44 protein-coding genes and 4 tRNA genes (1 of these 48 only partly in view) are annotated in these 57671 nt (G+C 38.8%); 8 read left to right on the forward strand and 40 right to left on the reverse strand.

All coding sequences use genetic code 11. The features are described 5' to 3' along the window. Positions 1-325 precede the first annotated feature (325 nt). Positions 326-994 carry a teichoic acid transporter gene (locus Q0X59_RS02205; RefSeq protein WP_075523319.1) on the reverse strand — a complete coding sequence of 223 codons (669 nt, stop codon included), beginning with the start codon at positions 992-994 and terminating at the stop codon, positions 326-328. 281 nt (positions 995-1275) lie between these two features. Between Q0X59_RS02205 and Q0X59_RS02210 the strand changes: the two genes are divergently transcribed. Together Q0X59_RS02210 and Q0X59_RS02215 are read left to right on the forward strand one after the other, a co-directional pair. Next, positions 1276-1956, forward strand: a complete 681-nt coding sequence (locus tag Q0X59_RS02210; protein ID WP_297642860.1) for a VTT domain-containing protein — start codon at positions 1276-1278, stop codon at positions 1954-1956. A gap of 93 nt (positions 1957-2049) precedes the next feature. Continuing rightward, positions 2050-2122 (forward strand) — tRNA-Ala (locus Q0X59_RS02215). Positions 2123-2407: 285 nt separating this feature from the next. On the opposite strand, the gene rplA is transcribed toward Q0X59_RS02215, so the two are convergent. The 11 genes from rplA to Q0X59_RS02270 all read right to left on the reverse strand — a co-directional run bounded on the left by rplA (position 2408) and on the right by Q0X59_RS02270 (position 14840). Beyond that, the gene (gene rplA / locus Q0X59_RS02220; RefSeq protein WP_075523803.1) at positions 2408-3103 is read right to left on the reverse strand and encodes a 50S ribosomal protein L1; all 696 of its coding nucleotides are present in this window, start codon (positions 3101-3103) and stop codon (positions 2408-2410) included. Positions 3104-3118: 15 nt separating this feature from the next. Beyond that, complete coding sequence (rplK, locus tag Q0X59_RS02225) at positions 3119-3550, reverse strand: 50S ribosomal protein L11 (protein WP_004118588.1); 432 nt, start codon at positions 3548-3550, stop codon at positions 3119-3121. Positions 3551-4087: 537 nt separating this feature from the next. Continuing rightward, positions 4088-4939, reverse strand: coding sequence for a transcription termination/antitermination protein NusG (gene nusG, locus Q0X59_RS02230; protein WP_075523805.1), 852 nt, complete (start codon positions 4937-4939; stop codon positions 4088-4090). A 24-nt stretch (positions 4940-4963) separates the two neighbouring features. Then, positions 4964-5191 (reverse strand): preprotein translocase subunit SecE, encoded by a 228-nt coding sequence (gene secE, locus Q0X59_RS02235; RefSeq protein WP_075523806.1) that lies wholly within the window; start codon positions 5189-5191, stop codon positions 4964-4966. A gap of 37 nt (positions 5192-5228) precedes the next feature. Further along, positions 5229-5304: transfer RNA gene (locus Q0X59_RS02240), tRNA-Trp, on the reverse strand. Positions 5305-5443: 139 nt separating this feature from the next. Continuing rightward, positions 5444-6658 carry a pyridoxal phosphate-dependent aminotransferase gene (locus Q0X59_RS02245; protein WP_297642864.1) on the reverse strand — a complete coding sequence of 405 codons (1215 nt, stop codon included), beginning with the start codon at positions 6656-6658 and terminating at the stop codon, positions 5444-5446. Positions 6659-6819: 161 nt separating this feature from the next. Further along, the gene (proB, locus tag Q0X59_RS02250; protein WP_075523808.1) at positions 6820-7971 is read right to left on the reverse strand and encodes a glutamate 5-kinase; all 1152 of its coding nucleotides are present in this window, start codon (positions 7969-7971) and stop codon (positions 6820-6822) included. A gap of 53 nt (positions 7972-8024) precedes the next feature. Then, the gene (obgE, locus tag Q0X59_RS02255) at positions 8025-9689 is read right to left on the reverse strand and encodes a GTPase ObgE (RefSeq protein WP_297642866.1); all 1665 of its coding nucleotides are present in this window, start codon (positions 9687-9689) and stop codon (positions 8025-8027) included. Between the two features lie 169 nt (positions 9690-9858). Next, positions 9859-10110, reverse strand: a complete 252-nt coding sequence (gene rpmA / locus Q0X59_RS02260; RefSeq protein ID WP_075523810.1) for a 50S ribosomal protein L27 — start codon at positions 10108-10110, stop codon at positions 9859-9861. 33 nt (positions 10111-10143) lie between these two features. Next, entirely contained in the window at positions 10144-10452 is a 309-nt protein-coding gene (rplU, locus tag Q0X59_RS02265; RefSeq protein WP_075523811.1) for a 50S ribosomal protein L21, read from the reverse strand. Between the two features lie 227 nt (positions 10453-10679). Next, positions 10680-14840, reverse strand: coding sequence for an Rne/Rng family ribonuclease (locus Q0X59_RS02270; protein ID WP_297642868.1), 4161 nt, complete (start codon positions 14838-14840; stop codon positions 10680-10682). Positions 14841-15129: 289 nt separating this feature from the next. Between Q0X59_RS02270 and Q0X59_RS02275 the strand changes: the two genes are divergently transcribed. Continuing rightward, on the forward strand, positions 15130-16071 hold the full coding sequence (locus tag Q0X59_RS02275) for an AEC family transporter (RefSeq protein ID WP_075523813.1): 942 nt from the start codon (positions 15130-15132) through the stop codon (positions 16069-16071). Between the two features lie 183 nt (positions 16072-16254). Here the strand turns inward: Q0X59_RS02275 and Q0X59_RS02280 are convergent, their stop codons facing one another. The 21 genes from Q0X59_RS02280 to Q0X59_RS02380 form a co-directional block, all read right to left on the reverse strand. Further along, a complete protein-coding gene (locus tag Q0X59_RS02280) occupies positions 16255-17115 on the reverse strand; it encodes a KilA-N domain-containing protein (RefSeq protein WP_196489655.1) in 861 nt (286 codons plus the stop codon). A gap of 316 nt (positions 17116-17431) precedes the next feature. Beyond that, positions 17432-18868, reverse strand: a complete 1437-nt coding sequence (locus tag Q0X59_RS02285) for a Maf family nucleotide pyrophosphatase (RefSeq protein WP_297642872.1) — start codon at positions 18866-18868, stop codon at positions 17432-17434. A 30-nt stretch (positions 18869-18898) separates the two neighbouring features. Then, positions 18899-19855, reverse strand: a complete 957-nt coding sequence (thrB, locus tag Q0X59_RS02290; RefSeq protein ID WP_297642874.1) for a homoserine kinase — start codon at positions 19853-19855, stop codon at positions 18899-18901. A gap of 126 nt (positions 19856-19981) precedes the next feature. After that, positions 19982-21325 (reverse strand): homoserine dehydrogenase, encoded by a 1344-nt coding sequence (locus Q0X59_RS02295; RefSeq protein WP_297642876.1) that lies wholly within the window; start codon positions 21323-21325, stop codon positions 19982-19984. Positions 21326-21514: 189 nt separating this feature from the next. After that, positions 21515-22516, reverse strand: coding sequence for a type II CAAX endopeptidase family protein (locus Q0X59_RS02300; protein WP_082266313.1), 1002 nt, complete (start codon positions 22514-22516; stop codon positions 21515-21517). 71 nt (positions 22517-22587) lie between these two features. Next, entirely contained in the window at positions 22588-23733 is a 1146-nt protein-coding gene (locus Q0X59_RS02305) for a D-alanine--D-alanine ligase family protein (RefSeq protein WP_075523817.1), read from the reverse strand. A 154-nt stretch (positions 23734-23887) separates the two neighbouring features. After that, positions 23888-24883 (reverse strand): NAD(P)H-dependent glycerol-3-phosphate dehydrogenase, encoded by a 996-nt coding sequence (locus tag Q0X59_RS02310; RefSeq protein WP_075523818.1) that lies wholly within the window; start codon positions 24881-24883, stop codon positions 23888-23890. Between the two features lie 203 nt (positions 24884-25086). Next, positions 25087-25971: a lysophospholipid acyltransferase family protein gene (locus tag Q0X59_RS02315; RefSeq protein WP_075523819.1), complete on the reverse strand. Its 885-nt coding sequence runs from the start codon at positions 25969-25971 to the stop codon at positions 25087-25089. 229 nt (positions 25972-26200) lie between these two features. Continuing rightward, positions 26201-27070: an anchored repeat-type ABC transporter permease subunit gene (locus Q0X59_RS02320; protein ID WP_075523820.1), complete on the reverse strand. Its 870-nt coding sequence runs from the start codon at positions 27068-27070 to the stop codon at positions 26201-26203. Then, a complete protein-coding gene (locus Q0X59_RS02325) occupies positions 27071-27934 on the reverse strand; it encodes an anchored repeat-type ABC transporter ATP-binding subunit (protein ID WP_230955929.1) in 864 nt (287 codons plus the stop codon). A 36-nt stretch (positions 27935-27970) separates the two neighbouring features. After that, the gene (locus Q0X59_RS02330; protein WP_297642927.1) at positions 27971-29740 is read right to left on the reverse strand and encodes an anchored repeat ABC transporter, substrate-binding protein; all 1770 of its coding nucleotides are present in this window, start codon (positions 29738-29740) and stop codon (positions 27971-27973) included. Positions 29741-29846: 106 nt separating this feature from the next. Continuing rightward, positions 29847-31958 (reverse strand): choice-of-anchor M domain-containing protein, encoded by a 2112-nt coding sequence (locus Q0X59_RS02335; protein WP_297642880.1) that lies wholly within the window; start codon positions 31956-31958, stop codon positions 29847-29849. Between the two features lie 17 nt (positions 31959-31975). Beyond that, positions 31976-33130 carry a choice-of-anchor M domain-containing protein gene (locus Q0X59_RS02340; protein WP_297642882.1) on the reverse strand — a complete coding sequence of 385 codons (1155 nt, stop codon included), beginning with the start codon at positions 33128-33130 and terminating at the stop codon, positions 31976-31978. Positions 33131-33324: 194 nt separating this feature from the next. Beyond that, entirely contained in the window at positions 33325-35706 is a 2382-nt protein-coding gene (locus tag Q0X59_RS02345; RefSeq protein WP_297642884.1) for a choice-of-anchor M domain-containing protein, read from the reverse strand. 320 nt (positions 35707-36026) lie between these two features. Beyond that, complete coding sequence (locus tag Q0X59_RS02350; RefSeq protein ID WP_103043431.1) at positions 36027-36581, reverse strand: isochorismatase family cysteine hydrolase; 555 nt, start codon at positions 36579-36581, stop codon at positions 36027-36029. A 178-nt stretch (positions 36582-36759) separates the two neighbouring features. Beyond that, a tRNA-Gln gene (locus Q0X59_RS02355) sits at positions 36760-36831 on the reverse strand. A gap of 40 nt (positions 36832-36871) precedes the next feature. Further along, positions 36872-36944, reverse strand: a tRNA-Glu gene (locus Q0X59_RS02360). Positions 36945-37235: 291 nt separating this feature from the next. Beyond that, positions 37236-38789, reverse strand: coding sequence for a glutamate--tRNA ligase (gene gltX / locus Q0X59_RS02365; protein ID WP_297642887.1), 1554 nt, complete (start codon positions 38787-38789; stop codon positions 37236-37238). Positions 38790-38902: 113 nt separating this feature from the next. Further along, the gene (locus Q0X59_RS02370) at positions 38903-39853 is read right to left on the reverse strand and encodes a hypothetical protein (protein WP_297642889.1); all 951 of its coding nucleotides are present in this window, start codon (positions 39851-39853) and stop codon (positions 38903-38905) included. 170 nt (positions 39854-40023) lie between these two features. Further along, positions 40024-40716 (reverse strand): histidine phosphatase family protein, encoded by a 693-nt coding sequence (locus tag Q0X59_RS02375; RefSeq protein ID WP_103043429.1) that lies wholly within the window; start codon positions 40714-40716, stop codon positions 40024-40026. 5 nt (positions 40717-40721) lie between these two features. Beyond that, on the reverse strand, positions 40722-41243 hold the full coding sequence (locus Q0X59_RS02380) for a GtrA family protein (protein WP_297642929.1): 522 nt from the start codon (positions 41241-41243) through the stop codon (positions 40722-40724). An 80-nt stretch (positions 41244-41323) separates the two neighbouring features. Between Q0X59_RS02380 and Q0X59_RS02385 the strand changes: the two genes are divergently transcribed. Continuing rightward, positions 41324-41671 carry a phenylpyruvate tautomerase MIF-related protein gene (locus Q0X59_RS02385; protein ID WP_103043427.1) on the forward strand — a complete coding sequence of 116 codons (348 nt, stop codon included), beginning with the start codon at positions 41324-41326 and terminating at the stop codon, positions 41669-41671. A 20-nt stretch (positions 41672-41691) separates the two neighbouring features. On the opposite strand, the gene brnQ is transcribed toward Q0X59_RS02385, so the two are convergent. Both brnQ and argS read right to left on the reverse strand, forming a co-directional pair. Beyond that, positions 41692-43176: a branched-chain amino acid transport system II carrier protein gene (brnQ, locus tag Q0X59_RS02390; RefSeq protein ID WP_297642893.1), complete on the reverse strand. Its 1485-nt coding sequence runs from the start codon at positions 43174-43176 to the stop codon at positions 41692-41694. Between the two features lie 267 nt (positions 43177-43443). After that, complete coding sequence (gene argS, locus Q0X59_RS02395) at positions 43444-45240, reverse strand: arginine--tRNA ligase (RefSeq protein ID WP_297642895.1); 1797 nt, start codon at positions 45238-45240, stop codon at positions 43444-43446. Between the two features lie 112 nt (positions 45241-45352). Between argS and Q0X59_RS02400 the strand changes: the two genes are divergently transcribed. Then, the gene (locus Q0X59_RS02400) at positions 45353-45595 is read left to right on the forward strand and encodes an antitoxin (RefSeq protein WP_075523830.1); all 243 of its coding nucleotides are present in this window, start codon (positions 45353-45355) and stop codon (positions 45593-45595) included. 107 nt (positions 45596-45702) lie between these two features. Here the strand turns inward: Q0X59_RS02400 and valS are convergent, their stop codons facing one another. The 4 genes from valS to Q0X59_RS02420 all read right to left on the reverse strand — a co-directional run bounded on the left by valS (position 45703) and on the right by Q0X59_RS02420 (position 52148). After that, a complete protein-coding gene (valS, locus tag Q0X59_RS02405) occupies positions 45703-48465 on the reverse strand; it encodes a valine--tRNA ligase (protein ID WP_297642897.1) in 2763 nt (920 codons plus the stop codon). Between the two features lie 57 nt (positions 48466-48522). Next, a complete protein-coding gene (locus Q0X59_RS02410) occupies positions 48523-50094 on the reverse strand; it encodes an ABC transporter substrate-binding protein (protein ID WP_297642899.1) in 1572 nt (523 codons plus the stop codon). A gap of 304 nt (positions 50095-50398) precedes the next feature. Then, complete coding sequence (nth, locus tag Q0X59_RS02415) at positions 50399-51007, reverse strand: endonuclease III (protein WP_296157583.1); 609 nt, start codon at positions 51005-51007, stop codon at positions 50399-50401. A gap of 196 nt (positions 51008-51203) precedes the next feature. Further along, positions 51204-52148: a response regulator transcription factor gene (locus Q0X59_RS02420; protein ID WP_082266296.1), complete on the reverse strand. Its 945-nt coding sequence runs from the start codon at positions 52146-52148 to the stop codon at positions 51204-51206. A gap of 297 nt (positions 52149-52445) precedes the next feature. On the opposite strand from Q0X59_RS02420, the gene Q0X59_RS02425 reads away from it, so the two are divergent. Continuing rightward, complete coding sequence (locus Q0X59_RS02425; protein WP_103043422.1) at positions 52446-53180, forward strand: beta-carotene 15,15'-monooxygenase; 735 nt, start codon at positions 52446-52448, stop codon at positions 53178-53180. Positions 53181-53309: 129 nt separating this feature from the next. Here the strand turns inward: Q0X59_RS02425 and Q0X59_RS02430 are convergent, their stop codons facing one another. Beyond that, on the reverse strand, positions 53310-53804 hold the full coding sequence (locus Q0X59_RS02430; protein ID WP_075523834.1) for an inorganic diphosphatase: 495 nt from the start codon (positions 53802-53804) through the stop codon (positions 53310-53312). 301 nt (positions 53805-54105) lie between these two features. On the opposite strand from Q0X59_RS02430, the gene Q0X59_RS02435 reads away from it, so the two are divergent. Then, on the forward strand, positions 54106-56700 hold the full coding sequence (locus Q0X59_RS02435; protein WP_297642902.1) for an acyltransferase family protein: 2595 nt from the start codon (positions 54106-54108) through the stop codon (positions 56698-56700). Between the two features lie 531 nt (positions 56701-57231). Beyond that, positions 57232-57671 carry the 5' end (the start) of a glucose-6-phosphate dehydrogenase gene (gene zwf, locus Q0X59_RS02440; protein WP_297642904.1) on the forward strand. It continues 1153 nt past the right edge of the window, so only the first 440 of its 1593 coding nucleotides appear in the window; the start codon lies at positions 57232-57234; its stop codon lies off the right edge, out of view.

A 57671-nucleotide genomic window follows, 5' to 3' on the forward strand; every position in this document is an offset into this window, starting at 1 on the left:
ATAATCACTGCGCGGTGCTACAACCTTTGCTGTAGCGCTTGTGAATCCGCGGGCGTTACACGCCAAATCTCTATATTACAGACACGCTAGAACAAAAGTGCAATGCAACATATAGAAAATATATATAAAATCTCATAAATTTACTACCTAGATAAAATGAACTAAAACGAACTAAAACTATAAGTAATAAAGATAAGAGAAAAAGTAATAAAGCTAAACAAGCTACACAACACACGCATACGAAAGAATTACAAGAATCATACAATACAAATAAATTTACGAAAATACGATAAACACAAAACTTACGTATATGTAAGAATAAAACTTACATAGCAGTCATAAAACCGCCAAAAATTACTATTATTATTGCAATAACTTCAATAGCAAAGAACAGAATAAACGATGCCCAGCTGCGAGTAAATACATTCAATTTTGATTTTTTAGGAACAACTACAAGCAAGCCTACAAATAATATAGCAAACACAGCAACAGACAAACCTGCAGAAATAATTCCTAAATTAGCAGCATTAGCTAGTGAAGCTGCAGATCCATAGACAACATGAGTTGAATACCAAAAACTTAAACGCAATAAACACAATCCAGCAATAAACTGTTCAAGTGCCAAAAATACAATCAGAGCGCATCTCCAAATCCATTGTTTTGGCTCAATAACAGCCATAGCTATGCAAGTAAATAAAGATACAGTTATAATCCACGAAATAAACAAAACTCCAATAGGAGAAAGAAAAGATGTATGATTTATAACCCAAGTTGTACTTTGAGCAGCGAGAGTTCGTCCAGCCCAATACGGAAAAATAATTGCAATAAGCAAAACAATTGCATACGACACAAAACTAACAGGATTCGCATTTTTGCGAGAAATATCCGCCATAGAAAGTTCGTCATCTGATTTTGACAAATCCACTGAACTGGAAATAGTATAATTTTCAGAATCAGACTTAGATTTTTCATCACTATTCACATCGGATTTCATGCTTCGCAAAACTCCTTTTGCATTTCCAACCCAAACTTACAAATATTTTACTTACATGTTTCGTTTTATTTTAATCATTTTATTTAACTAAACTCAAGATGTCGTTAAAATTAAACAACAACACATAACTAAAACAGCACCACATAACTAAAACAACTTGAAAAACTAAAACAACTAAAACAGCTAAAACAACAAGTTGAAGCATTGCAATATAATTAGTAATCCGAGTTTATTGACAATGCAACGTTTATTCACCCGTTGCAGCCAACGACAGGATTTTTATGGGATTTATTCACTTTATTATCAACTTACTAAAAGATCCGCGCTCAGCAATAGCTGGATGGATTGCTATGGGCATAGCTCCAGCATTAGGATTGATATTCTTAGTTATTTTTATAGAAACAGGCGTTGTATTTTTCCCATTCTTACCAGGCGATTCGCTATTATTTGCATCCGGATTCTTCGCCGCTCCAGACGCGCAAACCGGTCACAGTGCACTACCTTTGCCATTATTGCTTGCTGTTGTATGGCTTGCTCCAATTATTGGCGATCAATGCAATTATTTAATTGGTCACTTCTTCGGCAAAAAAATCATTGAATCAGGAATAGTTAAGGCTCTTACTCCTGAAAGAATTGCAAAAACAGAAAAAATGATAGATAAGTGGGGACCTGCAGCAGTATTTTTAGGACGATTTTTCCCATTTATTCGTACGTTCATGCCTTTTATTTCCGGAATTTCTGGGATGAAGTGGACTCGTTTTACTCCATTTTCAGTCATAGGAGGCATAACATGGTCTTCACTATTTACATTATTAGGATATTTCTTCGGGAATATACCATTTGTTCAAAATAATTTTGAACTAGTAATCGTTGCAATCTTGTTAATGTCACTTATACCAACATTCATTGGATTATATAAAGCGCATGCAGCACGCAAAGCAAAGAAAAATCAAGAAAGTTAAAGCCAAAAACAACACTCCAATTCCACAAATCTGCTATAAATATTGTGCTTAAACTTACTTTGTAGTAGACTTGTCGAGTTGTCGTAAGACTTTGGGGCTATAGCTCAGTTGGTAGAGCGCTTCGTTCGCATCGAAGAGGTCGTGGTTTCGATTACCATTAGCTCCACGAAGCCCACTGCATTCATTCCACCGCAGTGGGCTTTTTGTTTTATATTTTGGTATATAGCAATACATTTTATTAGATTTTGGAAATAGACAAAAATAAGGGTTATTTCGGGTTATTTCCCAAAATAGCTCCAAAAATATCTACAGAATAACACCAAAATATCCCAGATTTTATTAGATTTTGGAAAATAAAATGCGCATTGATCTCCCTAACGTACTTATTAAAGTACATATGAAAATCAATGCGCATAAAAGCTTTATAAGTCTTAAAACCTAAGCTTTAAAATCAGGCAGCAATACTTGCAATGTCGACTGGAACACCAGGAGCCATTGTAGATGTGATTGTAACCTTAGTGATATAACGACCCTTGATGGTGCTTGGCTTCAAACGACGAACTTCATCAGCAACAACCTTGAAGTTTTCTTCAAGAGCCTTAGCATCAAACGAACGCTTACCAAAGAGGAACGAAAGATTGCCTTGGCGATCAACGCGGAACTCAATCTTTCCACCCTTAATATCTGCAACAGCCTTTGCAACATCCATAGTCACAGTACCAGTCTTAGGATTTGGCATTAAGCTACGAGGACCGAGAACACGACCCAAGCGGCCAACCTTACCCATCATGTCTGGAGTTGCAACAACAGCATCGAAATCAAGGAAGCCTGCGGCAACCTTTTCGATAAGCTCGTCATCACCAACGATATCTGCACCAGCTTCTTGAGCTTCAGTAGCCTTTGGACCACGAGCAAATACTAAGACCTTAGCAGTCTTACCAGTGCCGTTTGGTAAGTTTACAACACCACGAACCAACTGATCTGCTTTACGAGGATCAACGTTAAGACGCATAACAGCCTCAACGGATTCATCGAAAGCACGAGATGGCATGCTCTTTAACAAAGCAATAGCCTCAGCTGGAGTATAAAGATTATTACGGTCGATTTTCTCAGCCGCTTCACGATACTTCTTAGAACGCTTCACCATTTTCTCCACTCACTTTCAGTCGGTAACGGTAATACCCATCGAGCGAGCAGTGCCCGCGATAATCTTCATGCCAGCCTCAACGTCACGAGCTGAGAGATCAGGCATCTTGATTTCGGCGATTTCGCGCACCTGAGCCTTGGTCACAGAACCAACCTTGTGAGTCAAAGGATTCTCAGTGCCCTTCTGAATGCCAGCAGCCTTAAGCAATAAAGCAGCAGCTGGAGGAGTCTTCAGAATAAATGTGAAGGAACGATCTTCGTAAACAGTGATTTCAACTGGAACGATTTGACCCATCTTGTCCTTCGTTTGGTCATTATAGGCCTTGCAGAAGTCCATGATGTTCACGCCGTGAGAGCCTAAAGCAGGACCCAGTGGCGGCGCAGGATTTGCCTTACCAGCTTGAATCTCAAGCTTAATAAGAGCAGAAACTTTCTTTTTAGGAGCCATAATATGGTTCTTCTTTCTTCTAGCGGTTCAAACGGCACCTTAACACTATTTAAGCAGTTTTAAGGTATCCTCCCGCAACTTATATTGCTGTGCTGTGCTAGCGGATTACTCCTCCAGACACAAGCTTCACTATTATGCCACATCTTCGCGACACGCTGCATTACGACAGCTGCATTACTACAGCTACAACTATTTTTGCTCAACCAACAAAAGTTGGAAGTCTACTTCCAAGTTTAGTGCAAAATGGCAAAAGTTGGAAGTCTACTTCCAAGTTGGACACAAACTTAAGAAAGTTGCTATGCTTAATGATTTAGCAACAACATATTTTCGCATACATACTTATAGTGAAGCTGTATCTTAGTATTTACAACATACGCCATAGCGCAGTAAATAAACAAAACTGAGGTACGAATAACGCAGCACTTCAATCAAATAAACAAAACCGGAGTGCAAATTAACGCACCCCGGTTTGTGTTATAAAAACTTAATGCTATAGGCTCGAGATTTTTACTTAAGCTTTTGACTTAAGCTTTTGACTCAAACAATCGGCTCGACTTGATGGAAACCAAGTTCCACAGGAGTATCACGTCCAAAGATTGAAACCAAAACAGTAAGCTTTTGTGTAGTAGGCTCTACTTCTGAAACAACAGCAGCCATAGTTGCGAATGGTCCTTCAGTTACTGTTACTTGATCTCCAACCTTATAAGCAACTTCAAGAGTACGCTTACGAGCTGCAGCAGGCTTATCTCCAGCATTCTTCAAAGCTTCAGAAGCAATCATAGGAGCCATCATTGCAACTACCTCTTTGCGAGTAAGGCAAGCAGGATCTTTAGATGGACCAACAAATCCAGTAACACCTTCAGTTTCACGCACAATACGGCGAGCGTTCTCATCAGGCCACATACGAATTAACACATATCCAGGCACACGAACGCGAGTAATAACTTTCTTGCCCTTATCTGTATGCTTTTCAACTTCTTCCATAGGAACTTCAATCTGGAAAATTTTATCTTCCAAACCAAAATTCTGTACACGCGATTCAACATTAGCTTTTACGCGCTTTTCGTAACCTGAATACGTGTGAAGAACGTACCATTTACCTTCCAAAGTGCGCAAGGACTTGGAAAATTCTGCAACAGCACGAGCGCCAGCATCTGTAGGATCTTCAACATCTTCTACACTATGAGCATATTCTACAGACTCTTCCTCAGACTCTGTTGCTTCAGACTCTGAAGTAGCAGCATCTGAATCAACATGCTCAACAGGTGCATCTTCCTTAGAAGTATCACTTGTTGGAGTATCAACAACGCTTTGAGTATTAACATCACCTGCATCAGCTGCAGATTCATCAACGTCGTTAGAAGTTTCGAGATTTAACTCGTCAGTCATATTTGCACACCCTCAAAATCTAAATCAGCCGAATAGCCACATAACAGACTTGCCTAACCAGAAGTCCATGCATGTAACAAATAGCATTAAGAAAATCACAAAAACAAACACTGAAATTGACCAAGCAAACAACTCTTTACCGTGTGGCGCTACAACTTTGCGCGTTTCGTCAATAGTTTGCTTGACGAACATGCCAATGCGCATGAACAAATTTGGCTTAACTGTCTTGTTATCACCGTTTGCTTGAGCCATGCTGAATCCTTCGTTTGTAACTGATAATAATGAAAAGTGGCAGGGACGGCGGGACTCGAACCCACAACCTACGGTTTTGGAGACCGTTGCGCTACCAATTGCGCCACATCCCTAGGGGAACTCGCCTTATCATACACTAAAACATACGACTTGGCAAAACCACCAAATAGTTATGTTAGCGTAGGGGCACGATTTCGCGCAATTCCAACAGTATTAAGACATTTAGCAGAGTGTCGCTTAAATAAATATAAACTACTCTTCTATCCATTGCTTCATACGGTGCATGCCTTCAGCTAACTGCTCATCAGATAACGCACAAGAAAATCGCAAATACCCAGAAGCTCCAAATGCTTCACCTGGAACGGCAGCTACATGTGCTTCATCAAGAAGCATTTGAGCAAGGTTCGAAGAGGTGTGTGGAACTTCGTGATTTTTACCCAACTTACGTTCAAGCAATGATTCAACATTTGCAAAAGCATAAAAAGCTCCATGCGGAAGTGGGCATGTTACACCATCAATATTGTTTAATGCTTCAACAATAGCTTTTCTGCGATTGCTAAAAGATTCGCGCATAGTTGAAACTACGTCTAAAGATCCACCTACTGCTGCAATAGCAGCGCGTTGTGAAATATTAGAAACATTGGAAGTCATGTGACTTTGTAATTTCACAGCGCAAGCAGCAACATCTAGAGGAGCAACCATCCAACCTACTCGCCACCCTGGCATTGCGTAAGTTTTAGCAACACCATTCAAAATCAATAATTGTTCACGGATTTCTGGAACTTCAACGCCAATATAAGACGTTTTTACGCCATCATAATGTAAATGTTCATAAATTTCGTCAGATAAAACCCAAATATGATTTTTAAGCGCCCACTTTCCAATCGCGCGAATAGTTTCAGCACTCCAAATAGCGCCAGTAGGATTTGAAGGAGATGTAACAATAATAGCTTTAGTGCGAGGTGTGCGAGCTGCTTCAAGCGCATCAATATCTGGCTCAAAACCTCTATCTGCTCCAGACATCACAGCTACTGGAACTCCTCCTGCAAGCTTAACTGCTTCAGGATAACTAGTCCAATATGGAGAAGGAATAATAACTTCATCGCCATCATTAAGAAGAATTTGGCAAGCTTCATAAACAGCTTGCTTACCTCCATTAGTGACAACAATTTGATCTGGAGAAACATCGTATCCAGAATCTCGCTTTACTTTTTTAGCAATCGCTTCACGTAATTCAAGTAGACCTGCAGTAGCAGTATAACGATAATTTCTAGGATCTCTACACGCGTTTGCAGCAGCCTCAACAATGTAAGAAGGAGTAGGAAAATCTGGCTCACCTGCTCCAAAACTTACAACATCAATACCTGCAGCCTTCATTGCTTTTGCTTTACCATCTACTGCTAACGTTGCGCTAGGAGCTACTTTATTTATTCGATCGCTTAATATGCGCCAATTTTCTTCTACCATAGTTTACAGTGTAACCGTAAGGCGCGAAACGATAGAAGATAAACGATAAAAGATAAATAATAAGCGATAAGCGATAAGCGATAAGCGATAAGCGAAAAGCTAATAAGCAAAAAGCAATACTAAAAACTATTTAATACTAAAAACTGGCGATTAGCTCACGATTATACAAGAACTAGATTGTCGCGATGCACTACAGGATGAGCATATTGACGTCCAAGCGAAGACGTCAACTCATCAGTGGTTAGTCCAATAATATCTGGCATTTCTTCTGAATCAAACGCAACTAATCCTTTGGCTAAATGATTACCTTGCTCATCGTCAATCCAAACAGGATCTGTTGCTGAAAATTCACCACGCACTCCAACAATACCGGCAGCTAAAAGACTTGCTCGTCCGCCTCTTAATGCTTTAGCAGCTCCAGAATCAACTATTAAAGTCCCATTAGGATTAGAAGCAAATCCGATCCACAATCTACGAGTAGACGAACGCGAATGAATTGGAGCAAAAGCAGTACCAACGCAATCACCTGATAATGCAGGACCAGCGTCACACGCACGCGTAAGAATAGTCGGAATTCCCGAAACAGCCGCTATATGAGCAGCTTCAAGCTTTGTAATCATCCCGCCAGTTCCAACACCTGAAACACTTGAACCAACTTTTACTTTTTCAAGCGCGTGATTAACATCTTGCACAAAACTTATACGCTTAGCACTAGGCTCACTTGGAGGAGCAGTATATAAAGCATCTACATCAGTTAGTAAAACTAGAGCATCCGCTCTAACAATATTTGCAACTAAAGATGCTAGCCTATCATTATCTCCAAAACGAATCTCATTACTTGAAAGAGCATCGTTCTCGTTGACAATAGGTACGATTCCAAGCTCTAGTAAACGCAACATAGTCCTTTGAGCATTACGATATCTAGACGGCGAAATCGTAACGTCTGCAGTAAGTAACATCTGCCCTACACGAATACCGAATTGAGAAAAAGCAGACTCATATTGAGCCATCAACAAACCTTGTCCAACAGAAGCTGTTGCCTGCTGAGTCGGCACATCCTTAGGACGTTCGCTAAAACCAAGCAAACCAAATCCTGCTGCAATCGCTCCAGAAGATACTAGCACTACTCTAGCACCCATCATCTGAGTATGACTGATTGCGCAAACGAGATTGCGCAAACGAGATACATCTAGATGACCGGTTTCATCCGTAAGAGAACTGGAACCAACTTTCACTACAATAGTTCTAGCTTCACGAATTGAACGCCGAACCCCTTCTTCGGTAAGCCCAATGTCGGAATTGTTACTAACCATAATAATTACCCCTTATATTATGCTATTGAACAAATTATCATGCCAAACGCTGCCTAATCTTCACCCCTGCCAAATAAACTGTTCTCATCGTGTTTATCATCGTCAACAGATGGATCTGCCCAATGCCCGGACTTGCGCTCAGCCATCATAGCGTTTCGAACTGCAGTCTTAGCGTCCATCATGTTGTGATAATCACGCCTACGCTCAGCATTTGTGCGTCTAGCTCCTCGAGGATCGTTAGCTTCAAGTCGCAAATCTTTTCCGCGAGCGCCCAAATTAGCTCCATCAAGCCCTTCTGCGCCAGCAGCAATACTTGGATCCCAATCAAAACTAACAGATCGCGCTCCACGACCTATGCGAATCTCATCTCCAGGACGAGCGCCAATCTTACGCAATTCATCTTCAACACCAAGTTTTGCTAAACGATCTGCCAGATATCCAACAGCTTCATCGTTATCAAAATTAGTTTGCACAACCCAACGCTCTGGTTTTGTGCCTGTAACACTAAACCAGAAATTGCCATGATTGTCTTCCTCGCGCTCAATAGAAAAATCAGCATTAGTTCCTCGACCATCATCACGACGCCTGCGTAATGCAGGTTCCATAAGAGGCTGAATCAGAACTCTTTCTTCTTCACGCTCTGCTTGCTCATTAGCAAGCTTTTCACGCGTTTGAGCAACTAATTTTCCAAGCGCAAATCCTAATTCTTTCAAACCTTCATGCGATGCAGTTGAAATCTCGAATACTTGCAAACCCATTGACTCAAATTCACTACGAACAAATTCAGCTAATTCTTTAGCTTCAGGAACATCAATCTTATTCAAAACTATGATTCGAACACGATCAGGTATAGGTATAGCTCCAAGGGGCAGATCGAGCTTATCAGAATATTTAGAAAGCTCATGTTCTAAAGCATGATAATCTGAAATTGGATCGCGATCAGGCTCTAAAGTAGCACAATCTATTACATGCGCAATTATTTCTGTTCGCTCAATATGACGCAAGAATTCAAGACCTAATCCCTTACCTTCGCAAGCACCTGGAATTAAACCTGGAACGTCCGCAATCGTATATCTGTAATTTCCAAAACTTACAACACCAAGATTTGGAACTAAAGTAGTAAACGGATAATCTGCAATTTTTGGCTTAGCTGCACTAATTGAAGCAACTAAACTTGATTTTCCAGCAGAAGGGAATCCAACTAAAGCAACATCAGCAATTGACTTTAATTCTAAAATTAAATCGCGCTCTTCGCCTGGCTCTCCAAGAAGAGCAAATCCTGGAGCTCTACGAGTTTTATTAGCAAGAGCAGCATTACCAAGGCCGCCAGCACCACCTGCAGCAGCCACAAATCGCTCTCCTGCCTTATTAAGATCTGCTAAAACTTCACCAGTACGCTTAGGTCCAGCGCTAGAACGCACAGCAAATACAACAGTCCCAACCGGAACAGGTAATATCAAATCTGCTCCTTGAGAACCATCTTTTGTGTCCCCTAATCCCATAGTGCCATTTTCTGCATTTCGATGAGGCATAAAACGGTAATCAAGTAGACTATTAGCATTACGATCTGCAACAAAAATAACAGATCCTCCATTGCCGCCGTTGCCACCGTTAGGACCAGCTAGTGGCTTATATTTTTCACGGCGTACACCTGCAGAGCCATTGCCGCCATCGCCGCCTTTAACATGCACAGTCACACGATCTACAAAGTCACTCATACTCGCTACCTTACTCGATGCTTAACACTTAAAATCTTCACTGTTTTATTAACAAGACAACTACTTACACAAACAACAAAACAAGAAAGTAAAAAGCCGCACCGAACTGGGTGCGGCTTAAACATTTTATGTCGACTTATTGTCGAATCTGCTTAGGCTTGAATATTACTCAGGCAGTTACTACGTCAACAACCTTACGATCGCGACGAACACCAAACTTCACATTGCCGTCCGCCAAAGCGTAAAGCGTGTGATCCTTGCCCAAAGCAACGTTCTGACCTGCGTGGAACTTAGTGCCGCGCTGACGAACGATAATATTGCCAGCCACAACAGCTTCACCGCCGAACTTCTTAACGCCAAGATATTGCGCCTGCGAATCGCGACCGTTGCGCGAGCTAGACGCACCCTTCTTATGTGCCATCTTGCTGTCCTTTCAGGTTTATAACACCGTCAATCAGGCAATGGCCGTGATCTTGACGAGAGTCAACTTCTGACGATGACCCTTACGGCGAGCCACGCCAGTCTTATTCTTATATTTCATAATGCTGATCTTCGGACCTTTGGCTTCGTCATTAATGACTTCTGCCTTAACCGAAATCTTTGCAAGATCCTTTGAGCTAAGAGTTACCTTAGCACCGTCAACAACGAGCGCGACCGGGAATTCCACGGTATCGCCCTTCTTTGCATCGAGACGGTTGACGAGGATGGCATCTCCAACCTCAACCTTCTCCTGATGGCCACCGGCCTTCACAATCGCGTACATAATCTGTTCCTTGCTATCTGGAAAGCTTACTATTGCCCAGCACACAGCATTAAGCCTGCGGCCAGACACCGACTATCAAAAATACACCAACCTATGTACTAACGTCAAGCAGGTGTTTTTATAAGTCGAATTAGACAATATTCACTATTGTACTCATGGCATATACTTTATCTATTTAATTTTAAGTATTTGCAAAAATACAAATAAGAATATTACATAATTAACTTCTAGTCTGTAGAATCAGTAGAATCTGTTGAATCAGTGGAATCTGTTGAATCAGTAAAATCAGTAGAGTCTGAATATTCTACAGTTTCATTAGACTCAAGATTTTCATTAGACTCCACAGAATCTGAAGATTCTATATAATTTGAATTGTCTAACGCATGCTCTGAAGACTCAGTAGAATCTGCAGACTCAATTTCATGAGTTTCCGATCCGTTATCTAATTCCGTTCCACTTTCAACTTCAGATTTATCTTCTATTTCAATCACAGGTTCAACTTCAGATTTATCTTCAACTTCAGTTACAGGTTCAACTTCAGATTCACCCTCAACTTCATTGACCGATTCACCTTCAGAATAATCTAAATTCTCAATAGAAACATTTTCATCCTCAACAGAATCCTGAGAAATAACAGAATCAGAAGAAACAACAGAATCCGAATCACTCATTCCACTAGAGTCAGCAGACATACTCGCAGCAGCTGCAGCAATACGCGCAAGCTTAGCTCTAACATCTGCACTAGAACCTTTAGGCTTAACTACTGCAGACGAGGTCTCAGTAACAGTGCCATGACCATATTTATTCGTCTTAATAAAAGGATCTCCGCCTTTAAGCGCATAAGGATCAGCATATTCCGAAGAAACTGTTGGCTCATCATGTAATATGAATCCACGACCTTTACAAGTCGGACATTCCTCCGAGAAAGCTTCAACCAATCCCTGTCCCACACGCTTACGAGTCATTTGGACAAGACCAAGAGAAGTAACTTCAGCAACTTGATGCTTAGTTCGATCTCGAGCCAAACACTCAACAAGACGGCGCAAAACAAGATCGCGATTAGCTGGCATAACCATATCAACATAATCAATCATGACCATGCCACCAATATCACGCAAACGCAACTGTCGAGCAATTTCTTCAGACGCTTCCAAATTGCAGCGAGTAACTGTTTCTTCCAAAGACTTACCGCGACCAATAAATCTACCGGTATTAACATCAATAGTTGTCATAGCTTCCGTGCGATCTATAACAATAGACCCACCAGATGGCAAATAAACTTGACGCTCCATACCTTTACGTAGCTGACTATCAATCTGCCATTTATCGAAAACATCCTTGCCTTCATGGTCAGCAGGATCCCAATATTCAACCTTGCTTCTCAAATCCGGAGCCATCATCTCCAAATATTCATCAATTCTGTGATAGACACCTTCACCTTCAACAATCAACTTATTGAAATCATCGTTAAAAATATCTCGCACAACACGAATCGCAACATCAGGCTCACCTTGCAATAATTTAGGACGCTTACCATGCAAGAATTCCTCACGCTTTTCACTAATACGCTGCCATTGACGAATCAAAGACTCCAAATCCTTAGAAATCGCTTCCTCACTTGCGCCATCTGCAGCTGTGCGAATAATTACTCCCATATCTTTTGGAGCAATCTTAGACACAATTGAACGCAAACGAGAACGTTCGCGATCTGAAAGCTTACGGCTCACGCCAGTCATACCACCAGAAGGAACTAAGACTAAGAACCTTCCTGCAAGAGTTACTTGCGAAGTTAAACGCGCACCTTTATGACCAATAGGATCTTTAGTAACTTGAACAAGAACAGGATCACCAGACTTGAACGCCAACTCAATTAGTCGAGGCTGACCTTCAAGACGAGTCATATCCCAATTAACTTCGCCGGCATATAATACGCCATTCCTAGATTGGCCAATATCTACGAACGCAGCTTCCATACTCGGAAGTACATTTTGTACACGACCAAGATAAATATTGCCAACAGTAGCAACTTCTTGAATATCAGAAACATAGTGTTCAACAAGAATATTGTCTTCAATAACTGAAATTTGCGTATGACGATCTCGCTCACGCACAACCATCAAACGATCTACATTCTCACGGCGAGCAAGAAAATCCTGCTCCATAAGAAGATTTTGACGACTACGCTCACGACGATTATCACGGCGGCGCTGTCTTTTCGCTTCTAATCGAGTTGAACCTTCAATATCCGTAATCTCATCAATATACTGCTGCTTACGAGAACGGCGAATACTATTCCCAGAATCACCAGAAGATGAAAGCGCATTCGCATCATCAGAAGGTAAATTATCTGATCCATCAGAATTTGAAGAACTAGAGGACGAATCATCTGAAGATCTAGAAGGACGACGTCTACGCCTACGGCGAGTGTAAACAGCCTCTTCATCATCTTGAGCACGCAATTCTTCAGGATCAGGGATTAAATCACGATCCTCTTGAGAAACTTGAACGGCATCGATATCAATATTGTCATTATCTGAATCAATAAAACCGGATTCCGAATCATTTTCACTGTTGCTACTGTTGCTACGATTACCACTATTATTATTGCGATCTAATCTAGAAGGACGACGTCTACGCCTACGGCGAGTGTAAACAGCATCATCGTCACTATTTTCATACGAATCAACATCATCCTGTGAATCTGAATCTTCATCTGAACCAGAATAATCAGAATCATCATTCCTATCAGAATGACGGCGAGAAGAACTCGAGCGCTCAGATTTATTCATCAAATCACTAAGATCGATCGTATCTTCTACTTTAGAATCTATAGGACTATAAACAATATCGTCATATTCTAGATCCTCTTCAATCTGCTCAACTTCAGCAGCAGCTCTTCGCTCAGAAGCATTCAAACGGCGATTCTTACGAGAGCGTTTTACTGGAAGATCAGACTTCTTGGAAGATTCTTTGGAAGATTCCTTGGAAGATTCCTTAGAAGATATATCAAAAGATCCATCTAAAGATAAATCGTCAAAAATAACGCCATCTGAAGATTCATAATCTGAATCAGAATATTTTGAAGACTTACGATTAGCATTGCGGACATACCCGCGATTAGAATCGTCAACAGACTTTCTTCCAAATGAAACTTCATTATCAGCACTGTTATCTGTGCTGTTATAATCGCTGTTATCTATTTGAGAATCGAAACGCCCTCTTCGCCTACGGCGGCGCACAGTACGCTCATCATAAATATCGCGACTATCTAAATCATCTAAATTATCTCTATTTTCTCGACCAGTTTTATTATCACTAAAATCATCGATACTTTTAACTCTAGATTTAGACGCATTCCGCTTAAGGACGCCATAATTTACATCATTGCGCACGTAATACGAGTCTTCAACACTGTCATCATACGCATAATCATCATTTTTACGTCTTCCACGCGAGCGCACGCGAATTGATTGCGTATCATCAATATTGTTATCATCGCGATTATTATCACTGCCGTAGTTAAAGTAATCATCAACAATTTCATCGCTGAAATCATTTGAACGAGAACGAGAAGTATTTTTTACTTCATAGCGATTTCTTGAAGAAGACTTTCCTTTAGATGAACGAACTCGCGAACCTTTTTCACGAGGAGTTTCACGGCTGTCTTCATTAGCATCGGAAGCATTATTTTTATGACGCTTATCAACCTTTTTGCGATGCTTCGTGCCTAAATTATCAGAATCATCACGCTCACTGCGCTCATTATTTCTCTCATCAAGACTTCTTTGAGGTAAAACAGGCTCTCTAAAAAGTAAAGAAGTAACATAGCGCACAGAAGTAGAAGAATCAGAGTCAGTTTCAGAAGCAGACATGGTTTCAGAAGAAGAATCAGTTTCAGACTTCGTTTCAGACTTCGCATCAGACTTCGCATCAGACTTAGAATTCTTATTATCTGATACTTTAATTTCAAAATCAGAATCATCTACAGCACTATTTTCAGCATGCTTATGTTTATTTCTTTCACGCTTAGAAACAGGCTTAGAAACACGCTTAGAAGTGGATTCAACATTCTCTTTAGAATCAGACTTAGAATCAGACTTAGAATCAGACTTAGAATCAGAATCATTTTTGCTAGAAGAAATATCAGAAAGCGATTTATCTACATTATCGCCTTCAACACGCAAAGCCATTGACTTTCCAGCTTCTCCAGCAACTCTAACTACTCTACGGCCAGTACGACGTCTTCTCACTGACGATGAACCATCATTAGTTGACGAAACTACATTTACAACATGTTCAACTGAGCGCTCTGCAGAATTGGATTCTGCATACGCTTTACCATTTTCAGCTTCATTGATATTGAAGCTTTCTTCTGTTATCTCGGGCACAATGCTCCTAACGAAACGCTGCAATCGTTTCGTATTCCTGGCAGAGATGCGGCATACTTACGCCATCATTCTCAAGCTTTCAACAAAGTCTAGTTGCGCAACAGCGGACACCAAGCCTCACCAATACGCATGTGAGGGGATCGACGCCATTTCACGCTCTGGCAGATTGCAGTTCTGCCGGTATCTAGTATGCCATAGCGCACAGTCAAATTAAAATAATGTTCTGTTTCAACCCTTATATTAAACAGCTCATTAAATAGCATCTCACACCAGAGATAGAATCATGACTATGGGCTTAATTAGCGCTATGCAAGGATTTTGCGTCATAGGAATCGTAATTGCAGCAGGATACATAACCGCTCGTATGCACATTGGCGGATCTCAAGCTCAAATGGTCCTAAATCGCGTGAGCTTTTTCATTTCCAGCCCTTGCCTAATGTTTGCAATTCTAGCAAAACAGCCAATCTTTGAGATTTTTCACTCGTCAATTTTTGTTGCATTCTTTTCTGCAATGATTGTTGGAATGATTTTTGTTGCATTAAATAGCATATTCTTCCATCTTCATGCATCAGATTGCACAATCGGAGCACTAAATTCTCTTTACCTTAATTCAAATAATATCGGCCTGCCAATCGCCACATATATTCTTGGAAATCCTGCACTTGTAGCACCAATTCTAGTCATGCAACAATCAGTGTTTACGCCTATTGGCTTAACAGTTCTCGACATTACAACTACTGGCAAATGCTCTCTTAAGCGTATTGCTCAGCAGCCTTTAAAACAACCACTTTTAATTGGCTCACTTGGCGGAATTATTATTTCTGCAATTAGCGCTAAAATCGGATATTTTCCTGTACCAAATTTCCTTTACGATCCAATTAAGATGATTGGCGATTCTGCAGTTCCTATGATTCTTATGGCATTTGGAATGTCTCTTTACGGAAGTAAACCATTACAAAAAAATTCCAACAGAATTGCAATAGCAGCCGTTGCAATACTTAAAAACATTATTATGCCTATTATTGCTTTTATTCTCGCATACTTTGTAATGGGATTCCGCGGTGCGACTTTATACGCGTGCGTTGTGCTTGCAGCTCTTCCAACAGGACAAAACGTCTACAATTATGCAGCTAGATACAATGTTGGCTTAAGTTTTGCGCGTGACGGAATACTGTTATCAACAGTCACAAGCCCGATTTGTATAGCCGTGATTGCAGCCGTTTTGGGGTAACTAATTCTCGCGCATTCGTAGCATTTGCAACAAGAAATTTACCTTTCACAAGTTGGAAGTCTACTTCCAAATTGAAGCTACCTTCGCGCAGCAAGCTCATCAAGACGCGCACTGAAGCCGTAGCGAGAGCGCTCGCAAATGCTGTAAATATAAGCATTAAGTACAGAATTGAAGTGATTAAACTCAATTTTTTAGCACGGCATCCAAACTCTTTATTCCAACGTTATTTAACTTTTCAAGCGACAAAATCTGCGTTCGCGCCAAATTTCTAAGCTCAACCATGCGATCAGCCTGCTGCAAACCCTTAGAAATTAAAACAGCGTTGTAACTTTCCATGTTCGACAACACCAAAAGCTCATTAATACTCGCTTCATCTCGAATGTTGCCTTTTGACTTAGGATTTGCATCTCGCCACTGCTTAGCAGTCTTGTTAAACAGAGCAACATTCAACAAATCCGCCTCACTTGCATACTTATACATCAACTGCTCAGGAGTCAAATCTTTCAACAAATACTCTTTAATAGCATCTGTATGAATCTTGTAATTAATCTTCGAAATCTCGCGGTTCAAATTCCAGTTCAGCGAAAGCCTTGAATTTTCATCGGATTTAAGCCTTTGATAGTCTTTGATAATATATAGCTCAAATTCTGCCGAAATCCAGGCTGCAAACTTAAATGCTATATCTTTATGAGCGTAAGTTCCACCACACTTACCAGATTTGGAAACTATGCCAATAGCATTTGTTGATTCTACCCATCTTTGAGGCGATAAAGTAAAAGAATTAGAACCAGCCTCGTTCTTAAAGGAGTCGAATTCGACCCCTTTAAAATTTGGATTGTTAATACTCTCCCACAATCCCAAGAACTCAATAGTATTCTTCACTCTCAGCCAGTTTTTAACAACATCTTTAGGCTCTTCTTTGTTTTTATATCTCGCAATATCGGTTAAACTAACGTAATCATTCCTAAAATCTTCCGTATAAACCTGAATTGTAAAGCCTTTTGCATTAATAGTATCTTTTTTAATATTTGACATATTAGACATAAATTTCCCCCTAATTTTTACGCAAATTTACGCAATTAGTTGCTTTCTTTGATTTGTTTACTTTATTTCTATGCGCTTAACACAATCCCACTAAATCACAAGCAATACAAAATCAATCACAAGCCATAAAACATCTAAAAACTAGCAGAAAACTAGCATGCATCAGCGCATAAATATGATTTTATAAGATTCCACAGATAAAAAACAACAAAACGAAAGCAGCAATACTTTCGCAAGTTGGAAGTCTACTTCCAAGTTCAGTGCAAAACAACAAAAGTTGGAAGTCTACTTCCAAATTGAAGCTACCTTTGGGCAGCTACCTTCGCGCAGCAAGCTCATCAAGACGCGCGCGGAAAGACGGCCAATCAGTGCGCATCGCTGTAAGCAACTTTAACTTAGAAACATCGTCAATAGGAACCCATTTGATTTCCATACTCTCGTCATCGTGTGCACAAGGCTCAACTCGATGACCTGGCTTTTCAAACGCGAAAACAGTCGTATAACGCCAATTTCCGTGGTCTTCGCAATAAGCTCCAACAACATCAATATCTTCCGAAGTAATATTTGCTTCTTCAAAGGATTCACGAAGAGCGCCTTCTATTGCACTTTCACCATCGCAAATTGCTCCACCAGGAATACCCCAAGTACCACCTTCAGCACTCCAAAGAGCGCGATGCTGCATCACAACATGCGTCACACGACCAGTTTCATGATCTCTTCTAGCAAGCAACACTCCAGCGGCACCATTATAACCCCAATGTCTGCGACCACAATCGCATTGCACCCAGCCATCGCCTGGCTGATGAACATTTTCTTTAGGGACTTTAGTAGACGTAGGATTACTTTTCATGCCAACCTCTTCAAGAGTTTCCTTATTCCATAAATCATTGAACGCATAACCAAGCTCTTTCACCATTTCACGAAGAAGTGGCAAACTTATTCCAAGCACTCCATGAGGATCGCCTTTAATACTTTCAATAAAAGCACCACCAAATCCTTCTAAAGTAAAAGATCCTGCAACTTCTAAAGGCTCACCTGTTGCAACATACGCGCGAATTTCATCATCACTCATAGAAGAAAAAGTCACGCTTGCACAACTAGTTTTGCACACCATTCTTCCATCTTTAGCATCAATCAAACAATGACCAGTCCACAATTGCCCTGTTTTGCCACTCATTTGTTTGATTCTCTCAAATGCTACCTCTGGAGCATGCGGCTTTCCGTAACACTTTCCATCGAGTAAGAACATTGAATCGCAACCAACAATCAGAACACTGTTGCAATCGTTAGAAGATTTATTTAGATGCTCAAAATCATGAATATCGAACGACTTTGTAGGAACTCTAACACCTGAAAAATCACGAGTTTGCGATGTTTTAACATTATGCGTTACGTCTGATTTCTCGTCACTTTCTAAAGAGTTATTAGCATAAGATTCAGCAGATTCTGAATCTTTAGACTCACATTCCGCTTCAAGCGGATATCCCACAACCAAATCGCCAGTAGCACTTGCAGCTGCATCCGACACACGTTTATATGATTGATACACAGCTTGAGCTTTTGCTTTCGCTAAAATCGAAACTCGCTGCTCTACACTCAACTGCTCAACTTTAACGCAACGAGCATCCGCAGCATCACGCAAAACTGCTGGTTCATCTACTTCACTAACATGAATCACAGGAATCACGCCAGAAGAAGCCAAAACAGACCTACGTGCAGGCGACTTTGAAGCCAAAATCAACGCAACTGCCATACTTACTCTTCCTTTTATCTTTCACATAAATCATTCGCGAGTTATTGCAACACCAGTAGGATCGACCGGTACGTGAAGCACACGCCAATCATCGCGCAAAAGCCATGGCTGCGCGATTTTTTCGATTTGCATGTCTTCACTCGCACTACTTCCAACATAAAACACTATTGCACAAGAACCTGCTCCAGAAATCGTAGCTGCAAAACCAGCATCACGCAACGCTTTTACTAAATCCCAAGTTGGTTGCATAAGACTTGCACGATATTTCTGATGCAATGCATCTTGAGTTGACTCAAAAAGCAAATCACTTCTAGAAAGAGTTGTTTTTGCAAAAGAATCACTCAAATCTCCAAAAGCAACTGGGAGCAAAGAAGCGCGTGAAACATTAAAAATAGCGTCACCATATGGAACTTTTTCTGGAAGCGCTCGTCTAGCTTCTTCAGTTGAAAGAGTAAAGTTTGGAACAAAAATAGTTGAGCGAATATCACTTGAAACGTCATATCGAACAGTGTGAAATTCTTCGCAATTCTTCCAACTCATAGTCAAACCGCCAAAAACTGCAGGAGCTACATTATCTGGATGTCCTTCAATCTTAGAAGCGATTTCAAAAATCTTTTCACGATCAAGCTCTCCTTCATGTGAAAAACTCCACGCTGCAGCTACTCCTGAAACAATTGCACTAGCAGAAGATCCCATTCCTCTCGCTTGAGGAATTTTATTATATGCTTCAAGAGTAAAGCTTAAGCGCGGAAGATTAAAAATTTCGCAAGCTTTGTAAAAAGTTGATACTACTAAATGCGTTTCATCTCTTGGTAAAGTATCTTCACCTTCTCCATGAATTATCACACGCAAATTAGAAGAATCATCCAGAGTAAAAACTAATGAATCCGCGTAATCAAGCGCGATTCCTGCAGTATCAAACCCAGACCCCAAATTCGCACTAGTAGCAGGAACTCGAATAGATACACTTTTACAAATCGGCTTCATCTTTCTCCTCCACGTTTTTACTCTAGTTTTACACTTATTACGATTGGTTTACACGTTTTACGATTGGTTTTCACTTATTGCGATTGTTTCACTCAATTACTCTAGCGTTACTCAACTACTCTAGCGTTACTCAATTACTCGTAAAACAAAAGGCTTTGAACAAACAACATCTAACTTTTGCAAATCAAAAACAATTGAATGTAAATCAGCTTCAGAACAATCTTTTACAAGAATTCTTAAATCGCCAGGACCGCCGATTCCGCATTGAGGGCAATCTTTTTCACCGTCATATTGTGCTTCACACGAAGAAGCCAAACGCTCAGAAACGACTCTATACTTTCTAAACACATCCATAACTTCATCGCAAAGCGCCAATGAAGTATCTTCCATATTGCAACGAATAACAAAATTCGCACGATTTTGCGCATCTGTTGACGGAATATACGAATTATATAAAGCAACAGGAGCACCAGAGCACCTTCGAACAATATTCGTAACAGCACACACTAAATCTCCTAAAACAGCAGAAGCAGTTGGAGATCCACCAGCACCACGACCATAAAACATCAAATCATCTGCACCATCTGCTTTTACAAATACAGCATTAAAACTTCCATGAACAGACGCAAGAGGATGTTCTAAACTAACCAAAGCCGGATACACTTTGGCGCTTACAGCATTATTGCAACGCTCAACAGCTGCAAGAAGTTTAATAACACGATTTTCAAACTTAGCAGCTTTTATGTCGTTATAGGTAATAGAACTAATTCCCTCAACTTCAACGTTATCAATGCTAACGGGAGTTTGAAAAGCTAAAGTAGCTAAAATAGCAGCCTTATTTGCAGCGTCTAATCCTTCAATATCTCCTGTAGGATCTGCCTCAGCATAACCTTTTTCTTGAGCGTCACGTAAAGCTGTTTCAAAATCAAGACCTTTTACAGTCATTTCATCAAGAATATAGTTTGTAGTACCGTTTACAATTCCAAAGATTTTCGAAATACGATCCCCCATAAGAGATTCTCGTAAAGGACGAACAATAGGGATAGCTCCAGCAACTGCTGCCTCAAAATACAAATCAACGCCATGAGATGCAGCGCATTCATATAATTCAGGTCCAAAAGCAGCCAACATAGCTTTATTAGCAGTCACAACAGATTTTCCGTGTTCAAGAGCACTTTTTACAAAAGTATGAGCAGGTTCAAGTCCGCCAATAAGCTCAAGCACAACGTCAACATCGTCTTTTACACACAATGCTGCTGTATCTGTAGTTAGCAAATCTCGCTTAATCCAAGGAACATCAACATCTTCCAGATGTAAACATGCTACTCCTGCCAGTTCAATCACAGCTCCGGTTCTCGCAGTAAGCTCATCACTATTTTCAACAATCATTCTTGCTGTTTGTGAACCAACAGTCCCAGCGCCTAATAATGCAACGCGAATAGTTTTATTAGATGACTTATTGCTTAGCATATCTCTCTCCAATAGTAGTTTATTTTTGCGAGTTTTAATCCTTTGCGAGTTTTAATCCTTTGCTAAATGCTAATCCTATGTTATATACAGAATTATTTGCCAATTAACAAGTCATTTTCTAATTATCCTAATTAACTGACTGTTCTCTAATCATGCAAATTAACAAATTATTCTCTAAAAGCAAAATCCCTATGAAAACAGCATTAACAAATTAAAAATTATAGAAACAGTCAAAAACGAAATTACTCCAACTGTTCCATAAAGGGATTTTCTACCAATCTTCTTAGGCATCTCCAAAGGAGCGTCAAAAAATACAAGATATTTACGTCTGCGAATTAGCAAAATTACGCCAATAACCAACATTGCAATCATAAACATGCTATACATACCAGCCAAAATTAAACCTGGTGGCAATTGCGACAATTCACTTTCTTTCATTTGATTTATGTCAATCATATTGCCATTTTTATCAACCAGCTGTTTTTGCAACCACATTGCAATTACGCTACCTTGCAGATTCACAATCATGTGAAGAAATATATTGTATTGCAACTTAGAAGTGCGAACATACATGTATCCGAAAACTAAGCCAAGTCCAAAAGCATAGAAGAACTGGAATACGTTCATATGGAATAAAGCGAATGCGAGAGCAGAAAATACTATAGCTCTTTTTTCTCCATAAACTCTTAAACGATCTAATATTTGCTTTCTAAAAAGCCATTCTTCTACTATTGGTGCAAGAACAACAACAAACACAAAAGTTTCTAGGATATCACCAGAAGCTATTGTATCTGAAACATGATTTTCTGCTTTTCCACCACTTAAAAGTTCTGCAAAAGCTATACCAGCAAAATTCCCAATGTACATAATTGGGATACTCACAGCAAAAAATCCGCAAAATTGCGTAAAACTCATAGAGAATTTATAAGTTGTAACTTTAGGAATTTTACGCATAATAAGCAAAGCTACTGGAAGAGCAACTAGATATTGAGCAACGTCTGAAACAATTATCGTTTCAAGCGAATTACTTATTAATCCTTTAGGAATTACGCGAGAACAAAGCATGCCTAACGCATATGCAACCGAAATCCAAACTATGAGGAATAAGCATAACGATACACCAAGCATCCCTTGACGTTTGCGCGCCGTCAAATACACGTCACTTCTTTGCATATCTTGCATTTCTTGCATATCTTGCATACATGTTCCTTTTACTGTTATTTTGCATATATTTAAGTAATTACATTGAGATTGATTAACTATTATTCAATCACACCTTCGATAAGTTTCGTAATCAAATTACTGTAGCTTATTCCAGTTGCTTCCCAAGCTTTTGGATACATGGAGATTGGCGTAAATCCAGGCATCGTGTTGATTTCGTTAAGGATTACGCGCCCGTCTTTAGTTACGAAAGAATCCACGCGACTTAGCCCGCGACCGTCTGCTGCTTTGAATGCTGCAAGTGCAGTTTTGCGAACACGCTCCAGCGTTTCAGCAGGCAAATTCGCCGGAACTTCCACGTGCGAAGCTGCAGAATCCATGTATTTGCTGTCAAAATCATAGAACTGATCTTCGCCAGACTCGCGTTTATCTAAAACAACTTCTCCAGGCAAACTTGCTTTTGGCTCTTCGCCATCGCGCGCTGCAAGAACAGCACACTCAATTTCTCGCGCATCAATTCCTTGTTCCACCAATACTCGCCAATCATGCTTAGATGCTTCATAAACAGCATCAGCTAATGCATTAGCATCATCAATGGATTCGACTTTTGTTACACCAAAACTTGAGCCTGCACGACTTGGCTTTACAAAAAGAGGATATTCAAGCTTTGCTACATTAACTTGAGATATTATTTCTTGAGCATAATTCTCAAAATGATTTTCTGCGTCATTTACAAATTTTCGCGTATCCAGTGCAATACCTGGAGCTACATCAATTCCAGCAGCCTTAAAAAGCTGCTTTGCATAGTACTTATCCATGCAAGAAGCAGAAGCTAAAACTCCACAACCAACGTATGGAACTCGCATCATCTCAAGCAAACCCTGCAAAGTACCATCTTCGCCATTAGGACCATGAAGCACAGGGAAAACAACATCAATATGACCTAAACTTGTCAACGTGCCGTCCGCCTCGCGCACTAAAAATCCGTCTGCACCTTTTGCAGGGTCAAGCACAACATCACGCGTGCTATCAGTTTTTGTAATCAGAGGGAGCTCTCCTTCTTCCATGCGGAAGTTGCGAGGATCTTGACCGCCTACAATCCACTCACCTTGTTTTGTTATAGCAACACGGACAATCTCGAATCGACTTTCATCAACTGCACTTAACACGCCAGCAGCTGATATACATGAGATCGAATGCTCGTCTGCTTTACCGCCGTACAAAAACATTACACGCTTTTTCGCCATTTTTTTCCTTTGAAAATCAGACTTTTTAAATTATTTAAGCTTAACTTTTCAACTATAAATTATTTAGTCCAAATTGTTTTAAGCATATATTATTTAAGTTTATTAAGCCACTCTTTTTATTTAAGATTAGTGAGTTAATTTTTCTAAAAGTACACTACTCTTCGCAAACATCGTCATCAAAAAGCATTGAAAGCATTTCTTGGCAAGAGATTCCTTCTTCCAGCACGCGAGCCATTGCACTTGCGAGTGGAGTTGCAACGCCCAAACGCTTACCCATTGCCACAACTGCGCTTGTAGTTGGCACGCCTTCCGCAACGCCATTACTAACAGCAGTTGCCTCTTCAACGCTCATTCCTTTACCAAGATTTGATCCAAAAGTGTAGTTGCGACTTAGAGGAGAACCACAAGTTGCAACTAAATCACCAAAGCCTGCAAGTCCTGCAAAAGTGCGAGAATCTGCGCCTTCCGCAACGCCCAATGCCGTCAACTCTGCAAGACCGCGCGTTTCAATCATAGCAGCCGTATTTTCGCCGTAACCTGCACCGCGAGCCATACCAACTGCGAGCGCAACAACGTTTTTAAGTGATCCGCACATTTCTACGCCGATTACATCTGTTGACACAAACGCTTTGAAGTAATCATTTGAACAAGCCTTTGCAACTATTTGCGCTTGCGACTTTTCTTCACACGCAACTACTGCTGCAGCAGGATGACGAGATGCTACTTCCTTACTCAAGTTTGGACCAGAAAGTGCAGCAAAACGATTACGCGGCAAATTCAACGCTTCGCACACAACTTCATCCATACGTTTTCCGGTTGTGCGCTCAATTCCTTTCATAAGAGAAACAACGATCGCATTTTGTGGAATCTTGCCTGCAAAATCAACCAACGCTACTCTCGCAAACTGTGCTGCAATTGCAACTACTACAATATCTGCATTTTTAACTGCCTCAACACGATCCCCAGTTGCAGTCATATTTTCTGGCAACTTTTCAACGCTTGGCAAGCGCACCGCGTTATGATGATGATCACGAATACCTTCAACGATTTCTGGCTCTATTGCCCACATCGTTACACGATTACCTGCGTCTGCAAGTACTTGTCCAAACGCAGTACCCCATGCACCAGCACCCAACACCGTAACGTTCATTATTTACGCCTCACCTTTCGGTTGTAAATCTTCGGCAAATATTTGTATTCTTGGCTTTTTAACGCACTATTTCATAATTCTACACACGACACTTTACGCATTAAAACACGAACTAAAACGCGCATTAAGCTTCATACAAAAGCACGCATCAAAATTCACAATAACCATGCATAAAAACGCGAATCACGAATTAAAACGAGAAACTAATCTTCTTCAACTCTTTTCATAAGCTTGTAATCAAAGTATCCAGCTGGCGCTTTTTCTCCGCGAATCTCTTCCATAATTTGCGTCATACGCACTCGCACGCGTCTTGCAAGCTCTTCAGCTGCATCCATTGGAGGCATTTGACCCCAATTATCCATATCGTTAAGAAGATCAGAATAATCAAGCTGAGTATCATAACACATTACAACGTTTTTCTTAGGCCAAGGCCACCAATGGTTTATACTTGCAGCTCCCCAAACTACAGCACAAAATAGAGGAATTTGATGTCCAAGCCTTCTAGATGCTTCAAGAGCAATAATACCAATTCCCGGCTTCATGCTCATTGGCCATTTTTGAGGATCTCTTGTTAAAGTGCCTTCTGGCCAAATACTTAAAGGTCTTCCATTCGTTAGAATTTTGATTGATTCTTCTTCAATTTCGCGCGCTTTTCCGCTTCTTCTTGGCACAGGTTGCATGCCAACAAGTTGAAACCATTTGCCTAAGATCGGCCAACTCGCAAGCTCCGCTTTAGCCATATATCGAGGTCTGCGTCCTTGGTGGAATAGCGCTGTCATTGGTATAAAAACGTCAAACATAGTAACGTGCGTGCAAGCAGTTATAAATACGCCATCTTCTGGTACGTTCTCTAACCCCCACGCTTTTACTTTGCATCTAGAACGAAGTACGCGAGATGTTCCTTCAAGTAATCGTTCAGTTGCTTTTGGATTTTGAGCGTTTATTTCTGCGTATGCTACTTTGCGCTCGCCAGTTGGATAATAGTAAGTTGGATCAACTAAATTATGCTTTTTCGAAAGATACTCTACCTGCTCATCACTGAGTGGCTTAACTGCACTTCTCGGTGAAGGTTTTCCTTTTGATACCATACAACTATTGTGCAGCATGCTATAAACACACTATGACACTATGAGCTATGACACTATGACACTATGACACTATGACACTATGAATTAAAAGCATATTTACGAAATACAATAAAAATATAATAAAATTTCTTATTATGTATTTTACTTTTATTACATAAACATGCGCTCATTTAATAGCGTAGTAAAATAAACTCATTTAATAGCGTAGTAAACAAACTAAAATTTCGACTTATTTATTTCGTATTCTGTTAGAAAAAACTTTTGAAATTAGACCGTGTTTAGGTGACGCAATCCAGGCGAGCACAAAGAAGACTGTTGCAACAAGCACAATCGTTCCACCAGTAGCAGTATCAAAACTCCACGAAATATACATTCCTAGAATAGATGAAACACAACCGATTACAGGAGCAAGAATCATCATTATAGACAATCTATCTGTGAGAAGACGAGCTGTTGCTGCAGGAGTAATAAGAAGAGCAAGCACAAGAACATTACCTATTATTTGCACAGAAACAACAACAGCAACTGCAACGATCACATAAAGCATCCCATCGAGCATAGAAACAGGCAAACCCATTGCTCGCGAAGTTTCGCGATCCATTGACACGCATACAAGTTCTTTATGGAATATAAACAGCAATGTAAGAATTATCAAACCTGTAATAAAAACGACCACAATATCTGAATCTGGAATACCAGTTATAGAGCCAAATAAGAATGATTCCAAAGATCCAGCGTATCCAGATGCTTTAGAAATAATCACAATTCCGAGAGCAAATGCTGAAACAAAGAATACGCCAATAAAAGAGTCCTCGCGCAACCGACGATTTTGACTGAAGATTGACACTATTAACGCTGTTGCAACTCCTGCAATTGCACCGCCTAAAAGCAAATTACCTTGCAAAACGAAGGCTATTGCAAGACCAGGAAAAACAGAATGCGCTACAGCATCTCCAATAAAAGCCATTCCGCGAAGAACTACATAACATCCAACAGCACCGCAAATTACGCTTGAAAGGCAAGCTACTATAAGTGCTTTTAGTAAAAACCATAAGTCTGGATTCGTTAAATCTTGAATAAATTCAATAGGCGTAAGCATTTACTTCTCCAATCCATTAAAAGTCTTACTATTTTCGTGCACGCAACTACCATCACACATCTCACTAGTATTTTCTTGGCTTTTAACGCGCTGTACTGCTTGAATAAGCGGATTATCTTTAGACACATGAAATGTTTTAACCCACTGATCTACACTTAATGATTTCGCAACTCCATCTCCCACAATACTTCCGTCAAAAAGTATGATTCTTGAGCAAGAATTCATAGAACCAATAATGTCGTGTGAACTCATCAAAATCGACTCGCCACAAGCGCATAAATCTGAAAACAACTTTGTAAGTAATTCTTGAGTTGGCATATCAAGACCAGTAAAAGGCTCATCAAGCAATAACAAACGCGGTTGTGATGCTAAAGCTCTAGCAACTAGAACACGCTGACGCTGACCTCCAGAAAGTTCTCCAATAGTACGATCTCGAAAATCTGCCATTCCCGTACGATCTAATGCATTAAGAGCTGCAATATAATCTTCTTTTCTAGCTCTTCGAGCGTATCCAATATGCCTAATTCGTCCCATCATTACTACATCAAAAGCCGAAAGAGGAAAATCCCACGCAATATCGTGACGTTGAGGAACATATCCAATATTTGATACTCGCTTAATATTTCGTTTGATAAAATTATCATCATTACTAAGTTCATGCGAACGAACTTCAAGATTACCTGCATGAGGAATCAATCCCATAATCGCGCGAAAAAGCGTAGTTTTACCAGCACCATTCGCACCAAGCAATCCCACGAATTCACCGCTTTTAATATTAAACGAAACGTCTTTTACAACTTCTCTACTTGCATAAGATACGCTTAGATTTTGCGCGCTAATCACAATGTTTTCACTATTTTTCATAAACTTCCCTATCATTTCAAAAATTAGTAATTAAATTCACTTCAAACAATTTGCTAAAGAATCTGCATTCGCACGCATCATATCTTCATAACTTCGAACATGCGAATCAAAAGCATCGCCATAAATTGGGCATACTTTAACTCGCGCTTCAGAAGCTAATTCTTTTAACACAGATGAGCGAGATATAAGATTGGGCTCTAGAAATACTGCAGGAATTTGTAAATCGCGTAAAATTTGCGAAAGCCTACGCCTATCTTGCACACTCGGCTCGCTAGAAGGATTTATTGTTACAAATCCAGCAATATTTACACCATAAGCCTTACCTAAGTAAGCAAAAGCATCGTGAGTTGTGACTAAGTTGCGGCGTTCTTTAGGTATTGACGCAACTTTTTTACGCATATAGGCATCAACATCAAGAAGCCTGTTAATATAGCGATCTGCATTAGCACGATATTTATTTGCATTTTTAGGATCTACTTCGCACAATCTGTCAGCAATCGTTCGCACATATGCAATACCGTTTTTTACTGATTGCCACAAATGTGGATCAATATCTCCATGAACATGTTTACCTAAAACTGCTTGCGGAAGTTGATAAATTTTCTGTCTTGCGCTTCCAAGGAATCTATAACCTTGTTCTGCTGGAATTTCTTTAAGTGCATTAGTTGGAACTTCCACAACTACATCTTTAGGTTCATAATAAACACGCTTAGGTGCAGCAGACCGCTTCTCTTGCAAAGTATCAACTCTGTAAAGAAACCCACGTTTTGCTAAATCATAAGCTAAATCAGCATGACCTTTATTCAAAACTACTCGAGCTGAGCGTGTTTTCGCCAATTTTTGAGCGTTAATACCAACAGCAAATCGCATAGTGGTATTTCCTAAACTAGCAACTCTCTCATTTTGAGCATTCAACATGTCTGCATGAAAATCGAGCAAATACTCACCAGGCTTACTAAAAGCCCAACTTAAATGCGTGTGAGCATCTGCAGGCAAATCCACATGATCCTCATCGTTAATTCCATTTGCTGAGTTAATGTAAGTTTCAACGCTACCAAAAGTTCCAGTAAGATAAGCAAAAAGTGATCCAGGACCTTTTACTTTAGTAGCTGTTAAACGGATTCTATCCGATCTTCTCATAGTATATGCATTTGGTTTCAGCACAGTTGCACGACCCTGTTTTGTTACAGTAGAAGGCGCATTTGATTGAGAAGACTGAGAAGACCCAGAAGATTGAGAAGACTTTTCACTCTTATTCAAACTTTTAAGCTGCTTTACTGATCCGCTTGAGCTAGATACACTTGAGCTATTTCCACTTGAGCCAGCACCACTGTTATTATCCGAAACTTTAGAACTTTGCAATACATTAGAACTTTGCAATACATCAGAACTTTGAACAGCCATACGCTCCGTAGCAAGACCTAGCCAAATAGTATCCAACGACACATCTTCTACCATAGGAATAATATCTGCAGCATGCTTAACGCTTTCTTCTGCAAGCTGCACATTAGGCACACCTTTACGCAAATTCGCATCTAAAGCAGTAATCACGCCATGTTCCTCAAGCATCATGTAATTACTAAAAGCAACATCCGCATAAACAACATCTCGTATAGAACGCAAGCGAGGCTCATACGAGTGCGGATCTGCATTATCTGGAACTATAGAACTTACATTTGCAGCATCTCCGGCAACATTTGCAACCATATCTCTCAATACGCCAGTAGTTGTTACAACATTTATTCGACCATCTCTATGACCATATTTTGAATAATTACTCACATTACTGCATGCTGAAAGTGGCATAATCATAGCTATAATCACAAAAAACACGCGTGCTTTTAAAGAAATCATAGCTTTAAATAGATCCACATAAAACAACTTCTTAATTGCCACTTCCACTACCACCAAACTAATTACCAAAGATCATACTAATAAAGCCGCTATTAAGACTAATAATCTTGTACTTGCGCAATACATATACGCCTAAATAGACTACTGCGCAAAGAGCAATAACACTGCCACTTAAAATAGAATAAGCGAGTAAAGTCTTATGCTTAACGAAACCAATAATTCCACTATTTGAAGCATCATCAATCGATTCATCTTCAAACTTTGCATTATAAGCATTTTTATTATCTGATTTTCTCAAAGAAACAGTAGGCATTAACCCTTTTGACTTATCTGAAGATGAACGCAAAGATTTATCTAAACGTCTTCCAGAAGAAATACCTAAAGACCTTCCACTTCTAGCACTATTAGCGAAAGTAGCAACAGGTCTTACATCGTCTACTATATTTTCAGGTTCATGATTAGTTATAAGTGGCTTTACAAGCTCCTCTTCACCTTCATCTTCTTCAAGACTACCTTTTACAGAACATGAAATTGGCATTTTATTAGGATTAACACCAATAGCAAAATGGAATTTTTCTTTAGAAATTGAACCATTTGCTTTAACAGCGAAAGTCAAAGTATAATAACCAGCTTTAGAAAAATCCCAATTAGCATGCATATGCGTATTAGCAGGGATTTTATACCACTTCTTGGCACCTCTTTTACTAGAAAACATTTCACTAGGACGTTCACCTAAACTACCTTGCAACCATACGCGCACACTTCCAGGACCTTTTATAGCAGCTAAATACATAGTTGTAGAAGTATGAGGACTTAGATTTTGATTGTTAAATCCAACCCAAGGAACTCCATTTTTCTGCGTTTGCGGCAATCTCCAAACGTTATTTCTTTTAGATGATTGTCCAGCATAAAAAACTACTGTACGAGGATGTCGTATAACATGCTGTCCAGTGACATCTTCTTGAACGGCAAGAGAAAGCCCACTGTTTGAAGTATAAGAAGCTATATCCGCATGACCATTACTAATAACAAGAGCATTAAGCTTATGCTTTATATCTTTAAAAGTTAAGCATTTAGCTTTAACAGGCCGATTTTCTCTATCTTCATTATTGTTGAAATAGCCGCTTTCATCGTCAATCGATTCATCTTCAGATTCTGAATCGTCTTCACTCTCGTCTTCACTCTCGTCTTGAGAACCCTGTTCATCTTCGCTATCATCTTGCGAACCTTCGTCTTCGGTTTCAGACTCAGAATTATTATTCTCATCGTTATTATTTTCACTCGCGCTCGCGTTAGAATCGTTAGAATCACTAGAATCACTAGAACCAGAATCAGGATTATCGGAAGATTCAAAATCATATTCTGAATTTTCTTTAGCGCGCTTGAGATCCACTTCAAACGTGTAATCTTGCGTATCTTCAAGAGTATTACCATCAGAAGTAAAAGCTACAGCTTTAACTGTTAAAACATACACTCCAGGTGCTGTAAAAATCCAATCCATATGCACGTGAGCATTGCCATTCACACTGTATTCGCTTGGAAAATCAGTGCCATCAGTTCCAAGATGTTTTAGTGTTTTGTCATCATCTTTGCCAGCCATATAAACTGCGCCATTTTTAGGCATATTGGCTTTAACAAAACTGAAAGTCACACTTTTAATTCCCGAATTTTTCCCCAAAGTTTCAGTAGAAACACCTGCATATAATTTACCTTCTTTCATTTGAGAAGGAAGATGATACACGTATTTCACATTCTGCTTTACGAAAGAAAATACTTTATTTTTTCTTTCGCGACTTTTCTTGCCAACAACAAATCGAACTAACGAGGAATTATATCGAATGCCATTTGCATCACTACCAGGAAAAGAATCACCTCTTGTTCCAAGCACAAGATTTCCGTTGACATCTTTATAAGTTGCAAAAACGTCAGTATGCCCTTTATTTACTCTGCAAATTTTTGCACTATTATTCGCACTTGGCTTCAAATCAGAATTTTTAAGCTGTGCAGCAACACAAGCTTTCTCATTAGACGACTGCAAATTTTCAGAATCATTCTGATCAGCAACTGCTGCGGGAATAACGCAAATAGATGCTGCAAAACTAGAAACTATAATTCCACTAAGAACTACACTAGATACTTTTTTAAGAATACTAAGAACTTTTTTAAACATGATTTAGCATCCTTCAATCATCTCGGCAATATTGACGTTTCTTGAATTTGCTCATCTATAGAAGAGTCAGAAGAAACTTCAGAAGAACTAGAAGAATCCACAGAACTGCTTGAATCCACAGTTTCACCAGAATTATTCGCACGAGCCATCAAGCGCTGCTCAATAGCAAGCTTTTTAGCTTTTTTAGTTTTAACTACAGCAATAACAAGGAAAATAATTACAATAATTAGCAAAAGAACAAAAGTAACAGTCACCATTTGAGCAATTACTAAAGAAGTATCGTCTTTTTTCTTATGTTTACGATTACGCTTACTACTATTATTTTTATTATCTTTTGAATAAGCTTCATCTGGCTCATTTATTCTATCGTCAGAATCATCTTCAGATTCATTCTCATCTGCATCCTCTTCACTTTCATTGTTATTTTGTGAAGAAGATTTTCCAGACGCGCTAGATGCAGCTAAAGCGTCTTGCGGATTAGTGTTTTCACCAACTGCAAAATTAAGCAAACGAGTATCACTTACCTTACGACCATTCTTTAATTTTCCTGAGAAAGTAAGCTTTACATGATACACACCAGGCTTAGAAAACACCCAATTAACATGCGTATGAGCATTAGTTTCAATCCAAGTATTTTGAGGATATCCTTTAGTGCTATCCCACAATTGTTGAGGATTATTATTCCCGTTTTCAAGATAAACATGCAATTTACCAGGACCACTAACGCCGTCAAGCGAAAGATTAGCTCCTCGATCAAGCTCGTTTAACACTCCACCTTCCTGAGTATTCCAACCAAGCCAAACAACATCTTGATTTTGCGTTTGAGGGATCACATAAAGCTTAGTTCCAGGCTTTTCACCAATAAACGCATAAGTAGAATCATCCGGCATAGGCACAATTGAGCTATTTCCTAAACGAAATACTACGTTTTCAGGATCTCTCCACACAGGGTCATCGCCTGTATCGTCACGAATCTGAATTTTCCACTTTCCACCCGAAAGAGTTGGACCAAAATCAGCGTGCCCAGCTTGCATCATAACTGGCTGATTACTAGTAACAGCATGAGCTTCTTGGAAAAGAGGCGATGGCAACACGGACATCGAAATAATCATAAAAAGAATTGAAATAGCTGCCATGATTGATGTCATAACATAATGCTTTTTAGTATTCATAATTATCACCGTCTTTACGCTTTACAACTTGTTAATTTTTGATTATTTTGATTAACTTGTTAATTTTTGTTAATTCTTTGTTTTGCTATTTAATTGCTTTTCTTTAGTTTCTTACATCGCGCTTTACATTTTTGAACGCGTCATCGGCGCTTCAATTTAACTTTTTAGTGCGCTTACAGCCAAGATTGCAATTCCTATAAAACCTTCATCTTTGTCCTTATAAGATACATTCCCAATCCTGTTATTGTGCACAACCCAACTGAAGCTGTACCAGTAGCAACAGCTATAAATTTAGTTGCGTGACTTTCTGTATCACCATTAGAACCATATGAATCACTATCTTCCGAGCTTGACTCATACTCGTCTGAGTCAGATGAATTATTACTACCAGATTGACTTTCGTCACTATCAGCAAAATCATCACCTGAGCGCTTATGAGATTTACTATTCTTGTGCTTTGAATGTTTATAAGATTCCAAAGAAACTACTTTCTTTTTCTTATTCTTATGCGATTTTTTATAACTTCGATTCACAAGGCTTGCAAGAGTCTTCTTACCTTTAAGATTTTTTCCAAAACCTTTAAAGAAACGATTGGAATTATTGCCATTATTCGAAGAAATAAGTTGCACAGGATTATTACTAAAATGATTCGACTTATTTTGATTATTTTGAGAATTCCGATTATTCCGGTTATTCTGATTATTTAAATTAAAGTCATTATCAAAATCTTCATCCTCATAATCTAATTCATCTAAATTATTATCGCCTTTGTGCTTTCTCTTATTATTTTTACGATTCCTATTGTTCTTTTTATTATATTTTTTACGATTGCGTTTCTTATTATGAGAATGCTCATCAGGATTTTCCTGTTGATTTTCATGATTATCTTCATGATTATTTTCTTTTTCAGAATTCTTCAAAAAAATTTGATAATCTGTAAAATCATTGAATTCTTCATTTCTGTACAATTCGCCATTTTCGAGAACAAGTGAAGATCTGATAATAGCTCCATCCATGCTTTTATCAATTTTCAAATTTAAGGTTTTACCTTCTTCTTTAGGTATGTACTTAAATTTTGTTTCTCCGTCTTTTTTAATAAGCCAAACATGCCTTTTTACTATAGAAGTAACTTGAACATCTGGATCTTGTTTTTTATCTTTAAGAACAGATACTCTAGGGCTATAAAGCACAGATTTAAGTTTTAAAGTATCTCCAACTTCAAGAGGCTTCATCTTACCAATTGCAGCAACTACAGGCCTTCCATCAGCACCATGATCATCTACTACAATTTTTACAGTATCTCTATCATCTCCAAAACCTAATCCCAACTCAAGTCCGCCACTTATCGTTGCATTAACAAGCATTCCATTTAATGCAGGCTCTGCTGGAATACTAAATGTTTCTTTAAGATCTGGATCTCTATCCCCTACTGGAAGATTGCTCTTAAAATCATATGAAAAATCAGGACCTTTTTCGTCTTCTCGAATATACGTCCAAGATGGCATCGTATCTTTTTTACCGCGTATTGATTTTGGCAAATACACAGAAAGAGTAACTTCTCCACCCGGCTCATACGAATGGTAATGCGGATGTGAACCAGTATTTCTCACGCCAACAATGCAAATATTGCTGTCATCATCCTTGCAATGAGTACTGCCAGACAACGATTCTTCAACAAATTTAGGATCTTTTGTTGGAGGAACGCGATTAGGATCCATCTGCAAAGTTTCTGTTTTACTTGAAACTGCATGTGTTTTATTAGCTTTTACTTCGAAAGTATACGTAGCATGCTTTGAAGTAACAGTTTTGCCAGTTTTCTTATTTTTTACTATTGTGTAAGCGCTAATTTTATAAGTTCCCGGCTTTGTAAAAACCCAATCAGCATGTTCATGGCCAACCATTGACTGATGTATAATGCCAGGCATTACGAATCGACTTCCAGATACACTTTCGTCATCTTTATCATGCGCTTCTAAAGATGACGCAAAAGTTTCATTATTATCATTTGTTTTTTGAGTCCAAGCAAGAACGCGTCCACCTTCAGGGCCAACAACTTTATCAATTACTATATCTGCGCAGGCATCGCTAGTATCTTTAGCTCCTACAGAAAAACGAGAATTAGATGAATCCCAGCCAGGAAATACTTCGCTACTCTGCTTATTTCCCGAACCGTTCAAACGCCAATAGCCATCTGACGTATTAAAAGGTATATCTCCAGCATTTTTGTAAGGAAGATTTGAAGTATAAAATGACGAATCAGAAATAGTCATCGTCACATTTTTAGGAGAATAAATTACATTCCCATAGCTAAGACCCATTAACAGATCACTATTTGCGCTAGTTTGGAATGAATAAAAAGCGTCAACATGACCCGATTGAATTGCTGCTTTTTCTTCAGGAAGATACTGATCGCCCCTAACATCATCATTACCAACCCAAACATTCTGAGTATCATCAACATCAGCATATGCTAATACTGATGAGCCTAATCCAGATACGAGCATCGCAAATGCAAGAATGACTACGCTTGAAAAAGCAAACGCGCGCTTTAACGCAGCTTTCACTACATGAGCCATAATTATTATTTCACTCTCTACACTTAATATTCTTAGCTTTTATATACGCAATTTATTACGAATAAAGCAAAGATTTTTATAACGTTTATCCATAATAATAATGATTCTCATTAGTAGTCAAGTTGATTCACATGGCGTGTCGCACAAAAAGGAAAACGAATAAAAAAAACACATAGAAAAATAAAAATAATAAAATACAAAAACAGGGTTATTTCGGGTTACCAGCTCCACACACAAAAACAAAAACAAAAACAAAAACGTCTGCAGAATAAGACTACAGACGTTAATTAAGCTATTGTTAAATTATAAATAAATAAAAACTAACCTTCCACAATGTCAGCATTAAGGCAAGTCTTAAAATGACGTAAAGCCCACTCGTGGCCCGTTGCATCGAAACTAGCAACAGCATCTTTATGAACAACGATTTTGAATCCAAGATTATAAGCATCCACAGCAGTATGCAACACGCAAATATCTGTGCAAACACCTACCAAATGCAACTCTTCAATATGACGTTCGCGCAATTTAATGAACAAATCAGTGCCATTAAACGCAGAATAGCGAGTTTTATGAATATAATACACGTTATTTTTATCTTTATTCTCCTCATAAAAATCACCAAGCGAACCATATAACTCTTGACCGTGCGTTCCAGCGATGTTATGAGGTGGGAAAAGCTTGGTTTCAGGATGATATGGATCGTTCAAATGATGTGTATCAATTGCAAAAACAACAAACTCGCCAGAATCAGAAAATTCTTTCGAAATTTGAGTAATACGCTTTTCTAGCTTTTGAGCAGGCTCTCCAACAGTAAGTGAGCCATCGCTAGCTACGAAATCATTTGTGTAATCAATGTTAATAAGGGCTTTCTTCATACTAACTCCTTGTATGAAAGTTGCAAAACTAGTTGCAAATAACAAAGTTGCAAATAGCACGATTTCTTTATTTACAATATTCTATGATTTTATTTCAACTGATAGCCCAATTATCAACTCAATTGCTGGCTCAATTGTAATAAATAATATAAAAGCTCTCGACTAAGAGAGCTATTCGCTGGGGTACCTGGACTCGAACCAAGAATGGATGAACCAGAATCACCTGTGTTGCCAATTACACCATACCCCAATTGGCAGGCTTCGCGGCTCTTGGGACCGTTCCGTCTTCGTACCCCCGACCGGATTTGAACCGGTGTTGGCGCCGTGAGAGGGCGTAGTCCTAGGCCGCTAGACGACGGGGGCTTTCATTTATATAAGCTACGCCTCTTGACGCAACAAATGACGAGTCTACAACATAACGCAACACTACGCAACAGCGGCGTGTCGAAAAAGCAAAAATAAAAAAAGCAAAAATAAAAAATAAAACAGTGCTTTGAATCAACTGAAGCACAGCGAAACAAAGCACTGAAATAAAATAAATACGTGCGCAATGCAAAGAGCAATAAATCTTAGAAATAAATAAAAGAAATAAGTAAAGAAATAAATCTTACTTTATTTCAAAATAAACTCTTTACAAATACTCTTAAATCTTATTTACAAATGCTCACGCAAACCAGCTAAACGAGCTAAAGTCACATCCTTGCCAACGATTTCCATAGACTCAAAAAGTGGTGGAGAAACCCTGCGACCAGAAAGCGCTACTCGCACAGGTCCAAATGCAAGACGTGGCTTATAACCAGCTTCCTCAACAAGCTTTTTATTTAGCAACTCATGCAAAGAATCAGTATGCCAATCGGAAGAATCAACACACTTCAAAGCAGCGAGAGCCGCATCAAGGACCTCGCCAGCAGATTCCTTAAGCTGCTTACGAGCATCATCATCTGGCTCAATGTAACCATCTTCACTTAGCAAGCTTGAAACCATACCAGCAACCTCACCAAGCAAACGAACGCGAGGCTGCACAAGAGGAGCAGCAGCGCTTAACACTTCACGTTCGCGATCAGTTAAAGCATCCCAATTATCTGCACTAACTACACCATCTTTGTATAAATATGGCACAGATCGATTCAAGAAATCTTGAGAATCAAGCATACGAATATGCTCAGCGTTAATGGAAATAGCTTTATCCAAATCGAAGTGTGCAGGATTTGCTTTCACATCTCTAACGTCAAACTTCTCAACCATTTCGTCCATAGTAAATACGTCACGATCTGGAGCAATCGACCATCCAAGCAAAGCCAAATAATTAAGCAATCCTTCTGGAATAAAACCATTATCTCTATGCAAGAACAAGTTAGATTCAGGATCTCGCTTAGAAAGCTTCTTCTTACCTTCACCCATAACATAAGGCATATGACCATAAAGAGGCATTTCCTTAGCTATACCCATTTCCATAAGATAACGGTAAAGCACAATTTGGCGAGGAGTAGAACTTAAAATATCTTCTCCGCGCAAAATCACGTTTATATCCATTAACGCATCATCAACAGGATTCGTAAGAGTATAAAGCGGATCACCATTCGGACGCACAATAACATAATCAGGAACAGATCCAGCCTTAAAAGTGATTTCACCACGAATTAAATCGTTAAAAGTAATGTCTTCATTCGGCATCTTTAAACGAAGAGCAGGCTTACGACCTTCTGCTCGGAAAGCTTGCTTCTGCTCTTCACTAAGATTACGATCATAGCCATCATAGCCAAATTCAGCAGGACGACCTGCAGCAATATTACGTTCCTTAATTTCTTCAGGAGTTGAGAATGATTCGTAAGCGTAACCAGCTTCAAAAAGCTTTTGCGCTACATCTTTATAAATTTCCATACGCTGTGATTGACGATATGGACCGTCATTACCAGCTGCATCAATGCCCTCATCCCAATCAATATGAAGCCAACGGAGAGCATCTAAAATCTGCTGATAGCTTTCTTCACTATCACGCTCATTATCAGTATCTTCAATACGGAATAACAATGTACCATGAGTATGTCGCGCTTCAGCCCAATTAAACAGTGCAGTACGAACCATACCTACGTGAGGTGTACCTGTTGGAGAAGGGCAGAAACGAACACGCACATGCTCAGGCAATTGTGGCTTTTCGGATTTAGCTGCATTATTTGCAACGTTTTGAGTTTCCTCGATATCAGTCATAAGTTCCATTGTGCCCTGCATTGAGGACGTGCATAGCGCAAGCGCAGGCTTAGTACAGCTTTCAACAAATGGCATGCATCGTAAGATTCGAAACTACTTAAAATATTATCTATTTAATCTAAAGCTTGAGTAGATTCTTTATTCCCTTCTATATGAGCAAACTTAGCTGCAAGAGCTTCACGAGATTTTCTATCATCTTCTTCTTTTGCAAGTTTTTTAGCAACTTCTGGATCCCAAAGCACATCTTCTCTATGCTTAGTCCACTCATCAATAAGAATAGGAGCAGCAAAATCAACTAACGTTGAAATATGTTCACTACTACGGACGCAATCAACAAGCTCAATCCATTGATTATCTTTGAACATCATTCGAGGTATTCCAACACACTCACACACTTCGTTAATATATAAGAAAATAGGCAAAGTAGCGTCAATATCTTGTGTATCCGCTATTAGCGTTCTGAGAATACATAAAACAACAATTATTTTTTGCGATTCTGCGCAATCTTCATAATCACGCGCTTGTTGTTTTGCATATTCTATAGCATATTGCAAATCTTGAGAATTCCAATTTCCTTTTACTTGCAAGATATTAGCAACACTATTGATAGCATTGACATCTTCATCAATATGAGATTGAAGATTAAAGAAAATAGAATTTATTTCACTACTATTACTTTTATTATTTTCATGAATTCCTGCATCTGCATTACTTTCATGAATTCCTGCATCTGCATTTTCATAATTAGGCTCATAACAAGATTCCATTCCATCATATGCATCAGCAACAGATAGCAGCGAATCAACTATTTCTTGAGGTCGTCCTGGAATTTCATCTGCACCCTCATATACAAATTCAGCATCCGGAACAGTAACATCAAGACCTGTAAGAATCCTAGAAATCATATGCATAGCTCGAACTTCGAGATTCTCAGCATACTTTGCATCATTATCTAAATAACGAGCTTCTACAAGCGGCCATAACGATTTTAATTCTAATGCACGTTGGGATGCGTCCTTAAGTAAATCTGATTTTTCACAATCCTGATTTTGAGAATTATGCATAATATAACGCTCCTTCGCATTATCACTTCAAATTACAAATACAAATTTTAATCTAAATTACTAAAATTTCGCACTTTTTTATATTATTTTTTATTTCTTTTTAGCGCTTTTTACTGCTTTTTAGCGCTTTTTATTTCACGTATTTTACTTCACTATTTCGCTTTATTTCTCTATTTCGCAAACTTTTGAGGATCTACATACGAAATTGAAAGCACACGCATAGTTTCGCAATCATACGTGATTGAAGTAATGGACGCTAAAGCAGTTTTACGCAATAACATATTATGTTCTGGATGACCTGTTTCAAGCATGTGTCTGTAAGACCAAATTGGAGATTCATGAGTCACTGCAACAATTTGTTCTCCAGGGTGATTCTTAACTTGCTCGCGCGCAAAATCAGACACTCTTTTAGCTATACTTTTATAACTTTCTCCCCAACTTGGACGCCATAAATTCACAACAAGTTTCCAATTATTATTTTTCCACAACGCGCCTTCGCCAAATCCAATTCGCTTACCACGAAAATTATTTCCTGCTTCAATTAAACGATCATCTAATATAATGCTGCTTTGAAAAGATTTCACGCTATCTTTTACGTTATTAACTGAAACATACGCGCAATCAGGCATATTTAGCAACGCATTTTCTATTTCACGCGCTGTTTCACGAGTGCGATCTAGAGGAGAAGAATAAATTTTAGTAATACCACGAAACTGCACAGAATTAGCAATATAATTGCCTGTAACTCTAGCCATATTAAAGCCATGCTCAGAAAGATGAAATCCAGGAAGTCTTTCATACAATACGTGATTCGGATTTTCAACTTCACCATGACGCACAAAATGAATTGTTGTAGATGTCATAATAATTATTCCCACCCTTTTGGAGTATTCTTCAAAGACCACATTCCTAATTTATGAGCAAAACTTGTATCTTCTTCAGCCACACCAGAATCGACATCTTTAGACTTTTGCGATTTAGTATCATCAAGAAGCCATTTGCGAATCACAAAATTCCATACAGCAACAACAACAGTTGCAACAAATTTTCCAATATTGGTTCTAAAGACATAAATCGTAGTTTTACACATAGATGCAGCCATTCCAAAAGTACTTGCCCAAATAATAGCATCGTTTATAAGCAAACCAATAATTGCAGAAATAACAAAAATCAACAGCTCCATCCAACGAGCCATATCTTCGCGATGCTTAAAAACATATTTCATACTAGCAATGTAATTAAAAATAAGCGAAATAATAAATGAAATTGTTCCAGCAATCACATTGCTCACATTTACAAACATAAGCAAATTAAGTAAAGCAACATCAATAATCAGCGCAATAACGCCAACAATCCCAAATTTCACAACTTGTTCAATAAGTTTCTTCATGTATTCCATTAAACACGCGGAGGCTAACAAAATACTATAATTATCTTGTATTACAAATTCATAAAGATAAAGGAAAGATTATGCCAGTCATTCATACTCATGTTTCAGTAAGCACAACTCAAGCACAACGCGAAGCATTAAAAGCAGCTTATGGAAAAGCTATCAGCGCAATTCCAGGGAAAAGCGAACATTGGCTTATGTGCCCATTCGAAGATAATATGCCAATTTACTTCGCAGGAGATAACTCTAAACCTGCTGCTTACATTGAAGTAAACGTTTTCGGATCTAGCGTACCAGGATCTGCTTGGGAAAAATTGACAGAGCAGATTATGGCAGCATTGAATCGCGAACTTGGAATTCCACAGGATCGCACATACATTCGTTACACTGCAACTAGCGACTGGGGCTGGAACGGCGGCAATTTCTAATACTAATACATACGCGAATTTTACACATTCACGTTGTTCTCATCAAAATCGTCATCGCTCGCAACACTACCTTGAGCGCCAGGCGCAACAGAAGATTTCACAATTTCAGCCATAGCTTTATTATCATTTAGATAGCTGCACACTATACCTATAACAAAACCGAGTAAAGCAGGGAAAATCCACGCTAAGCCTTTATCGGAGAACGGCAACCATTCGCTAAATATTTTAAGAACTGGCTTGAGATTTATAGAAGTCTGTATCTTTTGTAAAGTATTGCAAAAATCATAAATTGCACCGATAAAAGTAAATCCAATAGTCCATGCAAAAACAATCCTACTGTCATTAAATAATCGACTACATAAAGATAGCAGGATAATAACAATTGCCAATGGATACAAGAACATTACAACAGGAACTGCATAATCAATAATTTTAGTCAGACCTAAGTTAGCGAGCGCAAACGATACAAGAGTAGACAAAATAGCCCAAACCAAGTAAGAAGGGCCTTTAGGAAAAAGCTTCGAGAAAGTTTCAGAAAAACTTGCTATTAAGCCAACTGCCGTTTTCAAACATGCGAGAGTAACAGTTGCAGCAAGCACATATAATCCAATTTGACCAAGGTAATATTCAGATACTTGAGCTAAAGTTATTCCACCATTTTTTGAAGGACTAAAAGTAATTCTGCTTTTCAAGCCAACAGCAACGATAGCTATATAAATAACAGCCATAATAATACAACTAAATAAACCAGATCTAGCAGTATTTACAGCAACATCTTTAGAATCTTTTACGCCAAATTGACGCACAGTTTGTACAACAACAATGCCGAAAGCTAAGCTTGCCAAGGCATCCATTGTATTATAACCATTTAAGAAACCAGTGAAAAATGACTGATTTAAATAATCCTGAGTAGGTGACGCATTTAAAGACGCACCACTAACAGGAGATAGCAATACAGTAAATACCAAAATTCCAAGGAAAACAAGGAAAATTGGAGTTAGAACTTTACCAATCCACGTAAGAATTCCACTCGGTTTCATTGCAAAGAAAAATGCTAAAGCAAAAAATACAGCAGAAAATGCTAACAAATATAACTGTGAATTATTGCCGTTAGGCACAATGCGTTCCAAGCCAACAGTATACGAAAGGCTAGCGCATCTAGGAATTGCGAATAAAGGTCCAATAGTTAAATAAAGAAGACAAGTGAAGAATAATCCAAACCTTTTACCAGGCTTACTAGATAATTCAAATAATCCACTAACTCGACTCATAGCGAGAGCAGTAACGCCCAGTAGCGGCAATCCAACGCCCGTAATAATGAATCCTATAGCAGCTGGAACAGAATTTGTTCCTGCATTCGAACCGATAAACGCTGGGAAAATCAAATTTCCTGCGCCGAAGAACATGCCAAAAAGCATAACCGCCACATACGTGGATTCAATAATAGTCAAGTTCTTCTTTGTTGGAGCACTATCTGTGCTGACACTTTGTGTTGTGACGCTCATGCTTACACCTCCTAATAGTGAAATTTTTGACGCATATTATTTAATTCACAGCTAATTACAAAATCAGCGTTAAAAAATAATATTAGAGGTATCTTAATCATTCGCATGTACTTAGTAAATTAAACTCAGTAAATTAAACTCAGCAAATTAAACTCAACAAATTAAAAATATAATTTTCAAAATAAAAAAGGCGCTAACATAAAAGTTAGCACCTTCAACTAAGAGAAAACTAATCAAATATACCTAAACTAAATATAAAACGCTAAATCACATCTTTTCTGGAGCACAAACTCCTAACAAATCAAGACCTTCAGCTATTACAATACGAACTGCTTCATTAAGCTTTAAGCGAGCTGCAGAGCGAGCAGGCTCAGGACACTTTGCAATTCGAACTGCTTCGCGCTCTTCTTCTGGCAAACGATTTTCTGAATCAGTTAATTCCATTGGAACTACTCGCTCAAGGTTGTACCACTTGTGATAGCTTGCAGCCAAATCCTCAAGATAATGCGCAACTCTATGAGGGGCACGCATATCTCCAGCTTGAGCAAGAGATGCAGGCCATTGAGCCAAAGCAGCTAAAACTTCACCATCTGCATCAGTATTAAGCAAGCTCAAATCAGCACCATCTTGTGAAATTTGCGCATCTTTTGCATTTCGCGCAACATTACAACTACGAGCATGTGCATATTGCACGTAATACACAGGATTGTCGTTACTATGCGAAGCAAGCAAGTCTAAATCAATATCAACACTAGTGTTGTAATCCGTGCGAGCTAGAGAATAGCGAGAAGCATCAACACCAATAGCATCAACCAAGTCGTCAATCGTAATAACGTTTCCAGCGCGCTTACTCATGCGAACAGGCTTGCCGTCTTTCATAACGTTTACAAGCTGACCAATAAGAATTTGCATATTTTTGCCAGGATTATCGCCAAAAGCTGCACACATAGCCATCATTCGACCAATGTAACCATGATGATCTGCACCAAGCATGTAAATTGCAACATCTGCAGGATTTTTTTCGCGATTACGCTTGTTGCGATAGTACGCTATATCTGCAGCAAAATAAGCATAGTTTCCATCAGACTTTATAATCACACGATCCTTGTCGTCACCATGCTTAGTGGATTCAAACCATGTTGCTCCGTCTTTTTCAAAAATGTCTCCACGCTCACGCAAATCTGCAATAGCACGCTCAACTTCACCATCTTCATACAAGCTATTTTCATGGAACCAAACATCGAATTTCACACGAAAATCTCGCATAGATTTACGGATTTCATCAAACATCATTGGGACTGCACGCTTGCGGAATTCTTCTCTTTGTTCTGAATCACCTTCACCAAGTGGCAGACCTTCCGCGTCTTTTCCAAGATCAATTCGAGGTAAGGAAAGAACATCAACACCATCTGCGTTAGCTTCTTTTATAACAGCATCAGCAATTTCGTTAATATATGCGCCCTTGTATCCATCTGCAGGAGTTTCTTCACCGTGAGCAGCTGCAACAAGCGACTTTGCAAATCTATTTATTTGCTCACCATGATCGTTAAAGTAATATTCGCGTACAACTTTTGCGCCATTCGCTTGCAATACTCGAGCCATAGAATCACCCACAGCCGCCCAACGAGTTCCGCCAATATGAATTGGGCCAGTTGGATTTGCAGAAACAAACTCAAGATTCAAAGTTTTTCCACTCAAATGAGTATTCTTACCAAAATTAGAACCTTGCTTTAATACTTCATCAACAATTGCTGCAGCGGAAGCTGAATCAAGAGTTATGTTAATAAATCCTGGACCTGCAACTTCTACGGATGCAATACCTTGCGCTTTAGTTAAACGCTGCGCAAAAAGCTCAGCCAAATCACGAGGCTTCATACCAGCTTTTTTAGCAAGTTGCATAGCAACATTCGTAGCCCAATCACCATGAGCACGATCTTTTGGACGCATAACTGCAAGACTGTTTGCATCAGGAATTAAATCTTGTGTTAAATTACCTGCAACACCATTTGCTACTAAATCTTTAGCAATTTTTTCAATAAGTTCACTTAAGCTTTCTGGATTCATGGTTTACAGTCTATCGTTACCATGCGATGCTTCGTGATTACAGTGTATTGGATTGCATTATTCTACATATAGTGTAATATATGTTTTACATGTTTTACAATGGAGATTAAAAATGGTCGCAACAATTACAGGATTAAGAGTACCCTCTAACGTTTTAGATCGTTATGATCAGCTCGCTAAAACCACTCACCGCACTCGTTCATTTTACATGAATCAAGCGCTAGAGGCTCAAATCGATGAACTTGAACATGAATATGGACTAATGGCAGATATTGAAGCATACAAACGTGGAGAATTAGAAACATCTCCACTAGATGATGTGGTGAAGCGCCTTGATTTGGAAGAAAATAAGTGATTATGCTTAAGTATTTAAATACACAAAAAGCGCTGGAGTCGAAGATTAGCTTCCAGCGCTTTTTGTTTTGCAATTAATTATTTTCGATTATCTGCGACTACTTGCGATTACTTCTTTTTTGCAGGAGGTTCACCAAGTTCGCTTTGAGCAACAGAAACGTTTACGTTAGATGCATCAGATTCTGCAGAATTTTCAGCAGATTCAGTATCAGCAGCAACTGCAGCCTTAACAGCATCAAGCTTTACTTCTCCAGTAACGCGTCCAGCTTCCGCAACGTCATCCAAAGTGTCTTCAACAGCCTTGTAAGCATTTTCTGCAACATTCAAAGTTACTCTCAAAATAGGAGTCTTCATAGAAACTTTTGCTTCGGACTTAATCTTGCGCAAAGCAGCCAAAGCTTCACCTGCATAAGCCAAAGTGTCTGCAGAAACTCCGTTTGCAGCTTTCTCATAAGCATCAGCACACGGCCAGCTAGCGCGATGTACTGAGCCTTCGCTGTCATGCATCCAGCTCCACACTTCCTCAGTAGCATAAGGCAAGTAAGGAGCAAACAAGCGAGCCAAAGCGTCAAGTGCAAGACCAAGAGTTGTTCGAGCAGATTTTATAGCAGATTCACTTGGAACTCGTCCTGTAGATTCTGCAGTTCCATATGCGCGATTCTTTGCAAGCTCAATATAATCGTCACAGAACTCCCAGAAGAAGGTTTCAATCGCCTCTAAAGCCTTTGAATGCTCATAAGATTCAAGCGCGTCAGTTGACGTGCGAATAACTTCAGCAAGCTTTGCCATCACAGAGCGATCCAAAGTTTCAGTAACATCAGCAAAATTCCAGTCCGCGTTAGCAGACTCGAGAACCTGATGCTCATCATCTTCTCGACCAATCGCGAGCGCAAACTTAGTTGCATTCAAAAGCTTAATCGCCAGGCGTCTGCCAATCTTCATTTGACCTTCGTCATAAGTTGCATCCAAACCTAACTTCGCAGAAGTTGCCCAATATCGCACAGCATCTGCACCAAACTCTTCAATTGGCTTATTTGGCACAACAACGTTGCCTTTAGATTTAGACATCTTCTTGTGATCAGGATCTAGAATCCAACCAGAAAGCGCAGCATGTTTGAAAGGTAGGCAGCCATTTTCAAGATGAGCACGATCAACAGTACTAAACAGCCATGTACGAATGATATCTTGACCTTGTGGACGCAAATCCATTGGGAAAGTCGCATTAAACAAAGCCTGATTTTCTTCGCCTGGCTCCTGCCAATGAGTCACAATTTGTGGAGTCAATGAAGATGTTGCCCAAGTATCCATAATGTCTTGCTCAGCAGTAAAACCATTCGGCTGATCACGCTGAGATTCATCAAATCCTTCAGGAACATCAATAGTTGGATCAATTGGCAAACGATCTTCTGAAGGAGTCAAAGGATTAGCATAATCCACTTCCCCATTCTCGTTTATTGGATACCAAAGAGGGAACGGCACACCAAAGAAACGCTGACGAGAAATAAGCCAGTCGCCATTCAAACCATGGACCCAATTCTCGTAGCGAACGCGCATAAAATCTGGATGGAAGTTAAGTTCCTTACCGCGCTCAATAAGCTCCGCGTTCAGCTTTTCGTCTGTTCCACCATTCTTTAAGTACCACTGACGAGAAGTGACGATTTCCAAAGGCTTATCGCCCTTTTCATAGAAGTTCGTCATACGCTTTGTTGGCTTTGGATCGCCTTCCATATCTCCAGCTGCTTGCAAAGCTTCAACAACTTCCTTGCGAGCAGAGAATGTGGTTTTGCCAGCGATCTTCTCGAACATTTCACGACCAGATTCGTCTGTAATCCAGTCAGGAGTCGTCATCACAATGCGACCATTGCGCTGAATAATAGGACGAGTTGGCAGATCCAAGTCACGCCACCACTCAACGTCAGTCACGTCACCAAAAGTGCAGCACATTGCAATGCCAGCACCCTTGTCCATTTGAGCAGCAGAATGCGCCAAAATTGGCACTTTCACTTTAAATAATGGTGAGTAAACTTCTTGACCAAAATATTTCTTATATCGCTCGTCATCTGGATTTGCAATCAAAGAAGTACAAGCAGCAAGCAATTCTGGACGCGTAGTTTCAATATAAATCGGAGTGCCATCTTCAAAGCGGAATGCAATCTTATGATAAAAACCTGGATACTCTCGTGATTCAAGCTCAGCTTGTGCAACTGCAGTCTGGAAAGTAACATCCCACAATCCTGGAGCATCTTTCTGATACGCTTCGCCACGAGCAAGATTGCGCAAGAATGCTTTTTGTGCAACTCTGCGAGGATGCTCTCCAATTGTGTGATAAGTTTGAGACCAATCAACAGAAAGACCAAGCCTACGCCATAAAGCTTCAAATAACTTTTCATCTTGAGAAGTTAAACGCTCACAAAGTTCAATAAAGTTTTGTCTACTTACAGGCACTTGATCTTTTGCATCAATCTTCTTGCCTTCAGTTCCTTCAAATGGCGGCTTAAAATCTGGATCATACTTTAACGATGTATCAACTCGCACACCATAATAATTTTGCACTCTACGCTCAGTTGGAAGACCGTTATCGTCCCAACCCATTGGGTAGAACACGTCAAAGCCTTTCATTCGCTTATAACGCGCAATCACGTCTGTATGCGTATATGAAAACACGTGACCTACATGCAAGTGGCCACTTACAGTTGGAGGTGGGGTATCAATAGAATATACGGCCTTACGGTCGCGAGAATTATGAAATGCGTAAGTTTTGGCTTCTTCCCAATTGTTACGCCACTTATCTTCAAGACCATCAACGCCAACTTTATTAGGCAAAGGCGTTAAATGTGCATGTTTTACTACGTTATTAACCTGTTCGCTCATGAACTGAATATTAGAAACTCAGCGCGACAACACGTGAAAAACAAAATTTAATTAAGTCTATTTTTCATTCAAATCGCGCAAAGGAAGTAACTGATCCGTCATATTTTTAGGATATCCTTCAATATTTGATTTCACAGCAACAACACTATTTTTCGCATACAACCACTTAATAGGCGCATTTTCACTAAGATTTCTAGCATATTTCTTTATATTTGCTAAATATCCCGCAACATTAGGCGAACTAATAGCATTAGAGTACGCTTCTTGCGAATCATGCTTTTGGAACAAATAAGGCGAATCAATCCTCACAAACGTATCAATATCTAAAGTATGGTTTATAGACGATAACGCCATATCGTATTTGTGATCGCGAATACGATTTTCAATTTCACTCTGATCCAAAATTTGCAAGTCTACTTTTGCACGAGCACCAGAAGACACAGCATCAGCAATTTTTTTACCAAGATCAACTTTATTCTTAGGAACAAGCAAAACCATAGTTCTGTAATATCTAGGATAGAAATAACTAAAATGTTTTCTAGCTTGAACTTTATCGAATGGTAATACATTAGTTAAATCTTCATAACCAGGAGAAAGTGGGTCAATAGGACCTCCGACTTGAACTCCGCCATTCGCATCAGCATCAATAGCCCATTTAGAATCAATTGCATAACTTGCAGCAATACGAATCCAATTTTCATTAAAAATAGAATGTATATCGTTATTAAATGCAACAATCTGAACACGCGTGCTCTTACCTTTTACTAACGAAACTTGAGGAAGTGTTGCTAGACGATTATTGTCAGCACCATCTAAAGGAATAGCCATCTGAATACTTCCGCTAGACATAGCATTAGTTAGAGAAGCATCATCCTTAAAATATTTCAAAATAATTCCACCTAATTTTGCGCGAGTACCCCAATACTTATTATTGCAACGCAAAACTAGAGAATCATCTTTTTTATAACTACTTACAACAAAAGGACCGCTGCCAAGCGCATTATTCGAATAATTTATAAGAGCACCTGTGTCATACACTATCCCAGCTCGTCCAGCTAGTCGTCTTAAAAGCAATGGATCCGGAGAATTTAACGCAATTTTCAAAGTGTATGCATCTGTATTATCAATAAGTTTAATATTTTCTAAAGCTTCATATCCAGGATATCTGCTAGTTATACCTTGCTTTAATGATTGCAAAACTGCCTTGGAGTCTAAAACAACACCATTAGAAAAAGTAACTCCATGACGCAAGTTAAACGTATATTTTAAGCCATCCGATGAAACGTTCCAAGATTTAGCTAATCCAGGTTTTAATTCATTATTTTCATCGCGATTAACTAATGTTTCATAAACATTCTCTAATAAAGCTTGTTGTAATTCATCACTATTATCATTACGAATATCTAAAGATTTTGGAGCTGTACGCAAACCTATGGTAACTGTTTTCCCGTCAATAGGCATAAACGAATCTATAGAAGATGGAATAATAGGTCTTCCGTTCATGACTTGCCAACCAAACCACATAAGAGCTAGCAAAATCAAAGAAACTAAAGAAAAAACAACCCACGGAATCCACATACGCCTACGTCTATGCCTACGAACTCGTGAATAAGCAACCATTTTTGACATACAGAACATTCTATACCAAATACAAAAATGAAACTAACTTTAGAATAGCTAATATTTAAATTATAAAAATTTACTATTAAATAATGTAAAACAATAAAATATTAAGATATTTCAGTTGTAAATTTATATTATTTAGCAATTTATCAGACTTTAATACTCACTCAGCATTTTGCAATATCTGAATTTTTGCAAGAAATCATGCCAAATTAGCAAACTCAAGAAGTATTTCAAGCATGCAGTAAGAACATACGAAAACGCATACAAAAAGCACATACTAAAAGCACATACGTAGCAATTTATAAGCTCACCATTTTGCGCTAGGACAAGTAAATCTCAGAGGACATTCAAAACAGTGAGGATTACGCGCTGTACACACTGTTCTTCCATGCAAAATCAATCTATGTGAAACATTAGTCCATTCTTCAGGCGAGAAAAAGGAAGTTATTTCACTCTCAATCTTTACTGGATTTACTTTAGAACTATTCCAATCTTTACGCCAATGCAATCTACCTGTAACTCTTATAACGTGAGTATCTACAGGAAATCCCGGAATACCAAACGCATTACCTAGAACAACATTTGCAGTTTTTCTACCGACTCCAGACAAAGACGTTAATTCTTTCATAGTATTCGGTACAACACCATTATATTTTTCTACTAATTGCATAGAAAGCGTAATAATATGTTGAGCTTTTACTCTATAAAAACCTAAAGAATGAATCAAATACTCCACTTTGCTAATCGAAGCTTTAGATAAAGAAAAAGCATCTGGAAATTCAGAAAACAAGTTTTTTGTAACTAAATTAACACGTTTATCTGTTGTTTGCGCACTTAAAACAGTTGCCACTAACAACTCGAAAGGATTCTTAAAATTCAATGCGCATTTAGGATACGGGATCTGTTCACTAAGCAAAGCATATTCTTTATGAACGCGTTCATAAAGAGTTAAATTTTTTGCATAATCATCAGATAATTTGGATTCATGAGATTCATTGGATTCATGAGATTCATTAGGCTCAGTAGATTCGAAAGATTCACAAAACTCAGTAGATTCAGCAGATTTAAGCAACACAACAACTTCTTAGAAAATCAAACTTAGAAAATCAAACTTAATTTTCTCTTGCGGCTCTTGCAGCAATCCTAGAAACCATTGTGGATCTTCTATGAGCAGAAGATATTTCTTTTAATTCAGCAATCGCAGCTTCATCTATAGTATCGTCATCTAAATCATCTGAATCAGAAGAATCAATTGAAGAACCGCTAGCAGATCCTATTACAGAATCACTCATGCGAGAACTAGATACAACTAAATCCTCATCGCTGCCGTCAATATCAACAACAGCATCTTCAGGCGGATCAAATCTATAACCAACGTTTCTAACTGTACCAATCACGTGTTCATACTCGCCGCCTAGCTTTGCACGAAGACGGCGAATATGAACGTCAACAGTGCGCGTGCCACCGTAATAGTCATACCCCCAAACCTCTTGCAATAAGTGCGCTCGAGTAAATACACGGCGAGGATGCTGTACAAAATATTTAAGAAGTTCAAACTCTTTATAAGCCAAATCTATAGGTTGACCATGCAAAGTCACTGTGTAACCGCGAGTATCAACAACTAGCTCTCCAGCGTATATACAACCATCTCCAGAAATTTCAATATCTTCTGAAGACGATTCTTCTTTTATTGCTGCAGATTCCATAAAACGACTACGCTGTGCTACAAGTCGCAAACGACCTTCAACTTCTGCAGGAGAAGCACCTGTAAGAACTACATCTGCTACTCCCCAAGTAGCATTAACTACAGTGAATCCGCCTTCTGTCAAAATAAGAATAATTGGAGCTTTAACGCCAGAAACATGCAACAAATTGCATAAAGACTTCGCAGTAGCTAAATCATCTCTAGCGTCCATCAGAAGCACAGTTTGCTCAGGAATCCTAACGAAACTGGAAGAATCAAGAGGAAGTACTCGGACGCGATGAGAAAGCAAAGTGAGAGAAGGAAGCACCATGGCAGGCGAGGCACAAGAAGTCATCAAAGTGATGTCTGTCATACACACCTCCAAAACCAAAAGGCTTACGCGCAAATCGCACTTACTAGAAGTGTAGCCCATAAGCGCGAAGATTACATAATTTTAGGATTACAGACAGTATTTTAACAAGTAAAATCATAAAACATAGGAAATTAAGGAAATTAAAATAGAAATATATAAAATTAAAAACAAAATAACATCAAATATCACAATAGATATATGCTATATATAATAAATATGTAGATTCCGCATAGAATTTCACGATTCATAAGAAGATAACTACACGTATATACGTCCTTCGAAGCCACAGGAGTGAGAATGAGTAGAACCACAAACGCGAAGAAAACAGCGAATGCGTATATAACAATTGCATTCACTCAAATTCTCACAGTGGCATTCATGTTTATAGCTGCAATCCTCCCATTCTCAACATTAACGTTAAAAGCATCAATATTAGTATGCTCACTTATATTGCTTGTTTTCTTTACACTGTGGCCTTTGCGCGGCGGAAAAACAGATTGCATAATAGCTCTTTTTGCTGGAATATCATCTATTTGGTGTGCATCACTTTCTTTAAGTGGAATGCTTCCTAGCAGCGTTATAGACAGTGAATCATCTGTTATTATGAACAAATTCATTGCAGCAATGCGCCCTTATGAAAGATGGGCTGTATCGTTTGCTCTTATACTTGTAACAGCTACTTTTGTAAGTTTCACTAGACAAATGCTAAGAAAAAAGCGCACAAATCTCGTACGAAATCTTTCACATACTCTTACAGCATGCGTTGCAACAGCAGCACTTCCAGGATGGCTTTTCTTACCTTCAATAATACGATTCATGCCATCTTTAAGAAATGTAATAGGCGGATACATAGTTACAGCTATTTGCATTTTTGGAATAATAGTATTTTCTGCAATGGCTTATATATGGCACAAAAACGAACAATACAATTCGAATTGCATAAAGCCAGAAGTAGGTATGGCTTTATTACCAATCATGCTTTCAGGAATGCTTATTTACGCAGCAGGATTAGGGATGCTATTAGTTGCATAAGAACATAAGAATAAGTAATGCAACAAAAAGCAAATATAAAAGCAACTCACTAAATCAACTTAAAAAAAAATTTAAGACTATAAGCCTTTGACTTATAATCTTAAATTAAAATGAAGATACTTGATATACTTACTTTTCGCTTGCTTCAAGACGCTTACGAGCTTCAACGATTTCTTTTTCAGCCTGTTCTACACCAGCCCAGAAATCTCCAGGAAGTACTTCCTTGCCTGGCTCCAAAGCCTTGTATTGCTCAAAGAAATGCTTAATTTCAGCTTTATGATACTCACTTACATCATCAATATCTTTAATATCATCAAAACGAACGTCTGCAGGCACGCACAAAACTTTGTCATCTCCGCCAGCTTCATCAACCATGTGATACAAGCCAACTGCTCGGCACTCTACTACACAACCTGGGAACACGGAATTTGGAATCATAACAAGAGCGTCAAGTGGATCACCGTCTTCACCTAAAGTTCCATCGATGTAACCGTAATCATCTGGATACCCCATAGAAGTGAAAAGAGTACGATCCAAGAATACGCGACCAGTTTCATGATCTACTTCATATTTATTCTTAGAGCCACGTGGAATTTCCACAACAACGTTAAATGTTTCAGCCATTTTTCCTCCTTTAGCGCTGGCAATAATATTTTCCTTCCTACTTTACCGCGCGCTAAAGAGCACAAAATAAATATGAAAATTACTTGCACTAAAATAGATAAAATCTCATAAATTACTATAGAAAAATTTTGCGAAAAATAAACAAATATAACGCATAATTTCGGCATTATTACATACAATATTCGTACATAAAATTAAGACACGCTTAACTCTCAACAGTGTCTTAATACGTAGTTATTATCATTCTGATTTTATCAAAAATACTACTTTAATAAGAAGTACAACGAATCGAATTGCAGGCATGATGGCAAAAGAAAAAACAGGCATGAATCCTGTTATTCCTAATACAGATATCGCCTTTTTAAAACAAAACAATGCAACTGAAAAAGAAGGCAGACTTTCAGAAACCAACGTATTCACTGCTCGCAATAATAAACTTAATAATTCCATTGATGACGCTCATAACTATTCAATAAACACATCAAACAACTTGAACAGTAACTCGAATATCAACTCAAAAAATGGGTCAAAAAGCGGCTCAGATAACAACACGCAAACTCACAATTCTTCAAAAAGAAATCCAGCAATTGATGGATTGCGCGCTTTAGCAATCATAGGAATAGTTGCATTCCATCTAAGACCAGCAATGTTACAAGGCGGATTCTTAGGAGTCACGCTATTTCTCGTGCTTGCAGGATATTTCAGCACAATAACGCTATTGCACTTATATAACAAAGATTTACACATACATTATTTCAAATATTTATGGAATCGAATTAGGAGAATTTGGCCTTCAACTTTAGGAATTATTGCATTAAGCGCACCATTCTTATGGCTATTTTCACCAAGCTTATTGCCAAAATTGCAATCAGACGCGCTTGGCGGCGCAGGATTCTTTAGCAATATGGTGTATGTTCTACGTCATGTTTCTTACTTTGATCAAGCTGGATTACCTTCTCCTATTAAACATTTATGGTATCTTGGTCTTGTAATGCAAGCATTCGTAATATGGCCAGTTATATTACTAGCGCTTATTAAGTTTGTACGTTCAGCATTTATTCGCATAAATTTAACAATTCTTTTAACACTTGCTTCAACTGTCACAACTGCAATTATCAGCTTTATTTATGGCGATGGAATGACAATTGCACGCGTTTACTACTCTTTGGATACAAGAGGATCTGAATTCTTAATTGGCGCATTATTTGCCATGTATTCTACGTGGTTCTCTAAAGGCTCTATAAGAGGATTTATTGCAGATTCCTTCACGTTTATTTTCTCAAATAAAGAACGCAGAAAAGCACTTATTGACGCTCAAGAAAGTGTTTATAACGAAGGTCAATATTCATCTAAATCAGAAAACGATTTAGAAAGAGAATCCGCAAACGAATCAACTGAGAAATTTACAAACGAATCAATTGACGATAATAGCGAATCAAGCTACAAAACGTACAATTACGACTTAGAAAACAATATTCCTCAAGATTTACGTGCTGGTCTACAAATAGATCTTTGCGAACAACATGAAGAACAAAACTCAGATATTGATATTAAAGAGTTACCAAAAAACGTTTTCAGTTCAAAACCACATATACACACTTACGCTCCACTAGCATCGTGGATTCGTTCAATCATAGGAATATGCGCTGTAGTTATATTAATTTACGCATATGTTATGGAAGATGGCACAACTCCATGGATTCCTTACGGAGGATACACACTAGTAGCATTGCTATGCGCAATAATGCTGTGGGCATGCTTGCAAAAAGATAATTTATGCTACAAAATTCTTGGATTCGAACCATTTGAATACCTTGGAAAACGCTCTTTCGCACTATATTTAGTTCATTTCCCTCTTTTTGAGATTCTTAATCCTGCAACGCGCACAAGCTTGGCATCATGGTGGGAACAGATACTACAATTCTTATTAGCAATTGCAATTTGCGAAGTATTCTATCGCATATTTGAAATGCCGCTAATTAAGCACAAATTCTCTCTGAAAGAAGCTAATACATTAGGCTCAATAGACTCAACTATGAGCACAAATAAAGTAACGTTCGCTATTCGAGATGTTTTCATAGTAGTTTGTGCAGCGATTACAGTTGCGCTAATTATATTGCCACTTAATTGGAAAGATATTGCAAAAGAAAGATCTTTGCAATTAAGACCTGAACTATCTGCAAACATAAGCAATATACAAAATAACGAAAAATCTAATGATTCAAACAAAGAGAAAAGCAATTCACAATCTAAAAATTTGAATAATCGACATAGCAACACAATTTTCAAAGGAAAGATTGAAAATATTAAAAAGATTTCTGGATTACCTCATCCAGCTAAACATAAAGTTCTTAATCCTATTGCAGAAAAAGTGCCAGAAAATCTGAATACTTCCAATATGGAAATAGATAAGAAAAAAGGAACTTGCTCTGCAAAGCTAACAATGGTTGGAGATTCAATTACTGAAGGAGCAAAACCTTATCTTCTCAAAGAATTGCCTAACGCATTCATAGATGGAAAAGTTAGCCGACAAATCTATCACGGCGCAGACACTTATGAAAAAGATGCATCAGATGGGCATAAAGGAGATGTAGTTATTTACGCTCTTGGTACAAACGGATTGCCAAGAAACGACTCAGTGCTCCAGCATATGGTAGACGTAGCCAAAGGTAAGCCAATCTACTTTGTAACAACTAGAGTTCCACAACCATGGCAAGACGCTACGAATTCCAGATTGCGTGATTTTGCTTCACGTAATCCTAATGTTGGAATTATCGATTGGCATGGGTTAAGCAATGGCCATTCAGAATATCTAACAGATGATGGCGTACACTTAACTCCAGTCGGAGGTCCACATTACGCTCGCATGATTCGTCTTGCAATATGCGGAGGATGATTGCGTAAATAAAACTATAGGTTTATTTACAGGATTTTCCTATCAAATGGGGCTGAGCTCTCGGAGTTTCTCTCATCGCAAGATTTTTACATTGCTCTAAGAGAAACTCCGAGAGCTCTTTGCATGTTTAGTCTTTTAATCTTCGGTTAATCACTGAGATTTTTCGATTTTTCTTCTTCATTCGATGAATCACCATCGGGCTGCGAATCGACCGAGATTAAAGCAGCATAGTGCGCTTTAAGCTCCCTCGATGAGTGAGCTGGCACAGAGAGGAAGTCCAGTGGACTTCCCTGCCAGCGAAGTGTTGAGCTGTTACTGCGTGCGCGATAAAAAATTGCACTAAAAATCTCATTCAGGGCGAAAAATCTTAAATCTCTGCCTAACTAATAGCAAAGCATACTTTGTAAATAAACCTATACAAAAATTTAAAAATCAAATAAATGCATATTTAACTGCAAACTACAAGCTAAGTTTTGGGCAAAATCATAAAGCGCGTGTGAAAAATATCATCACAACATTACGATAGTGAATATGACTGAGTTGAGGACACAATGCAACAATACAGAATCTAATAACGATTCCGTAGATAAAGCATTAACATGGCATAACCCATTGCGAGATCCTAGAGATTTGCGATTAGCTCGCATCGCAGGCCCATGCAGTTTAGTAATTTTTGGCATTACAGGCGATTTAGCGCGCAAAAAACTTATGCCAGCAGTATACGATTTAGCTAATCGCGGACTTTTACCGCCAGGATTCGGACTTACTGGTTTTGCTAGACGCGATTGGACTGATGAACATTTCGTAAATTTTGTACGAGAAAATATTCAAGAACATTGCCGCACACCATTCCGTGAATCTACTTGGACAAATCTTGCGAAGGGAATACGATTTGTACGCGGAACTTTTGATGATTCACAAGCTTTTGAACGTTTAAGTAAAACAGTAAGCGAATTAGATAGAGATCGCGG

Origin of the sequence: uncultured Gardnerella sp., assembly GCF_947280595.1 — a bacterium.
Lineage (GTDB): Bacteria > Actinomycetota > Actinomycetes > Actinomycetales > Bifidobacteriaceae > Bifidobacterium > Bifidobacterium vaginale_A.

What these genes read in the sequence shown, in the direction of transcription:
- Q0X59_RS02305 (WP_075523817.1), bottom strand. Translation starts at nt 23,733, where the DNA reads ATGGCGAAAAAGCGTGTAATGTTTTTGTACGGCGGTAAAGCAGACGAG.
- gltX (WP_297642887.1), bottom strand. Translation starts at nt 38,789, where the DNA reads ATGACTGATATCGAGGAAACTCAAAACGTTGCAAATAATGCAGCTAAA.
- Q0X59_RS02335 (WP_297642880.1), bottom strand. Translation starts at nt 31,958, where the DNA reads ATGTTTAAAAAAGTTCTTAGTATTCTTAAAAAAGTATCTAGTGTAGTT.
- rplK (WP_004118588.1), bottom strand. Translation starts at nt 3,550, where the DNA reads ATGGCTCCTAAAAAGAAAGTTTCTGCTCTTATTAAGCTTGAGATTCAA.
- Q0X59_RS02285 (WP_297642872.1), bottom strand. Translation starts at nt 18,868, where the DNA reads ATGGCAGTTGCGTTGATTTTGGCTTCAAAGTCGCCTGCACGTAGGTCT.
- proB (WP_075523808.1), bottom strand. Translation starts at nt 7,971, where the DNA reads ATGGTTAGTAACAATTCCGACATTGGGCTTACCGAAGAAGGGGTTCGG.
- valS (WP_297642897.1), bottom strand. Translation starts at nt 48,465, where the DNA reads ATGAGCGAACAGGTTAATAACGTAGTAAAACATGCACATTTAACGCCT.
- Q0X59_RS02410 (WP_297642899.1), bottom strand. Translation starts at nt 50,094, where the DNA reads ATGTCAAAAATGGTTGCTTATTCACGAGTTCGTAGGCATAGACGTAGG.
- Q0X59_RS02375 (WP_103043429.1), bottom strand. Translation starts at nt 40,716, where the DNA reads ATGACATCTACAACAATTCATTTTGTGCGTCATGGTGAAGTTGAAAAT.
- Q0X59_RS02245 (WP_297642864.1), bottom strand. Translation starts at nt 6,658, where the DNA reads ATGGTAGAAGAAAATTGGCGCATATTAAGCGATCGAATAAATAAAGTA.
- Q0X59_RS02275 (WP_075523813.1), top strand. Translation starts at nt 15,130, where the DNA reads ATGGGCTTAATTAGCGCTATGCAAGGATTTTGCGTCATAGGAATCGTA.
- Q0X59_RS02310 (WP_075523818.1), bottom strand. Translation starts at nt 24,883, where the DNA reads ATGAACGTTACGGTGTTGGGTGCTGGTGCATGGGGTACTGCGTTTGGA.
- argS (WP_297642895.1), bottom strand. Translation starts at nt 45,240, where the DNA reads ATGAATCCAGAAAGCTTAAGTGAACTTATTGAAAAAATTGCTAAAGAT.
- Q0X59_RS02325 (WP_230955929.1), bottom strand. Translation starts at nt 27,934, where the DNA reads ATGAAAAATAGTGAAAACATTGTGATTAGCGCGCAAAATCTAAGCGTA.
- Q0X59_RS02300 (WP_082266313.1), bottom strand. Translation starts at nt 22,516, where the DNA reads ATGCAAGAAATGCAAGATATGCAAAGAAGTGACGTGTATTTGACGGCG.
- Q0X59_RS02425 (WP_103043422.1), top strand. Translation starts at nt 52,446, where the DNA reads ATGAGTAGAACCACAAACGCGAAGAAAACAGCGAATGCGTATATAACA.
- Q0X59_RS02420 (WP_082266296.1), bottom strand. Translation starts at nt 52,148, where the DNA reads ATGACAGACATCACTTTGATGACTTCTTGTGCCTCGCCTGCCATGGTG.
- Q0X59_RS02370 (WP_297642889.1), bottom strand. Translation starts at nt 39,853, where the DNA reads ATGCATAATTCTCAAAATCAGGATTGTGAAAAATCAGATTTACTTAAG.
- Q0X59_RS02280 (WP_196489655.1), bottom strand. Translation starts at nt 17,115, where the DNA reads ATGTCTAATATGTCAAATATTAAAAAAGATACTATTAATGCAAAAGGC.
- thrB (WP_297642874.1), bottom strand. Translation starts at nt 19,855, where the DNA reads ATGAAGCCGATTTGTAAAAGTGTATCTATTCGAGTTCCTGCTACTAGT.
- Q0X59_RS02320 (WP_075523820.1), bottom strand. Translation starts at nt 27,070, where the DNA reads ATGCTTACGCCTATTGAATTTATTCAAGATTTAACGAATCCAGACTTA.
- Q0X59_RS02330 (WP_297642927.1), bottom strand. Translation starts at nt 29,740, where the DNA reads ATGCCACTTTCAGCATGCAGTAATGTGAGTAATTATTCAAAATATGGT.
- Q0X59_RS02210 (WP_297642860.1), top strand. Translation starts at nt 1,276, where the DNA reads ATGGGATTTATTCACTTTATTATCAACTTACTAAAAGATCCGCGCTCA.
- nusG (WP_075523805.1), bottom strand. Translation starts at nt 4,939, where the DNA reads ATGACTGACGAGTTAAATCTCGAAACTTCTAACGACGTTGATGAATCT.
- rplA (WP_075523803.1), bottom strand. Translation starts at nt 3,103, where the DNA reads ATGGTGAAGCGTTCTAAGAAGTATCGTGAAGCGGCTGAGAAAATCGAC.
- Q0X59_RS02295 (WP_297642876.1), bottom strand. Translation starts at nt 21,325, where the DNA reads ATGCTAAGCAATAAGTCATCTAATAAAACTATTCGCGTTGCATTATTA.
- Q0X59_RS02315 (WP_075523819.1), bottom strand. Translation starts at nt 25,971, where the DNA reads ATGGTATCAAAAGGAAAACCTTCACCGAGAAGTGCAGTTAAGCCACTC.
- Q0X59_RS02350 (WP_103043431.1), bottom strand. Translation starts at nt 36,581, where the DNA reads ATGAAGAAAGCCCTTATTAACATTGATTACACAAATGATTTCGTAGCT.
- secE (WP_075523806.1), bottom strand. Translation starts at nt 5,191, where the DNA reads ATGGCTCAAGCAAACGGTGATAACAAGACAGTTAAGCCAAATTTGTTC.
- Q0X59_RS02400 (WP_075523830.1), top strand. Translation starts at nt 45,353, where the DNA reads ATGGTCGCAACAATTACAGGATTAAGAGTACCCTCTAACGTTTTAGAT.
- Q0X59_RS02345 (WP_297642884.1), bottom strand. Translation starts at nt 35,706, where the DNA reads ATGGCTCATGTAGTGAAAGCTGCGTTAAAGCGCGCGTTTGCTTTTTCA.
- obgE (WP_297642866.1), bottom strand. Translation starts at nt 9,689, where the DNA reads ATGAGTGACTTTGTAGATCGTGTGACTGTGCATGTTAAAGGCGGCGAT.
- rpmA (WP_075523810.1), bottom strand. Translation starts at nt 10,110, where the DNA reads ATGGCACATAAGAAGGGTGCGTCTAGCTCGCGCAACGGTCGCGATTCG.
- Q0X59_RS02380 (WP_297642929.1), bottom strand. Translation starts at nt 41,243, where the DNA reads ATGAAGAAACTTATTGAACAAGTTGTGAAATTTGGGATTGTTGGCGTT.
- Q0X59_RS02435 (WP_297642902.1), top strand. Translation starts at nt 54,106, where the DNA reads ATGATGGCAAAAGAAAAAACAGGCATGAATCCTGTTATTCCTAATACA.
- Q0X59_RS02205 (WP_075523319.1), bottom strand. Translation starts at nt 994, where the DNA reads ATGAAATCCGATGTGAATAGTGATGAAAAATCTAAGTCTGATTCTGAA.
- rplU (WP_075523811.1), bottom strand. Translation starts at nt 10,452, where the DNA reads ATGTACGCGATTGTGAAGGCCGGTGGCCATCAGGAGAAGGTTGAGGTT.
- Q0X59_RS02385 (WP_103043427.1), top strand. Translation starts at nt 41,324, where the DNA reads ATGCCAGTCATTCATACTCATGTTTCAGTAAGCACAACTCAAGCACAA.
- Q0X59_RS02430 (WP_075523834.1), bottom strand. Translation starts at nt 53,804, where the DNA reads ATGGCTGAAACATTTAACGTTGTTGTGGAAATTCCACGTGGCTCTAAG.
- Q0X59_RS02340 (WP_297642882.1), bottom strand. Translation starts at nt 33,130, where the DNA reads ATGAATACTAAAAAGCATTATGTTATGACATCAATCATGGCAGCTATT.
- brnQ (WP_297642893.1), bottom strand. Translation starts at nt 43,176, where the DNA reads ATGAGCGTCACAACACAAAGTGTCAGCACAGATAGTGCTCCAACAAAG.